Genomic DNA, 57,671 nt, shown 5'->3' with positions numbered 1-57,671 from the left:
GGAAGCCGGGCACCATCAGGAACGACTGGTGGGTCAATTGCCGCGCAACCAGCCACGCAGTAACAGCGCTTGCAATGACGGGAACGAGTGCGGCGGAGGTGTACGCGCCCAGCACGACCTCGAAGGCGTAGAAGGCGCCGGCCAGAGGTGCAGAAAACGCTGCGCTGATTGCACCCGCGGCGCCGCAGGCGACCAGGAGCCGCATGTCGTTACGTCGTGCGGCGAGGCGCTGGCCGACATGAGAACCGAACATCGCGCAGATCTGCGTGTAGCCGGCCTCCAGTCCGACCGACCCGCCGAAGCCGTTGGAGAGCAGGGTCTGAACCGAGATTAGCAAGCTGCCGCGAAATGATACCCGGCCGCCATAGAGAGCGTTGGCCTCGATCGCGTCGGCGAGCTGCTGGCCCTTTACGCGCCGGGCGAAATACAGCCCGATCAGCGCGAGCACCAGGCCGCCGAGCATCGGAATCAGCAGCGTTCGCTGCCAGGAGATCACCCCGGTGGCGCTGAGATGTGCGTCGAAGGGAATATCGAACAGCAGCGCATGTGAAACCTGGCTGAGGCCCGAGATGGTGGCGACGAGAACGCCGCTGAGCAGTCCGATGACAATGGCGACCAGCACAAGGCCGGTCTCGCGATAGCGCACGAAGTTGCGCAGAAAGAGCGGCAGCAAACGGATGCCGGCAGCTTGAGCCGGCTTCCCGGCATGTGGGGCTGGCGCCATCCTATGCCGGATCCAGCGGGGGTTCAGCGCGCGCGACACGGAAGCCGATGTTACTCGATGACGAATCGGGTGAATTGGAGCTTCGCGCCGCGACGCGGTAGCGGTTGCAGTAGGATTCGTGGCAAAGGAAGGATCCGCCGCGCATCGAGCGGTTCGGGGCTAGTTCGCGATTCAAGGGATCGTGAGACGTTGTGAGGCGGTGATAACTCGGCGAAAAGTAGTCCTCACACCATTCCCAGACATTGCCGGCGACGTTGTGCAGGCCGTATCCGTTCGGCGCAAAAGCGTGGACGGGCGACGTGCCAAGATAGCCGTCGTCCAGAGTGTTGCGGCTCGGAAAATCGCCCTGCCAGATGTTGCAACGATGCTCGCCGCCTGGCTGAAGCTCATCGCCCCACGGATAGGTGGCCTGGTCCAACCCGCCGCGTGCGGCCATCTCCCATTCCGCTTCGGTGGGAAGCCGCGTGCCCGCCCACGCGCAATAGGCCTGAGCGTCATTCCAGGAGACATGGACGACCGGATGATCGAGCCGGTCCAGAATGCTGCTCGACGGGCCCTCCGGTTGCGCCCAGTAAGCATGCAACACCCGAATCCACCAGGGCGTTTCGCGAACGCGCGCCGTTTGCGCGGTGCGCGTCTCTTCCGGCAGGAGCCCCGCGAAGACGAAACTCCAGCCGTAGCGCTCGGCTTCGGTCGTGTAGCCTGTGGCTCGGACGAAGTCGCCGAACTGCAGATTGCTTACGGCGTGACAGGCAATAGCGAACGGCGACAGCGTGACGGGCCGCACCGGGCCTTCGCCATCTTCAACGAAGCCCCTGTCGGCAGATCCCATGTGGAAGGTTCCGACGATCAGTGAGCTCCAGCGGCGCGGGATCGGGTTTGGACTGGGAAGGATCGCTGTCTGCGCATCGTTGCCCGTCGCCGGCCCCTTGTCGGCGGCGCTCTCGGTGCAACAGTGCGAGCGATCCTTCGTCATGTCCTACGTCTGCTTCTCTTCCTCCCAAAAGGCCGTGCCGCCCTCAGCCTTCATCAGTTCGAGAATCTTCTCGCGCGGGATCACGCCACAGCGATTGGCCCATTGCTGATACTGCGCCGCCATCTCGTGGACGCGATCCGGATGCTGCGCGGCCAGATCGTTCATCTCGGTGCGATCGGTTTCCATGTCGTAGAGTTCCCAGGGGCCGGGATATTTCCGCACCAGCTTCCACTTGCCGGTGCGCACAGCCGCATTGCCTTCGTGCTCCCAGAACAGCGGGCCCCGACTGCCATAAGCTGCCCCGAATGATGGCACCAGGCTCTCGCCCTCGCAGGGCAAAATAGTGTTGCCGTTGTATTCACTGGGGTAGGTGGAACCGGTGACGTCAAGAATGGTTGCCATCACGTCGGTGAGCTGGCTTGGATTATGCCGCAGGCCGCCCTTTTCGGAGATGCCGCGCGGCCAGTGCACAATGAACGGCGTGGCGATACCGCCCTCGTGAACCCAGTGCTTGTAGAGCCGGAACGGGGTGTTGGAGAGATTGGCCCAGGCGGTGCCGTAGCTCTGGTAAGTGTCCTCGCCGCCGGGCATAAGGCTTGGATCGTTGCCGAAACGCACCAGCCTGCCGTCGCGGGTCTTTGCCTGCGCGATCATGAGCTGGTCGACCAGCTCCTTCGCAGTGACGCCTTCCGGAATGTCCTCGGCGCAGGCGCCGTTGTCCGAGAGGAAGATGATCAGCGTGTTGTCCATCTGGCCGGTTTCTTCCAGCGCCTTCAGGATACGCCCGATGCCCTGGTCCATCCGGTCGATCTGGGCCGCGTAGACCTCCATGCAGCGCAGCGTCCATTCGCGCTGCTCGGCGTCGGTCCACGCGGGCTGGGTCGGATCGCGGTCGGTCAGGCGCCAGTTCGGATGGATGATGCCGTCCTCGACGAGGCGCTTGAGGCGCTCCTCGCGCAGCTTGTCCCAGCCGGCGTCGAAGCGGCCCTTGTATTTTGCTATGTCCTCTTCATGGGCATGGAGCGGCCAGTGCGGGGCGGTATAGGCGACGTACTGGAAGAACGGCGCGCCGGGCTTTTCCGCCCTGTGCTGACGGATGAAGGCGGCCGCATGGTCGCTGATCGCATCCGTATAGAAGAACGACGGGTCCTTAACCGGCTCGTGTTCGATATTGTCGTTGCCGCGGGTCAGCGTATTCGGGTGATAGAAGCTGCCAGCACCGATGATGGTGCCATAGAAATGGTCGAAGCCGCGCTGCATCGGCCAGGCGTCGGTCGGCTCGGTGAGGCTGCTGGCGATGTGCCATTTGCCGCTGAGATAGCTCGTATAATTCCTGCTCTTGAGCGCTTCGGCGATCGTCACGCAACTCTTGTTCAGATTGCCGGCATAGCCTTCCGGCCCGTTGCTGTAGGTGAGGATGCCGATGCCGGTCTGGTGCGGATGCAGGCCGGTGAGCAGCGAGGCGCGAGACGGGCTGCAGCGCGCGGTGTTGTAGAACTGAGAGTAACGCAGCCCGTTCGCCGCAAGACGATCGAGGTTCGGCGTCTTGATCTCGCCGCCGTAACAGCCAATGTCCGAAAAGCCCATGTCGTCGTTGAGGATGAGCAGGATGTTGGGGCTGTCGGAAGTTTTGGCGCCATTCGGCATGTTTGTGTCCTCGTTTTTGGCGTGTGGCGATCTTAGTGGCGGCGCGTCAGGCTGATGCTGAGGCGAAAATATTTCGGTAAGTACACGGCGCGGAGAAGCTCCAGCGCCCGTCCGTCCTTGCTGAAGGTGACGCGCTCGATCGCGAGCAGGGGCGATCCGACCTTCACGTCGAGCAGTTTTGCGCTGCTGGCATCAGCGAGATCGGCGCTGATGGTCTGCTGCGCGTCCTTGATGGCGAAGCCGAGTTCGTCCTCTAAAACGCGATACATGATGATCGATATCAGATCCCGCTTCTCGAGCTCAAGACCGATGTCCGGCGGATAGAAGGCGTGCTCGATCGCGATCGGTGTGTCATCCGCGAACCGCAGACGCCTGAGTTGCCAGACGGCGCGCTCACGCAGCTGCTCGCGAACGGCGGGGTCATGGCGGTTGGTCATACCCTGCTGCAGGATCTTTGCACCGGCCTGATAGCCAGCGTCGCGGATGGTTTCCGAAAAACCCATGAGGTGGCCGACCCAGTTTTCGGGCTGGTTCGAGCGCAGAAAGGTGCCGCGGCCGCGTGAGCGGTCGAACATGCCTTCGTTCACCAGTGGCGCAATGGCATTGCGGATGGTGATGCGGCTGACGCTGAAATGACGGCCGAGCTCGGCCTCGGTCATCAGGCGCCCGGTTGCGTCAATCAGCTTGCCGTCGCGAACCTGACTGCGAATGGACTCGCGAATCTGGACGTGCAGGGGCGTCGAGCCTTCCGCGACGACATCGCTGCCGAGCGGAGCGAGTTTCTTCTTGCGGGTTTGAACAGCCATGGTGTCAGAGCCGCATGCGGGTTGTGGGATCAAACAGGTGAATGTCCTGCGGACGGGCGGTGATCGAGATGGTCTCGCCTTCGCCGGGAATGTTGCCATCGCTGACGCGCATGCGGATCATGGTGCCGGCGCAGTCGAGATCGAGCACGGCGGTATCTCCGAGGTCCTCGATCAGGTCGACGCGCGCGCCAATTCCGCCCTCCGTCATGCGCAGGGCGCCGGGACGAAGCCCGACCACCACATCACGCTCGCCCGCGGTTGTGGTCGTCGTCTTGAGACGATGCCCGGCAATGATCACGTCGCCGTCGACATAACGGGCGGGGACGAGGTTCATCGGGGGATTGCCGATGAAGCCGGCAATGTCGATCGAGTTCGGGCGCGCGAACACCTCCGCGGGCGTGCCGATCTGCTGGATCTCGCCTGACATGAACACCGCCATGCGGTCGGCCAGCGTCATGGCCTCTTCCTGGTCATGGGTGACGTAGACCGCGGTGACGCCCAGCGAGCGCTGCAGCTTCTTGAGCTCCGCGCGAGTCTCCAGCCGCAGCTTCGCGTCGAGGTTTGATAGCGGCTCGTCGAGCAAAAAGAGCCGCGCCTTGCGCACAATGGCGCGGGCGAGTGCGCAGCGCTGCTGCTGACCGCCCGAGAGCTGGCCCGGCTTCCGGTCCAGAAGCTGGTCGATCTTCACTTTTCTTGCCGCTTCTTGCACGGCGGAAGCGATTTGTGCCTTTGGCAGCCTGGCCATCTCAAGCGGGAAGGCGATGTTCTCTGCGACCGTCATGTGCGGATAGAGCGCGTAGCTTTGAAATACCATGGCGATGTCGCGGTCCCGCGCGTCAGTCGAGGTGACGTCCTTGTCGTCGATCAGCACGCGGCCGGCGGTGGGCGCATCCAGGCCGGCCAGAATGCGCAGTGTGGTGCTCTTGCCCGATCCAGAGGGGCCGAGCAGCGCGAAGAACTCGCCCGGCTTGATGTCGAAATTGACGCCCTTGAGCGCGGCGAACTCGCCGTGCATCTTGACGATGTTGCGAAAACTGACCTGACCCTGGCCGCTCATCGGCGCCCTCCGCCTTTGACTGCACCGACCGTCAAGCCCTTTACGATATGCTTCTGTGCGACCACGCCGAGCACGACGACAGGCAGCATGGCAAGGACCGAGACCGCTGCGAGCTTGGCCCACAGCGTCTGCTCAACGGAGACGAAATTGAACATGGCCACCGTGACCGGCCGCACCGTGTTGCCGCTGAGCACAACGGCGAACAGGAACTCATTCCACGCATTGAGGAACACAAACACGACGGTTACGGCGATGCCGCCGCGGACCTGCGGAATGATGATGCGCCACAGCGTCTTGAGCCTGCTGGCGCCGTCGAGATAGGCGGCTTCCTCCATCTCGAAGGGAATGTCCTCGAAATAGGAGACCAGTAGCCAGATCGCGAACGGCAGGGAGAACGACAGATAAATCAGGATGATGCCCTGATAGGTGTCGATCCAGCCGATGTTCCGCAGCACCAGGAAGTAGGGGATGATGATGCCGACTGGTGGCAGCATCTGGGTTGCCAATAGGTAGAAGCCTGCGAACTTCTTGCCGCGAAAGCGCAGGCGCGCCAGGGCATAGGCCGCGGGCACCGCCATCAACATAGTGACGATAGTAGTGCCGACCGAGATGATGGCACTTGAAAGGAGGTTCGGGAGGATCGATCCGGAGCCGAACAGTACGTCCCGATAAGCCTCCAGCGTCGGCGAGAAAACCAGCTTGGGCGGATAGGCGAGCACGTCGGAATCGGTCTTGAGCGAATTCAGCACGCTCCAGATGATCGGGAAGGCCCAGGCCAGCAGGAAGACCATGGAAATCGCGAGCAGGGCGATGATGCGGAGGCGCTTTGCGGTCATTTCGCCCTCCGCATCGCGAACAGGATGCCGGAGATGATGATGGTCACGATCAGCAGCGCCACCGCCAGCGCCGCACCGTACCCGATTGACAACTCAATGAAGGATTTCCTGTAGGCATAGAGGTTGAGGATCTCGGTCGCGGTCCCGGGGCCGCCGCCGGTGACGGTGAAGATCGCAGCAAACGCGGTCAGCGCCACCATCGTCCGCATGATGATGACCATCACGATTGCGGGCCGCAGCAAGGGCAGGGTGATGCGGCGGAAGCGCTGCCAGGCGGAAGCCCGATCAAGCCGCGCGGCCTCATAGATGTCCTCGGGCAGTGACGCCAGCGAAGCCAGCAGCACCATGAACGCGAACGGCGTCCATTGCCAGGTATGGATTGCGATCACCGAGACCATCGCAAGCGTGGGATCGCCGAGCCAGTTCTTGCTGCCGAGACCGGCGTTGATGGCGAGGAAGTCGACGATGCCGAATTCCGGCGCCAGCATGAAGGTCCGCCAGATCATGCCCACGACGGCCGGCGACAGAACGACGGGCAGGATCGCGATGACACGAAACCAGCCCTGGCCGCGCTTCATGTCCATGACCAGCAAGGCGAGCGCCAGCCCGATGATGACCTGGAGCGCGACGGTCGAGCCGGTGTAGACGAGGCTTACCAGCAGCGACGTCCAGAAGCGCTCGTCGGAGAGCAGCACCTGGTAGTTCTCGAATCCGACGAAGCCGTTGGTGAACGGCATCGCCAGATCCATCCGGAACGCGCTGGTATAGACCAGGAAGAGCAGCGGGAACGTCGTCGTGGCGAGCAGGGCGAGAAACGCCGGTGCAAGCAGGGCCGCTGCAAACCGGCGCTCGCGCTGCGCCAGGATGCGGCCGAAATCGCCGCGAGGCGCCTCGCTCGCGATCCCGGCCGATGTCACCACTGTCGTCGCCATGGATCAGCCGCGCATCATCGGTTCGATGCGGCGCTGCGCATCGTCGAGTGCGGCCTTGATCGTGGCCTGGCCCGAGAGGGCCGACTGGATCGCGGTTGCCATGGTGTCGCCGATCGCCGGCCATTGTGGCACGCGCGGACGCCAGTCTACGTCGGTGTCCTCCTGCAGGGCGCCCATCGTGGCCTCGACGAAGTTCTCGCCAAAGCCGTTCATCAGCTTGATGTAGTCGGGATCCTTCCAGACTGAGGTGCGGTTGACGCCAGAACGCTTGGTCGGACCTGCAAAACGATGTGCGGTGCGCGCCTGGGTTTCGGCGCTCGCGGCCCACTGGATAAAAAGCCAGGTCGCCTTTCGCTTCTTTTCCGGCAGCGCGGAATTGATCGGAAAACCCCAATTCCAGATCGAGGTGGTGCGCTTGCCTGATGGGCCCTTCGGCCAGCGCGCATAGGCGACCTTGCCGATGACTTTGGACTTCTCGGGATTGTTGATGACCGAGGCCGACGAATGTGCGTCGATGTAGCTGGCGACCGTGCCTTGCGAGAAGGCGTCGGCGATATCCGGCCAGTTCCAGTTCGCGGCCGCCATCGGCGCGTAGTTCTTCATGATGTCGATATACCAGGCGAGCGCCGCCTCGGCCTCGGGGCCATTGACGGTGAGCTTGCCGCCCTTCATCCAGTCGCCGCCGAACTCTCGGAAAATCGACGGATAAATGTACATGTTCTGGCCGGCACCGGCGACGCCGCGCAACGCTGCGCCCCAGACACGCTCGTTCGGCGTGTTCAGCGCCGCGGCGTTCGTCATGTAGGCTTCCAGCGTGTCGGCCGGCTTCAGGCCCTTCGCGTCATAGAGATCCTTGCGATAGACCTGAATGGTGACTTCGCCGTCATAGGGCATCCCGTAGAGCTTGCCGTCGATGCCGTTGGCGCTGCGCCAGGCTGGAATGATGTCATCAAGCTTGAACCAGGCCTGGTCGGTCAGCGACTTGTCGTTCAGATAGGTGTCGAGCGGCTCGACCCATTTGTTCGCGGCGTAGAGCGCGTAATACATGGGGTCTGCGGCGTGGGTCGCGTAGGTGCCGGTCTTCGAGGTCAGGTCGATGACGCTCTTCTGCCGGATCTGCGCCGGGGGAATCTTTTCAAAACGGACATCAATGCCGGTCAGCGCCTTGAACTGCGGCGCCAGCGTGATGAGGTTCTCGAAATAGCTCGCCGGGATCACCGCGACGGTGATGATCTCGCCGGAGACCTGCTGCCAGTCGATCTGCGCGGATTTGTACGGCGCAAGGTCGGCATCTTGCGCGGCTGCTTGCCGGAGAAAGGCCGGACCAATCGTCGCGAAAGCGGCGGCTGCAGTTCCGGTCTTGAGTAGCGTTCGTCGCGTCGGCTTGAATGACGTCATACGGTCCTCCCAAAAATCCGGATTTCGCGCTCCGGTTAGTAAGGACATTTGCCTAAATGTTATAACAAGTCAACCGCGGCAAGGTTGCCGCTCGTCGTTGCCATAGGACGTCATCTTGCGCGCCTCGGAACTCCGGCGCTCGCTTCCAGAGATGGTTTGAATCCGACGATGCGCCGCTTGACGTATCCGTTGATGTCCAGCCGCCGGTGCTCGCGCGACGTCAACCTGCGAGAAACCCGCCGTCCACAGCAACGACGGTACCGGTCGCATATTGCGACGCCGGCATGCAGAGGAACGCGACGGCGCCGGCAATATCTTCCGGCTGTCCCCACCGCTTGAACGCGGTGCGGTCGGCGATGCGCTGGTAATGCGCGAGATCAGTCCGGCCGGCGGCGTTGATCGCGGTCTCTATATAGCCGGGCGCAACTGCGTTGACGCGAATGCCCTCTTCGGCCCACTTCAAGGCGAGTGCCTTGGTCAACATCACGACGCCACCCTTACTGGCGCAATAGGCGGGGATACGCGGTAACGCCAAAACCGCGTTCATCGAGGCGATGTTGACGATCGATCCCTTTGCCTCCGCAAGCAGCGCGCGAAAAGCCATGCAGGTCCGGAAGGTGCCGGTGAGATTGACGTCGAGAACCTTTACGAAAGTCTCGATCTCGAATTCTTTGTCGCGGGCGAGAATCCCGGCGCAATTGACGAGCGCGTCGACCCGCTTGTACTTGTTGGCGAAGAATTTGACGGCCGCATCATCGGTGACGTCGAGCGTCCCGAGCGTGAGGCCCGCGCGCGGCTTGAGGAGTGTGCGGGCGAGATCGGCATCGTTGGCGCCAGTTGCGGTCACCGTCGCGCCGAGATCGCAAAACTGGTTGCTGATTGCTGCGCCAATGTCGCCGGCGCCCCCGATCACGATGGCATGAAAGCCGGAGGCTAGGGAGAAATTCAAACTCATCGGGACTGTCTCACTTCAGGGATTTTGGAGGTGGCGCCGTCGACTCGCGGACCACCAGTGAAAAGTCGATCTCGCGGTGCATGATGGTCTGCTCGCCGGCGAGGCTGCGCACCAGATATTCGCCGGCGCGTTGCCAGGTTTCTCCGGTCGGTACGTGAATCGTGGTCAGGCTCGGTCGCAGATGGCGGCTCCAGTCGAGATCGTCGAACCCAACGACCGACAGATCGCGTGGTACCGAAAAGCCGCTGCGTTCCGCCTCGAGCAGCACGCCGTAGGCGATGACGTCGTTGCCGCACACTACGGCTGTGGGACGATCCTTGAGCCCCAGGAGATAGCGCGCCGCTTCGCGGGCGTCGTCCAGCGTATAGGGCACCTCGACATGCCATTGCGACGGCAGTTCGAGGCCGCTCTCGGTCAGCGCGCGGCGAAAGCCGGCAACGCGAGCGCTGGCACGGTCGTTGTTGCGCTGGAGAGCCGAGACGATCCCGATGCGGCGATGGCCGAGTTCGATGACATGGGCGGCGGCGCGATGGGCGGCCGTTTCGTTGTCGGTGCCGACGCAAGGGTAGGGCCGGTCGGGCTGGTATATGCCGACATTGATGAACGGCACCGCGTTGTCCGCGAGCAGCTTGCGCAAGCCGTCGTGATGGCAGTCGCCGCGCAGCACCAGGCCGTCGACGCCGCGGCTGATCAGATTGCGCGCCTGCTGCAATTCGACGTCAAGATCGTAGCCGCTCGTCGTGAGGAACAGCATGTATCCGACCGACGACAGATAGTGCTGCAGCGAAGCGATGCCGCGCGCGAACATCGTGTTGTCGATGGTCGGCACGATCGCGCCAAGGGTGCGCGAGCGACGTGAGGACAGGATGCGCGCGGGCGCATGCGGGATGTAGCCAAGCGCGTCAATCGCCTGTTCGATGCGCACGCGCAGAGATGGGCTCACCGCATCCGGATTGTTGAGGGCACGAGAGACCGATGCGGTTGAGACGCCGGCGCGGGCGGCTACGGCGCGGATGCCTTGTTTCACAGACTTGGCGTCGGTCAGTCCCATGAATGTAACGGTACATGTTGCGCCGCAAACCCGTGCGGTGGTGTTAATCGCATGTATTTGCCGCAGATCACGCAGTTTGTCCATCGCTTGACACGGCGAGCGTGAGGTCTATTTTGTAACCGTTTTCAGATGTGCACGAACGTGTTCAAAATGGTCCGCCAGCTTAAGGCGGCCAGCCGGGAGGAGAGTCCAATGAAGGCCAGGATGCTCGCGACGCATCTCGCGTTGCCCGTTCTCGCGATCGCCGCTGTTGGCGCGCCCTCGCACGCCGCCGATTTCGACTGGATGAAGTTCAAGGGCAAGACCGTCACCTTTCTCGCCAACAACAATCCGGTCGCGCAGGCGCTCCTGACCTACAAGGTCGATTTCGAGAAGCTGACCGGCATGACCCTCAAGGTCGACGGCTATCAGGAACAGCAGATGCGCCAGCGTCTGGTGACCGTCATGAATGCGAACAGCGATGAGGTTGACGTGTTCATGACGCTGCCCTCGCGCGAGGGCGAGCAGTTCGCCGCCGCCGGCTGGTATGCCGACCTCACCACGATGGCCAAGAACGAGGTTGCCAAGGACTACGATCCGGCCGGGCTCAGCCAGGCCCTGGTGAAGGCCGCGACCTTCAACGGCAAGCTCACCAGCATGCCGATGAATCTCGAAGGGCCGATCTTCTATTACCGCACCGACATCTTCAAGAAGTGCGGTCTCGAGGCGCCGAAGACCATCAAGGACGTCGAAGCCGCCGCCGAAAAGATCAAGACCTGCGACAGCGCGGTGACGCCGTTCGTCTCGCGCGGCCTCAAGCCCGCGGTCGCCTACACCTTCAGCAACATGCTGCACAATGTCGGCGGCACCTATATCGCCGACGGAAAGTCGAACCTGTGCTCCGCCAAGGGCAAGGAAGCGCTCGAAACCTATAGCCGGCTGCTGCGCGACTTCGGTCCGCCTGGCGTCGTCAATTACAGCTTCCAGCAGATTTCGGCACTCTATCGCAGCGGCCGCGCCGCAATGGCGTTCGAATCGTCCAACGAGCTTCGCACCGTCATGGACGGTGGCGCGCGGTTGAAGGACACCGGTCTTGTGCCGTTCCCGGCGGGGGAGGCTGGCCAGGTGCCGACCACGATCGGCTGGGGCATGGCGGTATCCTCGCACAGCAAGCAGCCGGATGCGGCCTGGTATTTCGTGCAGTGGGCGACCAGCCCCGAGGTGCAGAAGAAGATGGCGCTCCAGGGCATTGCCCCGCCGCGTCCATCGGTCGCCAAGGATCCTGAGTATCGTAAATGGATCGATGAGGAGCCGGTGCGCAAGGAATGGCAGGCCGCTCTCGACGTGCTCGCCACCAAGGGTTCCTCCGAGGTCGGCTATCCCATCGTCGCCAATCCGGAATCGCGCGAGTTCATCGGCCAGGCGGTGCAGGACCTGATCCTCAAGCAAAAGCCGATCGACCAGGCCTGCGCGGATGCCGACAAGGCGCTCGATGCGCTGATCGCCCAGAAGTAACGGCTTCATGCCGGCAGGCTCGCTGCATGCCGGCATTTCCCCCCACGTGAGGACGCGAACGGATGTCTGACTCGGCTGCGACACTCACGCAGGACCGGCAGAAGCTGGAAATGGCGGCACTTTCGGCGCCGGCCGTGATCTTCACGGTTGCGATGATCGCGTTTCCGGTCGTCTATACGATTTGGCTAGGCTTCCAGACGTTTTCCTCGACCGGCAAGCAGTCCTTTGCAGGGCTTGCCAATTATTCCAAGCTGATCTCCGATTACGAATTCTGGCACGGGCTGTGGATCACCATAGCCCTCTTCGTCCTGTCGCTAGTGCTGCAACTCGTCTTCGGCGTCTGGCTGGCGTTGGTGCTGTTCCACGCCAAGCGGCTACCGGGCATCGTGCGCTCGTTGTTCATTTCGCCGTTCATGATGCCGCCGGTGGTCGCCGGCATGATGTGGCTGGTAATCCTCGATCCCTCGCTGGGTGCCGCCAACTATGTCCTGCAGTCGTTCGGCCTGCCCCCGTCGGACTGGCTGGCCTCGCCGTCCCTGGTCATTCCGACGGTGGCGCTGATCGACAGCTGGCAGTGGACGCCTTATGTCGCTCTGATCGTGCTGGGCGGGCTGCAATCCCTGCCGCCGAGTGTCTACGAGGCTGCCCAGATCGATGGCGCATCCCCATTCAAGACATTTCAGCGTATCACGCTGCCGCTGCTGCTGCCGACCATTGTCACTGCCGCGATCCTGCGCAGCGTCGATCTCCTGCGCTTCTTCGACATCATCTACATCACCACCCAGGGCGGCCCGGGCAACGCCTCGAACACGCTCAACATTTATGGGTTCCGGGTCGGTTTCGAGTTCTTCAACATCGGCTATGCCAGCGCCCTGATGCTGACACTGACGGCGATCGTGTTCGGCGCCGTGCTCGCCTTCAACCGCCTGCGGGGCGCAGTGGCGTGGTGATGTCATGAACGATGCCGCCAACACCGACCGCTGGATCCGCTGGCTCAACACGGTGCAGCTCGTGCTCGCCGGCATCATCATCATGGCGCCGACGGTCTGGATGGTGCTGTCTTCGTTCAAGCCGTCCTTCGAGGTCACCGCCTATCCGCCGACGCTGGTCTTCACACCGACGCTGGAGAATTACGCCGAGCTGACCAGGACCACTCCGTTCCTGAGTTATGCGCTCAACAGCCTCATCGTTACCGTCGGTTCGACCTCGCTCGGGCTGCTGTTCGGGATTCCCGCCGCCTTCGCCGTCTCCTGGACCCGGATTACGTGGCCGGCAATCCTGACGCTGGCGGCGCGCATGGCGCCCGGCACGCTGTTCCTGCTGCCGTGGTACGTCATGTTCCGGCAAATCGGCATGATCGGCTCCTACACCGCGTTGATCCTCAGCCACGCCGTCATCACGCTGCCGATCGTGATCTGGGTCTTGCTGCCGTCGTTCGATGCCATCCCGCGCAGCGTGTTCGAGGCTGCGCAAGTCGATGGATGCAGCGTCACGCGCATCCTCTGGCGCATCGCGATGCCGCTGGTGGCGTCGGGCGTCGCGGTCTCGGCGATCCTCGCCTTCGTCTTCTCGTGGAACTACTTCCTGTTTGCGCTGGTGCTCTCCAACGGCGACACCAAGACGCTGATCGCGGCGGCCTTCAACTTCATCGGCGAAGGCTCGACGCAATGGGGCGCCCTCATGGCCGCGGCGACGCTCATCGCATTGCCGCCGCTGGTGCTGGCGGCCCTGGTTCAGCGCTGGCTGGTGTCCGGACTGACGCTCGGCGCGGTGAAAGGCTAGGTATTTGATGAATATGTCTCCCCGCTCGAATTCGATCATGCAGGCCGCGGTCTTCCACGGCGGCGACCGAATCACCATCGAGCCTGTGGCGATGCCCGAAATCGGCGCCGGCGAGGTGCTGGTCCGTGTCTCGCGAACGGCGCTGTGCGGCTCAGACTTCAAGCTCTGGCACAAGGGCGCCGAGTTCACCGCCGGCCACGAGATCTTTGGCGTCGTCGAGCAGCCAGGCCACGGTCTGCATGGCCGCCGCTGCGCCGTCTACATTCCCTTGCACTGCGATCACTGTGCCGCCTGCAAGCGCGGCGATACCCAGATGTGCCTCGAGGTCTCCAGCCTGATCGGCTGGAACAGGCCGGGCGGCTATGCCGAATACGTGCCCGTGCCGGAAAATTGTTTGCTGCCGGTACCCAATGATATCGAGGACAGCCTCGCGCCGCTGTTGCTCGACACCATCGGCACATCCGGTCACGCCGTACGGTTCGTCAGCCGCGTGGTGCCGGCGAACGAGGCCGGTCCGGCCCTCGTGATGGGGGCGGGGCCTGTCGGTCTCGGCGTCGTGCTGGCGCTTCGCGCGCTTGGCTACAACGACATTCATGTCGCCGATCCCAATCCGGCGCGGCTGAAGATCGCACAGTCCTTCGGCGCGAACCCGCACCCGGTCGGCGACACCTCGAAGCGCTTCGCGCTCATCATGGAATGCTCGGGCGCCCATGCGGCGCGCAATCTCGGCATCGAGCTCGTCTTGCCGCGCGGCGCGCTGGTGCTGGTCGGCGAGAACGCCGCGCCATGGACCATCGAGGAGGGCAAGGTATTCCGCCGCAAGGATTTTTACATGATCCGGACCTTCTACTTCCCGGTCTCGGATTTCGAGCAGAATGTCGAGCTGCTGCGCAAATACAAGGACGAATACCGCGTCCTCGTTGACGGCGAGTTCGGTCTTTCGGATCTCCCTGAAAACTTCGCGCGGTTCGCCAACGGCGAGCTGATCAAGCCTGTGCTGGCGCTGGACTAAGCGATCATGGCCTCGATCTCGATCCGCAATCTCACCAAGCGCTACGGTAATTTCACCGTGATCCCCGATCTCAATCTGGAGATCGCGGACCATGAATTCGTGGTGTTCGTCGGCCCATCCGGCTGCGGCAAGTCGACCTTGCTGCGCATCATCGCGGGCCTCGAGCCTATTTCGGGTGGAGACCTTTACATTGGCGACAAGCGCGTGAATGGCGTGCAGGCGGCCCAGCGCGATATCGCGATGGTGTTCCAGGATTACGCGCTCTATCCACACATGCGAGTCTACGACAACATGTCGTTTGCGCTGGAGCTGCGGGGAACGCCGAAAGCGGAAATCGACGCGCGGGTGAAGCGCGCCGCCGCGCTTTTGCACATCGAGCCTTATCTCGACCGCAAGCCGAAGGAGCTGTCTGGTGGCCAGCGCCAGCGCGTCGCCATGGGCCGCGCCATCGTGCGCAATCCCAAGGCGTTCCTGTTCGACGAGCCGCTGTCCAACCTCGACGCCAAGCTGCGCGGGCAGGTGCGGGCCGAGATCAAGGCACTCTCGCAGCAATTGAAGACCACCATGGTCTTTGTCACCCATGACCAGATCGAGGCCATGACCATGGCCGACCGCATCGTGGTGCTCCAGAGCGGCACGATCCAGCAATACGACACGCCGGAGACGGTCTACGAGCGACCCGCCAACCAGTTCGTCGCCGGCTTCATCGGCTCGCCCGCCATGAATTTCTTCGCGGTCGAGTGGCACGACGACTGCGCAATCCTCTCGCAAGGTGGGACGGCCGTGCCGGTGGACGGCGAGACCGCGAGTAGTCTGCGCCAGGCCGGCAATGCCATACTCGGCATTCGTCCCGAACATTTCACTGTCGCCACCAATGCTGCCGATGGCATTGCCATCGAGGTCAAGCTGGTCGAGCCGCTCGGCTCCGATACGCTAATCCATTTTGATCTCGCAGGTGTCTCCGCGATTGCGCGGATCGACCCGTCGCTGCGACCGAAAGTCGGCGATCGCCTCGCGCTGCGCCCGCAGCCTGGCAAGACGCATCTGTTCGATGCCACCAACGGACAGGTCCTCCGGTGAGTACGTTAGCCAACATCGGCGATCTCTTTGCGCTGGCTGACGTCGGGTCCAAGGCCAGGCCCGTGCACGTGATCTGCCTTGGGCTCTCTGCGCTGGACCAGGTTTGGCGCGTCGATCGGCCGTTCGCGGGTGGAAGCGAGAAGATCAAAGCTGCTGCGTACGGCACGCTGGGCGGCGGCATGGCCGCCAATGCGAGCGTGGCGGTGGCGAAGCTCGGCGCGTCCGTCGCGTTCTGGGGGCGGGCAGGGAATGATGCCGCCGGCCACGAGATGAAGTCCGCCTTCGCCGCCGAAGGCGTCGACGTCGGGAATTTCCGGCTGTTTCCCGATGGCCGCTCCTCTGTCTCCGGAATTATCGTCGACAGCAGCGGCGAGCGGCAGATCGTGAACTTCCGCGGCCTTTTTCCTGAATCCGCGGATTGGCTTCCACTCGAAGCGGTCGGCCGCGCATCCTCCGTGCTGGCCGACCCGCGCTGGGTCGAGGGCGCCGCAACGCTGTACCGCGAGGCACGCTCGCGCGGCGTTCCGACGGTGCTCGACGGCGACATGGCCGATGCCGAAGTGTTCGAGCGGCTGCTGCCCCTAACCGATCACGCCATCTTCTCCGAGCCCGCGCTTACCGCCTTTGCCGGCTCCGCCGATGATAAATCTCTCGCAGCCCTCGTTCGCTTTGGCTGCCGCGTCATCGCCGTCACGCGTGGTGAGGGCGGCGTGAGCTGGTACCAGAACGGCCATCTGCAGCGGCAGGTCGCCTACGCCGTCGAGGTCGTCGACACCACAGGTGCGGGCGATGTTTTTCACGGCGCCTATGCTCTGGCGATCGGCGCCGGCCTGGACGTGCGCGCCGCCATGGCGTTTTCGGCGGCGACGGCTGCCATGAAATGCCGCCACGCTGGCGGCCGCAACGGAATCCCCGACATCAACGAGTGTCTTGCATTCATGAGGACGAAGCCATGAGAACGATTGGAAAGAACCGCGGCCTGGCGCGGCTTGCTGACGCGGACGGCCATTTTCGAATGGTCGCGCTGGACCAGCGGCCGCCCTTGTTCGATGCCATCGCGAAAGCAAAGGGCATCACGCGGGACCAGGTCGAGTATTCCGACGTCACGGCGGCCAAGCGTCTTCTGGTCGAGAATCTCGCGCCGCACTGCAGCTCGATGCTGTTCGACCCGAACTTTGCCGTGCCCGCCGCGATCGATCTGCTGCCGCCGCGCTGCGGCCTGATCATGACGCTGGAAGAGCACCGCGTCGAGGAGACCGCGGGCGGTCGCAAGTCGCGGGCGATCACCAACTGGAGTGTGGAGAAGATCCGCGCCATGGGCGGTGACGCCGTCAAGGTACTGGCCTGGTATCGGCCAGACGCCGATGCCGCGGTGAACGAACACCAGAAGAAGTTTGTGCGCGAGATCGGCGAGGACTGCGCCCGCCACGACATTCCCTATGTTCTCGAGCTGCTGGTTTATCCGTTCCTGGGCAGCGCCAATCACACCGCTGACTACGTCGAATCGCCGGGCAAGCTTCCCGGTCTGGTCATCGACAGCGTGCGCGAGTTTGCCAAGCCGGAATATGGCGTCGATCTCCTCAAGCTGGAGAGCCCTGTCGCGGCCAACGGTCTGCCGGCCAGTGACGGCAGCGGGGCAGCCAAGGCCGCGCAGAAGGAGTTTGATGCAATCGGCGATATCTGCCGCGAGCGCAACATTCCTTGGGTGCTGCTGTCGGGCGGCGCTGCGCCGGAGAAATTCGAACGCGTGCTCGACTACTCTTATGCTGCAGGGGCGAGCGGCTTCCTGGCGGGCCGCACGATCTGGCTCGACGCCGTTCTAAAGAATTTTCCGGATCGCGCCGCGGTGTCTGCAAGTCTGCGCAAGGACGGTCTCAACGTGCTCGAACGGCTCAGCCAGCTGACCACGGCCAAGGGCACGGCCTGGAAACCGCGCTATCCTGTCTTCACTGATATCAAGCAGGAGGGTGACTTCGCGCGCGCCTACTGAGCACGCCTGTCGAGAAAGCATGTGAGGTCTTGAAAGAGCGATCGATAAGAGAATGCTCAGACGGTTGGATGCAGGCTGATAAGGTTTGGCCACAAACCTTATCAGTCAGACGAACGCTTCATCGCCGCTGGGGCGCCTCAGCGGCTGCCGTCGCTCCTGATAGGAAGATCGCGAGTGCTTCGTCCGCGCGGATGCAAAATGAGAGGAGCGCCAGCAGTCCGAATATCTCCGCCACTCCATGACACGAAGAATTCTTGCACGCCATGTGTGATAGATGTCACACATGTTCCCGTAGTCCTATGCCTTAGCGACCGTGGGCGTGAGAACCCGGACCAGAGCTATAGACGCGCCCATCGCGCCCCATTCAGCTGAACGACTTCCAGTCGTACCGCATCGAGTAGGCGTCGATCGGCGTCACCGTCTACAATGTGTCGCCGCTCTTGCCGACCATGCTGACCTGCCTGGTCCGCGTTCCGAAGTACGACACGTAGCCCTGGCCTCGCGGGCTGTTCGCTTTCCGCGCGTAGGCCTCGGACATCACCGCTGATCCAAAGTTGGCCAGATCAGGCAACTGAGTGCTGGGACCAAATATGCCGGACGCGGGGATGTTTAGCGTTGGACGTTCGATGATCCACACCGCTTCGCCGCCACCCACACGCGTTCCGGCGACCGGTGTGTAGACCCTCGTGGTGATGCCGGTGGTGAGATTCATCAACAGGAACACACCAAACGCCCCCGCCAGCGTGGGGCCGGAACCGGCATTGCCGATCCATACCTCCACCAGCATGTCGTCGCCGGGACTGACCGGAAAGTTCGTCACCTGGAGCGAGGTCGGCTGCTGCGGCAGGAATTCCGTCCAGGCATAAAACGTGGAGAGCGTGATCTGGACGAAGTCATTGCCGTACCTGATGCTGTCGCTCTCGGTGCCGGCCTGCACCAGATCCGTGGTGCCGTCCCCGTCCAGTCCTACCCAGAGCGACGAGTACGTCTGCCGATTGAACTCGCCGACCACCTGGGGGACGTGCCATCGCCCATGAACCCAGTCGTACGGCTGATCGAACCCGATCCCGCCACCTCCAACCGTGGGACCGCCCGTGAACTTGAGCGGACGCAGCAGCTCGAAGCCGCACCAGTTGGTCGCGGCCTGCGGTCCGTTCCGCACGCCCGCCGCCTTGCCGTGCGTCACGTCCGGCCGGCTCACGGTATGGGGCTCGATGACGGTGATGGGGGACGAGACGACGCGCCGCCACGCCTGAAACGCGCGCGGGACCTGATCCCGGTCGGGACGATGCGGATATCCACGCTTCAGAAGGTCGTCGTCCGGTATCTGCAGCATCTCGGCGTCGGAGAGCGCCGGGTGCGTCGATCCATACGTCGTGCGTCGCAGCCCATCGTCTTCCGGCGGTGCGGGCATGTCGTCGGAGGGCTCGTGGCTCGCACGCAGATCGAGCCGATAATGCGTGATCTTGCCGTCCGCTTCGCACTCGATGTCGAATGCGAGAATGTCGGGCGACGCGCCTGACGGATGGACGTGAACACGAGCGATGCCGTCCGGATCGGCGTAGACCTTGAAGCCGGGCTGAGATTCGGGTGACCCGGTCTGTCGTACCGTGCAGGTCGCGTGCGGTACCGTGGTGAGCGCGATCGGCGACGAGATCCCCGGTGTCACCGTGTAGCGGAACGACTGCGTTTCGTAAGCCTTGTCAGTCATCGCGGCCTCCAGGCCGGAAGAGAGCGACTGCGCCGCGACCGTTGGCATCGAAGGAATAAGAGCAGAACAATCTGGTCCACGCCGGCGAGTCCCATGCCATTTTGCACCCGCATCTACGCAGTGTCTAGGCCGCCAAGCCGACCGCGAGTCTGCGGAGGCCGACTGAGCTGCTGCCCGTTTGATGGACACCGGGTTAAGCTAATCCCACCTTGCGTGCGAACTCAACGGGCTGATGTATCCGATCGTGGAATGACGTCGGGTTGCATTGTAGAACCTCTCAATGTAGTCGAACACATCTCCCTGGCCTCGTTCCTGGTGCGATAGAGTTTGCGCTCGGTCTTCAACGAAGAGAAGAAGCTCTCCATCGCTGCGCTATCCCAGACGTTGCCGGACCGTCATGCTGGGGAAACGGCACCTCCTTGCGATTGTGCTGGACGGCTGAAACCGGGGAGCACTGCGGAAGGCACTCATCCAAACTATTTTGATGGCCGTTGCTCCGCGGCGTCGCCGGGGTGCTGGGCGTAGTCAGGGTCGGCGGAGCGGTCGCCGCTGGCCCAACACGGTGGAACGCAGAAACTTCATTCGGTTCTTGGGCATTGGACTTACGCCGGCGAAGGCCACGAAGCTTCGATGCTCGCTTGCGACGAGCAGCGCTCTTCCGATGCCAAATACACGTCGTCCGAGCAGCGCCCCTTGGTAATTTCGACTCACGGGTGTCAACCGTAATCGGGCAAGCGCAAAGGACCGAAAGGCAGTCTTACTAAGGCGCGGTCAAAGCGCTCTCTTTTATGGTCGTTTGGTCCTCATGCCGTGGACGCGGGAGAACGGGGATGCCCCCGCCTCCCGCAATCACGACTCAGTGGAACAGGGTTTTCGGCGGAAGCGGCTGCGGATTGAGCGCCACCCGGTCAAGTAAAGACCCGGGGCGACCGAACAGGATTTGCTGCTGCCATCCGCTCACCAGGATTATGCCACCTGTAACCTGGTCCAGGTCATCATTGGTCAGTTCAAGATGTTCAACGCTTGATAGTTTGGTCATGTGACAATCTCCTCCTTTGAGCGACATTAAGCGCGAGGCGAGTAATATCTACTTCGCGTGGTGAGTTATGTGATTTGAGTCACGCGAATCCAGAGCGCGCACCAAGCAAAGTCGTTCTCTATGTCGGCGCGCGTGGCGTCGCTCGTGCCCTTTCTCCCTGACGCACCGAAGTGTGACGAGCACCGTCGCAACCAATGATTGCCCGCGGCAGCTTGCTGCAGGTTGCTACTTATTGACAGGGGTGCGGCGTTGTCTCACGCTCTGGTTACGAGCAAGGGCCGAAGACGTGTTTGGCCAATTTTCCGTGCGAGCAGTTCCGAATGGAGCAGGTCCTGTCAAATGGCTGTCGTGTTCGACCGCCTCGTGAAACATGGGAGGCAATAAGGCCCTGGCTGCGGGAGTTCGGAATAACCAGGGTTGCCGATGTCACCGGACTCGACCGAATCGGAGTTCCGGTCTGGCTTGCCGTGAGACCCAACGCGCGAACCTTGTCAGTATCTCAAGGCAAGGGACTCGATTCCGATGCCGCGAAGGTTTCCGCTGCGATGGAGGCGCTCGAACTTGCTCACGCGGAGACGCCGCAGATCGCGATCCGGCATGCCAATGTGACGGATATCGTGAGTACCGGGGACACTGTCGACATTGCGCGACTCCCGCGCGCGCGCCACTCAGTGTTCAGCAGCGCGACGCGAGTGGCCTGGACTCCGGCTCGCCGGCTTGGGACGGCTCAGACCGTCTGGGTCCCCTTGGAGATCGTCAACGCCGATGCCTGCGTCCCGCGACCGGACGGAGCGGGATCGTTTCTGCACACCACGAATGGTCTTGCCTCTGGCAATATGGGTGACGAAGCGGTCTTGCACGGCCTTTGCGAACTGATCGAACGCGATGCGATCGCTCTGTGGCACTACGCGTCACCGGCCCGCCAAGCGGCAAGCCGGATCGACCCCGACAGCGTGGACGATGAAGAGCCTGCTGAGATTATCCGGAAGCTGCGCGCCGCCGAGATTGAGCCGATTGTTTGGGACGTCACCAGCGACGTGGGAATCGCGACGATCCGCGTCGTATTACATGACCGGACTTCCGATCCCGTTACCAATCCGCTGCCAGCGAGCGGCGGTGCAGGCTGCCATCTCGCGCGGAAAATTGCGCTGTGCCGTGCGCTGACCGAGGCCGCTCAGAGCCGGCTCACCATCATCGCGGGATCGCGCGACGATGCGGGGCGAACGCGGTATCGGGAGACTCAGAATGCCGCGGCGCTCGAGACCTTTCGCACCTTGGCGGGGGATCGCTCGCACATGAGGTCGTTTGCCTCGGTTCCAGACGAAGCGCCGGCAAGCGTGAGCGCAGCTTTGGAATCGGTTGTCGGACGGCTGCGGCAGGCTGGAATGTTGGACATCTTGGTTGTCGATCTCAGTAAGCCGGGCATGCCGGTGGCGGTGGTGCGCGTGATCGTGCCTGGGCTGGAAGGCCCCGCCGATTCGTCGTCCTATTGTCCTGGTGCGAGGGTCCGCGAGCAGCTGGCGAACGACCGGTTATGACGATCTATATCTTCCTGGGGCCAAGCCTGTCGCACGATTATGCCAGGACGATTCTCGACGCCACTTACCTGCCTCCCATCCAGCAGGGAGATCTGGCGCGGCTGCTGCTGCGCAAACCCCGATATGTCGGCATCATCGACGGGTATTTCGAAACCGTGCCCGCAGTCTGGCACAAAGAAATCCTCTTGGCTCTAAGTCAAGGAGTGCACGTCTTCGGGGCCGCCAGTATGGGCGCTCTCCGCGCGGCCGAACTGCACGCTTTTGGCATGATAGGAGTCGGTCAGATCTTCCAATGGTTCAGCGATGAGACCCTGGTCGCCGATGACGAAGTCGCAGTACGACATGGTCCCGCTGGTATCGACTACCTGCCGCTCAATCAGTCTCTGGTCGACATCCGCGATTGCTGCGCGCGAGCCCGAGCAGATGGCATTCTCACTGCTCATTTGGCAGATCGCATAATCGCCGCTGCAACGTCGTTGCCCTTCCCGGAGCGGAGCTGGTCATCAGCTGCCGCTGCTATCGCCGACCCCAACCCTGACGAGGCAAACGCACTAGCCACATGGCAGGATTATGCGCTGAATCGATACGTCAGTCTCAAGTCGCGGGATGCGCAGCTACTGCTCGAACAAATCAAAGTGGCGGTCAGCAAGCCGTGGCGCCCGCACAAGCCCTGCTTCGAACTCCAGCACACGATTTTCCTTGAGCGCCTCCTCAATCAGATCGCGCTTGAGAACGTCAGAGCGATGCTGCCTGCAATTTCAGAAGATCAGCGACCGCAGACTATGGAGCGATTGCGCCGCGCCGCCCTGCTGAGACTCGTCGCGCGGGAGCAGGCGCTGCCGCTGGGTTGGGAGCCAACCGACGCCGAGATCTCGGACCGCGCAGCGGCGCTGTGGTCCGCCTTCGCTGTAAAGGACACCGATGCCGCGGTGCGCTGGATGACGCGACACGGCGTGTCAGAGCAGATGCTGCGCGACTATCTCATCGGCGAACTGCTCGTGGACCGCCTCGCCAATCTTCATGGTATCGGAGTCGAGCGCGAACTGCCGCTCCAGCTTCTAATAAGCCATTCTCTTCAGGCGGCCGAGCCAGCCGGTGATTTCGATCCGTCCGACGAATAGTCGTCCCAGAACGCATCATCGGCATGCCACGGTACCGCCAACTCTGCGACATAACGGCGACCCTGTCGATCGAACACCACGAAATCATTGGGCTGGGGCCATAACTCCTGAATACGCAAAGTCGGCCCATGAGCCTGCAACTCCTGACCCAGCAACTCCACCGCCAGTGCACTGTCGGTGGCTAACAAACTTTCAGTCTGTTGACCGCCCTGGAACGTATAGACGAGATCTGGAAGGGCATTGGCCTGTACGAATCGACGCCACACGATCAGCCGCTCGGCGCCGCGCGCCTGAGATAGCGCCGTTCCGAAGTGCGAGTTTGGGGTCCATCGCTCCGGGCTGATAACCGCGTCATCGAGCAACAAACGCGGAAGGTGATGCCAGGCCTCTATTTCGCGATTCAGCCTCGGAATCGGCGCCATCAGGGGAGGTCGGCCGAGAAAGAACGACACCGACGCAAGCACCGACGCGATTCGGTCGAGCCCGCCGAGATAGGCGGCGGATCGAGCCGAGGCGATGATATGACGATCCGTTCCTGCGAGGGTCAGCGTTGGTCGGCCGCGGTGATTGAATGAGATCAATCCGCACGACAGGAGCCCATCATCCGCGTCAAGCGGATCAGCCAGCGGCAAAGTGGATGGTGGGCGCGCGGTGACATTGGAATTGAGGTGATTGCGGATCGCAAGATCGCGAAAATCGAGCGGCCATTGGTCTGCGGCTCTTGCAACACCGGCGCGATGCCAGGTTGGGAAGGGATCGTCACTTCCGAACAAATGGGCGAAGCGCGAGTGGAAAAAGCATGGTTCCGGCGTGATGCCTCCGATACGGACCGGCGTGGCTCCACTCTTCGACGGAAAGGCAAGCAGCAGCAGGGCGGACCCTGGCGGCAATGCGTTCAGCCGGCCGCGCGGGTCATGGCCGAGAAGGCGGTAAACCCGTTGCGCCGACACCGGTTCAATCTCCCGCTCCCAGCGGTCGAAGGCCAACCGCGCCGCAGCTTCGAAACCGCCAACAGCACGTGGCAAGACTCTGTCCTGCCATGACCATGCCCGCTGGGCCGGGTCGCTCTCCGCGCCACGGCTAAGGAATTCGCTAAGGGGCACCCGCGTATCGGCCGCAGCGTCGAAGAAATGGAAAATCGAAACGCGGGTTTCGATCTCGCCAAGCCCATATCGATCGAAGGCCCAGTAATCGCGCAGCTGACGTGCAAGCTGATCTGAGAGCCTATGGGAGAGGGAAAAGCAGAATGGGGCGGTCTGGTCGAGCGCCAGCACGTGCTCATTGGGTCGTAGTTCGGCGGAGTACCGCCCAAGCAGGTTCTTAACGAGACCGTGCGCCGCATCAAACTGGTTGCGCAGAGCGTCGGGTTCCATCGTCTCCATATCAGATTCGATACGGTCGGCAATCGATCGCAACGCGGAGACGCTTGCCTTCCACAGCTCGGCTTCGTTGTTAGGCAGCATTCGTATGATGGCTTGAAGCGCCTGCCACGTATCGGAGAAGAACGGAGGCAGGCTCGCGCTCGACCACAGGATACCCGCCTCGACCCAGCTTTCGCAGATGGTTCGGGCGAGAGACGGAGTTACCCCGGTGATGCTCGCGCAGAGGGCACGCTCGATCTCTTGCAGCAGCGGCCGCTCCGTCGCGTCGAATTTCTTCAGCAGAACATCCAGGGCAGCGTTGTCAGCAATTTGTCCCGCCACCCAGAAGCCGCTTGAAAACGTTCCGAATTCCCATTTCGCATCGGCGATCCGCCGAAGCGTCGGATTGCGGCGCCATGTCAGCTGCTCGATCCCCGGTCGGGTTCGATTGAGGTGCGCGAGAGCGCGCAGGAAGACGGATAGCACCGGACTGATGCGGACGATTGAAGGTGCGGGCCTCACCTCAATAGGAGCTTGTGCGTTCTCAGCGAGGGCCTCCACCGCCACGCCGGCCCAAAGTCCGTTCGGCGTCGCCCGGCCGATGGCGCGCATAAGATAACGATGCATCACGCTCTGCAGGCGCTGTCGGCTTCGTCGGCTCGGGGTTGCGCACTGAGCCTTCCGGAACTGGTCGAAGAGTGACGCGCTGGCAACGCACAGCGCTCGCTGAAAACCCCTCTCCTGCACAATGTTGTCGAGCGCTGCGCCTGCGCGGTCCAACTCCGCGGAATGAGCCTCTTCGATGTTGGCACGCTCAGCCGCGTGCCGTTCCCGCTCGCCGGCATCATCCAGCAGAGCCCGTCTGAGCGCTGCGGGAATGGCCGCATTCTGCAGCACTGATTGGCTCAGCCGTGGCGGCAACGGTCCGCAGGTCCGCGTCAGGGCTCGCTTCAACGACAGTGCCGCGCTTCGAGCCTTGCGCTGCTCCATGTTCGGGATCAGCTCGCGTAGTTGCGCTGCCAGCAACCTGCTGGTTCGCTGGATCTCACCCTCATGCGCGATCCACCGATCGATACGCGAGGAGTGATTTGGGGAGCGCAGAACCTCCAGAGTATCGATCGGCCACGCAGCAACTCGCAGAATGGCAGGTCCAAGTGGCCGCGCTTTCGTGCTGGCCTTCCCTGCAGCATCCGCCTGGTGCCCAGGCATTACCGATTCATACTCCGCGACTGCATGATTGCGCCGCTTAACAGGGACTCATCTCGCCCCCCTAGCTCCGGAGCCGCACCTCGCATCTGGTGCTTCGGGTTCCATGCTGCCGCCATGGCTTGGGACAGCGCTGCGAGACGGGCCTGATCGTAGCCGTGGCGATTCAGGGTGAACAGCGCGATAACTGGCAGGATTGATCTTACGCCACATGTCATGCGACCGACCTGCCACGCCCGCGACAATCCGGCTGCCAGAGCTGCATTGGCCTGTTGATAGTTTGTGACGATTCTCGCTTCGCCAGAAGAGCTCATTGCCTGCATCCTTTCCAGAGAAGGTGGAAGCGCGGCCGCATCGTCAGCACTCGTCCTTGCATCGACCATTTCGGCCAGATTGCACCAGGCGTCCCAAATTTCGGCGCGATCGGCCAGTACGCGCCGGAACAGGTCGGCGAGCACGGCCTCGACGAGTGAAGTTTGTTCATCGCGCAACATGCCTTCATCGACAAGGCGATCACGCTTGATCCACAGAAGGCTATCGAGGTTGCAATAGGCATGAACCGCCTTCATGCATTGCGGGCCACCGAACTGTCTATACTCCGGCTCGTACGTGCTGCAGAAATGACGCAGGATGTGGCCTCTGGATTTTGCCTGTCGCAGCAAAGGACGAAGTGTTGCCGCCAGCGCAGCGCGGTCGCCAAAAAAGCGAAGCCGCAGATCAGGCGGCTTCCGTTGGAAGAAAAAACCGGGGCGATATCGCGCCGGCAAATCTGCGATCGCGCGAAGAACAAATCGAGCCGCCGCCAAGGCCGAACCATCCTGACGCGCTAGTGCGACATTTAGCTGCACCCATTCCTTGGCAAGCGGTGCGTCGCGAAGCCGCGGTTTGCGGGACGGGTTCATTCGACCGACCGAAGCCGCGCCGTACTCACAGCGATCTGCTCATGGACCAGTGCATCGATTTGCGGCGCATAGGCCTTTTCGAGCGCGCACACCAGCGTGAAGTCGTGCATCGCCTTGGCGAATGCCTTCCGGGAGAGCTTCCGTTTCAGCAGCCATGCAGTGAACTCGTCCTCGCTCTCGAGCCCGAAAGATCGCCGAAAGTTCGCCGAAGCTGTGGCGATGTCCGCCTCAGTGAGGCGGATGCCGGCGCGTTCCGCATCATGACAAGCCAGAATCCGGAGCAGCACCTTCTTGCGGACAACGGCCAGTGTCTCGCCGCATTCGGTGAGCGCGGCGTCCGGATCGGCGGCCTTGATCAGACCGCTGACAGCGTGATCAGTGTTCATAGCGCTGAGGCGTCCCGCGCCTCGGGATCTGGCACGACGTCCAGCAATCTCTGTCGCACGAGTTTCAGAACGAGTGCTTGCATTTCCGAGCGCATTTCTGGAGTTGCTGCAAAGCCGGCGAGGTCGGCGAGGATTGCGCGGCCCGGCCGGTAGCGCAGATCTTCGCCAAGGCGTTTGAATGACAGCGGATCCATCGTCACGCTGCTTCGCCTCGATGTCACGGTGCATTGGTCGCCGTCATGCTCGATGATGGCTGCACGGTTCCAGACTAGCCGGTAGCGTGAACCGTCGCGACGATCCGGCACGCTGACCCGATGAGGGAAGCCATTTGCATGGTATCGATCCGCATAAATCAGAGACCACTCCTCCTGGGCAGGCCAGAGCACTGGAGGCCATGCGTGGTAACGCGCAAAACGCGGCCCGATCGTATCGCTGGCTTCACCCAGCAGTTCGGTGATCTCGGCACGCGACAGACCCCTGGTGTTCTCCCAATTCTTGCCGACTCCGAACAGAAAGTCGCGGTCCTGGGTCGCCATGTCGATCCGAATGCCATACGTCTCGGGTTCGGAGAAGTACGGCGTATCTGTCAGGACCTCCAGCTCGTGAATGTCGAAGGAATTGCCGGGATCATCGAACAGCTCGGAGTTATCGGCGAAAAACGCGATCGTTCGGCGCGCACTCTCGCGGCTTTCTCCCGGAAAGCCAATCATCGAAAATACGTGGAACCGGATGCCAGCATCGCGGCAGTTACGCAGTACCGTCGGCGCGTTCTCGACGCGAATTCCCTTTTGCATACTGTCGAGCGTGCTCTGATCCGCCGACTCCAACCCGAAATAGAGCCGCCTGAGCCCGGCGCGGGCGAGCTTTTCGCACAGTTGTGACGTAAACCCGGGCTCAAGGCGGGCGTATCCGGAAAACGCAAGATCCGGTCGACCAATCGGTTCGAGCGCGTCCGCGATCCGATCGAGCACCCGCGGCGGCAAGGCTTCGTCGGCGAGCAGGAAGTGGCGGCAGTTGTACTTTCCGGCCAGCACGTCGATATCGGAGGCGAGCCTCTCGGCGGGCCGCGTGCGGTACCGCTTCGGCGAAACGCGGTTAATGAAGGGTATGTCGCAGAACGTGCATTCGTCGTGATAGCAGCCCTTGCCGACCATGACCGGAAGAACGAGATGAGGACTGAGATAGCTGTCGAGCGGCATGCCATCGAAATCCGGCGTCGCCAGCGCAGCATAGTTCTCGATATGCAGCCGTGTCTCGCAGATACTATCGTTGTCCCGGTATAGCAAGTTAGGCACCTTGCTCAGATCGTGAGCGCCTTGCAGCTGATTGATTAGCTCGAGCAAGGCAGTCTCGCCTTCCCGGACCACGACGGCATCGGCGAATTCACTGAAGAACTGCGGCAGCTGCGGTAGACGGTGGGAGACCTTTGCGATCGCGGTGCCGCCAAGCACCACCCGGAACCCCTTGCGACGCAGCTGTCTCGCGATTGAAAGACCTGGCATAATCTGCCAGCGGAGCGTCAGCGAAATACCGATCAGATCGAAGTCACCATCTTCAAGCCTGGGAAACACGTGGGCTTCCCAGTGGTCCTGAAACAGGTTGGCCCCGGGGTCAGCCGTGACCTGAAGCAGATCAGAGAGCTTGGTCGGGTCGATGCCCTCTACGTCGTATCGCAGGATCTCGGTCTGGTAGCGGACATTGCGCTCAAGGGCGAGCGAGGCGAGATCGAGTGCATTGTAGAGCCGTTCTCGTGCCTGATTAAGCAGGACCGGATTACAAAACCGCTCTGGATCGCGCAGCGTAGCAACAGCGTCCTGGATCGTTTCGGCCAACTCAGGTGCGCGCCGCGCGGTTGGCTCAAGCAGGCGGCGACGGCTGGACACCGAGTGCGCCGCCTTGCGCGCCAATAGCTCGCCGCATTCAATTAGTCGTTCCGGACGCAGCAGATAAAGCACGCCCTCGATATCGAGATCAAAAAGGGATACGTGAATGCCTGCTGGGCGCAGGGCAGCTGCGAGGGCGGGCAGCGGAAGTCTGGGAGCTCTCGGATCCCCTCCGGGAGGATAGATGAGCGCCACACGGAACATGCTCTTCAGACCATATGAAATTTCGGAATTTTTCGGCCGTACCAGGCGGATGACCTTGCCACCAGCAGAGAAACGCAGGTCGCAAATACAACAAGATGCGCGCGCACCGGGCTCACGACAGTGAATTTCGCAGAGCTCTCAACCCTTATTTGCAAAGGGCCAAGGACTCTGCGAGCTATTCAGTAAGTAGCTCGAACTTTTTCCGCAAAGTCCGAATTACCAGGGACACATCACGGTCGACGTCGCGACCTTGCTGAGATCGAGCTTCGGAGAGACAGCGGCCATGGCGACGGCGGAAACGTTCTGCGCGATGTGAACATGAGTCGCGGCCGGAAAATTGATACCTCCAGCCACCGTGTTCAGATCGTCAATACTAAGCTCCTGGTCCTGCTTGCTCTTGCTGAGCACAGCGACTTCCTCTTTCAGCTTCTTGACGTCCTCATCCGGCATCTTGGCCTGCGCGAGGATCTCGGGGCGAAGGTAGTAAACGTTTCCAGCATCATCGGTGATGAACAGACCATCGGGCTTCTGATCAGCCATGTTACGTCTCCTTTGCAATCAACGAAAGTGAAATCCCCAGGAGAAGGCTAGTCTAACGGCTTGGGATTGGCAATACGAGCGCATGTGACGCGACTGTGACGTCATGAAAGCTCCCGATCAGCAAGCGCTAATGCGAAATGCAGTGCAGCATCCGGAACATCCACGTCGGCATCGTTCATGGACAGAAAAAGATCGATGAAGTAGCCTAACCAGAAACTTAGTCGGTTGACGTAGTCACTATCAGATTTCCGTTGGGTCTCGGACACCGCAGTCATTCATCGCGGACGCCGAGTCAGCAGGGCCAAGAGCCCGTGTCACTTCGCTCACGTCGTTTCATAGCTCATGGGAGACAGGCAATGCGTGTTGCTGAGACCGTCGAGAGGACGAAAGATCATGTCGGCCGATGTGTGCGCATTGCAGACGTGCTGGCGCTTTGGGCGATCACAACACCGGAAGCTGAGCTGAAGACGTTGTTCGGCCGACATCTGTACTGGGCGATCCAGGCTGCAGAGCGCCTGCGATTGCGCCTGGCCGAACTGGCTGTCGACATCGATCCTCGCAAGATAACTTCGCCTCGAGCGGCGGATGATTTCAGCGTCTGCCATGCTGCGCTGCGAAGCCCAGACAAGATGACCGTACTTTATCAGCAGGTGTTGCCTGCTCTTCAGGCATCAATGTCTGATCACGCCCGGCGCACCGGCATCATTGCTGACGAACCAACGATACGCATCCTTGAAGACCTGGTTGCCGGGATCACGCTGATCAGAGAGCAGGCGGAGGTGGCGTACCGAGAGGTTTGCCAGGCTTTTCCGGACTTGGAGCGTGAGCAATATCCAGCGCCCGACCTGCTGTCGCGGGGAATGCCATTTCGTCCGGCCCGCGACCGGCGCTTCTCTGAAGCCGCGGCTAATCCGAACCTGACCGATACGGTCAAGTTGCTACACGTGTTCTATACTGATCTCGAGCTGTCGACCATCGAGGCATGCAGCAGGATGATCATTGAGTTTCCGACGATGCCGTGGCAGTTCGTCATCGACATGGCTCGCCAGTGTTGGGACGAAGCGAGGCATGCGGAAGCATTCCGGAAGAGGCTGCTCGAACTGGGCGGTCATCTCGGTGCCTACGCTATCTCCTACGCTCTCTGGGAAATGGCTGCTAACGAGCCGGTCGACGTCAGTCTGGCTGTGCAGCAGCGTGTCGGCGAGTGGATAGGCGTGGACGGCGCGATCTGGCAAGCGCAGCAATTGAGGTTTGGCGGCGACGAGGCCACAAGTCTGCTGTTTGAATTCGTGACGCTCGACGAAATCACGCATGTGGCATTCGGCAACACGTGGCTGCGCGCGATTACCGGCAGCGATTCGAGGCTCAAGCAGGTCCACGATCTCGCGCTGGACAAACGCTCCGCCTGCGGCAAATCTGTGAGTGGCCCATTGACGTTCCCCTACAATGACTGGGCCTGCGAACGGGGCGGATACACGCAGGAGGAGCGCGATGAACTGCGGGCCCGCTTCCTCAAATATGGCAGCCAGTTCAAGAGCCCGGACGACCAGCAAAATCTCGGCCGGGTTGCCGCCGCTGGGCATTGACGCATTCAGCTGAGCCGCACCGCTGACGGCCAGAAGCAATCTGGATCTAGAGCTAGCCGCCCGTAGCGCGGCTGGAAAAAGCTGGGATTGAAGTAGCTGGTGATCTGCTGACCGCGCTCTCCAGTGATGCTCCGCCGGAAGCCGACATAGGTGTGGAGGCCGTTCGCGACGCCGCGGCCTCGCATCAGAGCGTCGACGACGGGACGGTAGGCGTCGGCGTGCAGGCCCGCCTCCTCAAGCAGCGTTGCGATTCGCCGAGCTGCTATTCGATCATCAGAGCAATACGGGTAAAGGGGCAAATACATTGTCATGGCCGACGGGCTCGATCGCCCTGCGGCCGTCAAGTGATAGCAGGTCATCACTGGGCGCTGGTACAGAGGAGCGGTTGAGCCACAAACAATCCGGCAGGCGTCGGCAAAGGACAGCCCCTCTCGGATGCCCATGCGTTCGGCGCGCGAATCGAATACGCTTGGCGTGGTACGAAAATGACGAAAGTAGATTTTCGCGCGCGCCTTCGCGGCGGAGACGAGATCCACCGCGAAATGGGTGATCGGGTCGCCGCGCAGCTCTGGCAGCAAAGCGTGGACGCCGTGGCCGACTCCCAACAGCTCAAGAGCGGTCGCGACCACCCTGGCGCTCGCCTCCCGCCCCTGGGCGGCTGGATTGAAATAGACTTTGCAGAGAGGCGCAGCATGCTCTCGGTAGTCGACGGCGTGCCACATCGCAAACAGGGCATTTGGATCAGTCGGCCGAAACACGTTGCCGAGAGCTTCGATCAGTTCGAGACTGGCGGGGCAGCCGTGCGCCATCTGCTCCGAAAGCCGTTTGCCTGCGCTCCAGTATGTTTGCGGCGAAGGCAGAGGGTCCTGCGCCTCAATCAAAAAACGGACCCGCGTGCCGTCGGCATCGAACGATGTCGAAAACTCGATCGGAGTGCAATCGTCGGTTACGCCGGACCAGCGTGGTGGCATTGGCAGGCGCTCCAGGCCCGCGCTCACGCAGAGGTTTTCAAAGAGAGCAACGACTTCTTCGCGCTGATCGATCAGACCTGCCGCCGTGCAGATGTCGCCCAGCTGAGCCCGAGCAATCTCAAGAGCTTCGATCATCCCGCTCATGTGGTCTCGTTAACGCTCCCACTCAGACGCCTATTCGCCATGCTCGGCTTTGCACGATTTTGATCGAATAGAGATAGGTCGCGATCGGGCTCTCGTACCAGCTTGAGCTGCAGCAAGTTGGCTCGGATCAGCTCGTCGACCATGCGTCTGAGGGTCTCGCACGCTTGCTCGCCCGTCCCCGCGAGGTTCAGTGCGAGGGCCGCCGAGACGAATTCCTGGGCGGTGCTCGGCTGCCCGGAACCGAGCAGATCGAACGCGCGCTCCGACAACGTCGCGACCTTCGATCTGGAGATCACACGAATTTTGTCGGTATTCCTCTCCACCAAAACGTCAGGACACCACACAAGCGTGAACAGCGACGGGTCGTTATCCGCGGGGAGTGTAGTTCGAAATGGAAATTCGCGCCCCGCATATCGGTCGGCATAGAGGACCGAAAACTCCTCGAAACCCGGCCACAGGTGCAGGTCGCTGTTGTGAAAGCGCGAGTAGATTCGGCGCAGCGTCCCGCTGTACTCGCTGACGAGCCGGACCACCTCTTCAGACCGAAGCCCTCTCGTATTGGACCACTCACTACGAACTCCAATCACGAACTCCTTGTCGAGCGCGGTCGCAGGGATCTCAAGGCCAAGCCGAGCGGCATTGGCGAAATACTCGGTGCGCAGTTCGAGACCGAAGGGATGAATGTCGAAACTATTACCTGGATGGTCGATGACGTCGACGTTCTCTTCGAAGAAGCGGAGCGTGTTGCGCGCACGCTCCTCGGTCTCCTCGGGGAAGCCGATGATCGAAAAGATATGAAACAGGATGCCGGCATCGCGGCAGTGCTTCAGGACAGGCCGCACATGCTCGATACGCACTCCCTTTGTCATGTGATCGAGGGTGGTCTGATCGCCGGATTCAAGCCCGAAGAAGAGCTTGCGCATGCCCATGCGGGCTAGCTTCTCGCAGAGAAGCGCTGTAAATCCGGGTTCGAGCCGAGCGTAACCAGTGAACGAAAATTGTCGTGCCTCATGCGGCGCGAGCGCATCTGCCAGTTTGTCCAGCAGTTTGGGCGGCAACGCCTCGTCCGTGATCTCGAAATGCCGACAGCCGAACCGATTGCTTAGATCGACGATGTCCTGAGCGATCTTCTCAGGACTCCGGACTCGGTAAGGTTTCTTCGACACGCTATTGATGAACGGAATGTCGCAGAACTTGCATTCGTTAAAATAGCATCCTTTGCCTACGAGGATCGGTAGCACCGGCACTGGAGTGAGGTAGTCCTGCAGAGGGAAACCATCAAAATCCGGCGCCGGCAGTTCGTCGACATCTTCGACATGGGTACGCCCGAGGCGCGTCCGGCCCTCGCTGACATATACAAAATTCGGCACCCGGGAAAAGTCGCGGCCTGATCTGAGCTGCTCCACCAGCTCCAGCATCGCGGCTTCGCCCTCATAAACTATGACGCCATCCGCGAAATGCGCGAAGAAGTCAGGGACTTGCATAAGTTTGGTTACAAACTTGCTGAACACTGTTCCGCCCAGCACGACGAAGAGCCCGCGCTCACGCAATCGCCGGGCCAGCGTGAGCCCCGGCAGAAGCTGCTGCCGGTTCACGATCGAGATGCCGACAAGGTCAGGCTGGTCGGCGACGATTGACGGCAGCAATTCCTCTTCCCAATAATCATCGAAGAGGTTGCCGCATCGGTCCCCTGTCGCGGCGATCAGGTCAGGAAGACTCTGCTCGTCGATGCCATCGATGTCGTAGCGGATCGGACAAAGACTGTAGTGGACTGGCCGCCCCGCGGCCGCACTGGCAAGATCAAGACCATCCTGCAACCGGGCGCGGGCCGCCCGGAAGAGGTGAGCGTCGTAAAACTCGACGGGATCGCGCAGGGTTGCGAACGCGCGCGGAATGGTCTCGACGAGCGCCTCGCTACGGGTGAGCAGGCGCGACATCGTGGCTGGGTCCATCCCGCTCGGTCGACCACCTCGGAAGCTTGTCAGATGTCGTTGGATCGCGTCCGCGTGCAGCACGGCCATCAAGCCACCGATGTCCGCATCGATCAGGCGGGTGGGAACCCCGGCCCGACGCAGAACTGCGGCAAGGTAAGGCAATCCGAGATGAGGGGCCCGCGGGTCGGTCGCTGGCGGGAAAATCAATGTTACTTGCATGCGCAATAATCACCCGCGTCTCGCGTGCTCGTCACAGACGTGGTTGAAGGGATCTCAGGACCGCCTGTGTACTCTCAATGAACTGCTTGGCCTGCCGCGCCTTGTCAGCCGATAATTGGCTGCGCGCGCATTGATCGGGCACGTCTGAAAGGCGCTGGCGTTCTGTTTCGAGAATCTTCAGGGCGTTGTCAACGGCAAAGCGCAGCACGCCGCGAAGGGCATCGTCGTCGAAGTCCTTCAGATTGCTCTCGATGGTGATCAGATATTCGTAGCTCTGCAGCTCACCCGCGATCTGCGTCAGACTTCGCAAGGTCGATCGAATGCAGTCGCCGTCGGTCTGCGACAGGTCAGGCCGCCGCGAGATCATGGCGATGTCTGTCATCACGTCGGTGGACAGCTGCTTGATCGAGGAGATCCGCTCCAGGTCAGCCTGGGTCAGAACCCGGGCTTGCGCTACATGCTGCAACGCAGCAGTCGAAAGCAGAGCGATAATGACGGCGGTTGCGGTCCGTGTCACGAACCTTGCTCGGGTGCGACGGGCGAAACTGACGGCAGGAGGCATCTCGGATGACCGCTAAAAAAGTCGTCGAGCTAGTATAGGCGAGCGCTTGTTGTCGCACCAGTGCCCGTCCAACCTTCAAGTTGCTGAAGAGCAGCGGGCCCTGAAGAAGTTGATGCTAGTCAGCATGGCCGACCCTCCTGTATAGTTTTGCCACGAGGAGCATCGCAAAGATCCGGCTGGGCTGATCTGAGTCGAATCCCGGTCTTGAGCACGCGGCGGCAAAGCGGACCGGTTCGATGAGCGATCAGCCAAGCAAGACATTTCGCGCCGTCGCTCTGGAACGTGCGACATCGCTCGAACAACTCGATCATCTTGTCACGATCACGCGGCCGTTCGACTGGATCATGGCCGCCGTGGTTCTGCTGGGGGTCGGCACGGCGGTCACGTGGGGTTTCTTTGGACGTCTGCCGACCCGGGCGCAGGCCGAAGGAATCTTCGTCAGCAGTGAAGGACGCGTAGTGGATGCCGTTTCGGGCGCCGCCGGCCGCCTCGCATCGATCGAAGTCGCCGTCGGAGATCGCGTCACGAAAGGACAAGTGATAGCAAAGGTCAGCCAGACAGAGGTTGAGCAGCGCTATCGCGATGCGATTGAAGTCCGCCGCGAACGCGACAGCGAGCATGAAGCGCTTAAAGCCAAGACTGCCGCCGAGCTGGAGCTTAAGACTCAGAACTTCGCCAAGCTGGAAGAGGCATTCGTGCAGATCATCATGGCGACAGATCAGCGCATAGCCTACCTCACCAGTGATCTTGCAAATCTCGAGGGGCTGCTTGCCAAAGGTTACACCACTCGGCGCAACGTCGAGGACCGTCGCCGCGAATTGCAGGATGCGCAGCAGCGCAAGGAAGACACCAAGAACGAAATTCTCAAGCTGAAGGCTCAAAAGACCGATCTTGAAACGCAGCGCCAGCGGGAGATTGAGCAGTCCCAGTACCGTGTCAACGAGGCGCGGCGGACTGTCGAAAAGCTTGCCAGCGATTTGGGGCGCGACACCTCCGTAAGCAGCCCGATCGAGGGACGAGTGCTGGAGATCAAGGTGTCGCCTGGCTCGGTACTGAATGTCGGGACCCAGGTCCTGGAGGTCGAAACCGAAGGGTCGGCGCTGGACGCGATCATCTACGTACCGGCCGACAAGGGCAAGAGCGTCAAACTCGGCATGGAAGTCCGCCTGGAGCCACGCACGGTCAAGCGCGAGGAGTTCGGCACCATGGTCGGCACGGTCCAGTCAATTTCGGACTTCCCCATGACTCCGCAGGGCATGTCCGCCGTCCTGCACAATGACAGTCTTGTCACGCAGTTCTCTAAGAACAGTGCGCCTTACGCGGCGACCGTGCGCCTGCGGCGAGATGACAGCACTGTGAGCGGATATCGCTGGGCTGTGGGCAAGGGACCTGCCGTCCGGTTGACCAGCGGGACGTTGACCAAAGCGGAGATCACGACCCGAGAGCGGCGTCCTGTCGAATTGATCATTCCGATGTTCAAACGGCTCACGGGCATTTCCGGGTAAACATTTGTCGAAGAGATAGTTGGTTGATGTTTCGAAACATTCGAGGGTGGTTCGGTCGTGGACCTATCAGGCGGACCCCAACCATCCTGCAGATGGAAGCAGTGGAGTGCGGTGCCGCCGCGCTCGCGATGGTGTTGGCCCATTACGGCGCATGGATTCCGCTCGAGAGATTGCGCGTTGCTTGCGGAGTTTCGCGCGACGGGAGCAAGGCGAGCAACATCGTCAAGGCTGCGCTGAAGCTCGGCCTCGCGGCAAAAGGCTTCCGCAAGGAAGTATCGACGCTGCACGAACTGCCGATGCCGTGCATCATTCACTGGAATTTCAATCATTTCGTGGTGCTTGAGGGGATTGACGGTGACCGAGTCTCGATCAATGACCCAGCAGTTGGTCGTCGTCTCGTGGACATCGCTGAGCTCGACCGCTGCTTCACCGGTGTAGCGCTGGCCATGGAGCCAACCGAAGCGTTCCGCAAAATAGGAAGCAAGCCAAAAGGCTTCCAGCTTCTGCTACGAGAATTGCGCGGCTCACGTGGCCCGCTTGCCCTGGTGATCGCGGTCAGTCTCGCTTTAATCATTCCGGGCCTCGTGATCCCGGGATTTTCCAAGATCTTTGTCGACGAAATTCTGATTCAGAACAACGAGAGCTGGCTCAAGCCGCTGCTGATTGGCATGGCCGGAACGGCAATTGCCCGGGCGCTGATCGCCGGTCTGCAGCAGTCCCTGCTCCTGCGCCTACAGACCAAGATGGCGGTCGTCATGATCAGCCGGTTTCTTGCGCATGTCATATCGCTGCCGATGGATTTTTTCGCCCAGCGCCACGCCGGCGACATCGCGACTCGCGTTGCCACAAACGAGCAGATCTCACGCCTGCTCTCCGAAGGTGTCGTAACCAACGCCCTAAGTCTCGTCTCGGTGGTCTTCTTCGGCCTCGTGATGGCGATTTACGACCTGCTGCTCACTTCTATCGTGGTCTGCTCCGCAATCCTCAATCTCGTAGCTCTTCAATTCATCGGTCAGCGGCGCGAAGACGTCAGCAGCAGCCTCGCAATGGAGCGGGGTAAGCTCGTCGCAAGTACCATAGGCGCGGTTCGGACCATCGAAACATTGAAGGCTTCGGGGCTGGAGGACGATGCGTTTGCGAGCTGGGCCGGCATCCAGGCGAAGACCTTGAATGCTGATCAGGAACTTGGCCTGTCTTCGAACATGCTTGAGATGCTGCCGACCCTGCTTTCGGGCCTCACGATTGCTGCCGTGCTCGGGATCGGCGGCCTGCGTGTGATCGAAGGATGGCTCACGCTCGGTGGGCTGGTCGCGTTTCAATCCCTGATGTCGAGCTTCTCGGCGCCGATAACGAATCTCGTCAGTCAGATCAGCAGCCTGCAGACGATCAAGGGCGGACTTCAGCGTTTGGAGGACGTCTACAATTATCCCGTCGAAGCACAGGCAGAGAGTAGCGCGGATCGAGAGTTTCCCGCGAAGCTGATCGGCCGCGTCGAGTTGCGGGATATCGTGTTCGGCTACTCGATTCTCGAGCCGCCGCTAATTTCCGGGCTGTCGATCACTGTCGAGCCCGGCAGGCGAGTCGCGCTCGTTGGTCCGTCTGGCAGCGGCAAGTCGACGCTCGGTCGACTGATCTGCGGACTCTACAAGCCCTGGTCGGGCGAAATTCGCATCGACGCGCGGGCCTTATCGGAGATCCCCCGCGACGTGTTTGCTAATTCGATCTCCTATGTCGACCAGGACATTTTCCTGTTCGAAGGGACGGCGCGCGAGAACTTGACCTTGTGGGACTCGACCATTCCGGAGCCTGAGATCTCACAGGCGCTGAAGGATGCCGCGGTACACGAGGAGATCGCCACCCGCATCGGCAACTATGATTGCTATGTCAACGAAAGCGGGACCAACTTCAGCGGCGGGCAGCGCCAGCGCATCGAGATCGCGCGCGCGCTTGTGTCCAACCCGTCGGTGGTCGTGCTTGATGAGGCAACAGCCGCTCTCGATCCCATCACCGAAAAGGCGATCGACGACCAGCTGCGTCGCCGCGGGTGCACCTGCGTCATCATCGCCCATCGCCTGAGCACGATCCGTGATTGCGACGAGATTATCGTGCTTCAGCAGGGCAAGATGGTCGAGCGGGGCACCCATGAGCAGCTGTTGGCCATGAACGGGGCGTACAGTCAGCTGGTGGCGCAGCAATGAACCAGCCGATTTCGCTCACGCCTCAAACTCTGGACGCCTTGACGTCGCCGTTCGTGCAGGGTGAGCGGGTGATCCTGGACACCCGGCAGCCGGTGACACTCGACCGGCGTGGCCGTATTTTGCAAGTCGTCTCGGGTCACGTCGACGTTTTTACAATTGGGACCTCAGGTGGCGCGCAGACAACGCACCGCCAGCATCTGTTCCGGATAGAGCAGGGCTCGATGTTCGCCGACGTGCTTGATGGTAGTGATCCGTTGATCCGAATGGTTGCTATCGGGAGCGCAGGCGCCGAGGTCCTCGTCACCGGCTGCGCCGGTTGCAGTGACGATGCGTTGCGGGGCTGGGTGATCAGGCTGTCGCGGCTGATCGCAGGTGCCTATCCCAGCTGGGACATGCCGGAGGCGACAGGCCCCTTGGCGATTGAGATGGGCTCCGGCGAAAGGCGGAGAGGACCGGCCCGCAATGTCCTGTTTCTATCCCTGATAGATGGAAGCGCGCGACTGATGGGCCAGGAGCCGCGGTTTCGGCCCGGCGGGCCGCCGGTCCCGCTTTCGTCAGGGATGTGGGTTGAGGCCGGCGAGGAGTCATGCACGCTTCTGAATGCAGGTAACCTTGCCGGGCCCCAGTTGCACGCGGTGCTCGAGCAATTTCACCTCGTCGCGGCCGCTTGCCTGCGCGAGCAGCTGTACGTGGTCCCCAGGGCCGAACGGGAGCGACTCGATCGCAGGCAGGAGCTGACTCGCTCGCGTGCCGCCGAGATGATCGAGCGCCTGTCCGCGGTCATTGTTTGTCCAACGGCGCCGATCAAAGTCAAGTCGATCAGCTTTTCCGAGGATCCGCTGCTGGCTTGTTGCAGAGCTGCGACCCAGGACCTCCACGTGCAGATCCAAGCGCCGCCTACGCGGTTATCGCAACAGCGGACCTATGAAGACGTGATCGAGATCGCCCGGGCATCGCGACTCCGCGTCCGCCGTACCCAGCTCCGCCGGGACTGGTGGCGGCGGGATGCGGGGCACATGCTGGGCTGGTTCGGGCCTTCGCGGGATCCCGTGGCGCTGCTCTGGAGTAAGGGGCGTTACGTCATGGTGGGGCCGGAGAACGGTAACGAGCGCTCCGTCGATCATGCGCTAGCACAAGACCTCGACCCGGAGGCCGCCACCTTCTATCCAACGTTGCCATCCTCCAAACTTAAGTTTCGTGATCTGCTGTTGTTTTCGTTGCGGTTCGTGCGCGGTGACATCAAACGGGTCGCGCTGGCCATTACGGCGATCGGGCTGCTGTCGCTGGTGACGCCCCTGATTATGCAGGCGCTCGTCAGTTCTGTAATCCCGCGTACCGAGATTGACCAGCTGGCATTTTGCGCCGTCGCGCTGGCCGTCACCGCGATCGGGGGAGCCGGACTTCAGCTGATGGAAGGCACCGCGATGCTCCGCCTGGAGGGTCTGATCGACTGGCGATTGCAGGCTGCAGTGATCGATCGGCTGCTGAAATTGCCGGCGTCATTATTTCGTGATTATACCGTCGGCGACTTCGTCAGCCGCGCGCTTGGCATCGACGCCGTTCGGCGCGTCCTTACCGGTCAGACGCTGCGTAGCCTGATGGCCGGACTGTTCTCCTGGTTCAGTCTGATGCTCATGCTTGTCTACGACGCGCGCCTCGCGCTCATCGCGATGGCCCTGCTGCTGGTGCGGGCGGTCGCAATTATCGGCACGAGCGGGCTGCGCGTCTATCAGGAAACTCAACAGTTCAACATGCAGGGCAAAGTGGAAGGCTTTGTACTGCAAATTCTCGGCAGCATCGGCAAACTGCGCGTCGCGGCCGCGGGCGTTCGCGCCATGGCGGTCTGGTCACGACAATTTGCGGTTCAAAAGCGGCACTTCATCGCCTCCCAACGTGCCGCCAATGCGCTCTCGCTGTTCGAAGGTTCCTACCCGACTATCGCCACACTGATCCTGTTTGGCTATGCCGCTTTCAACCACAACACGCTGCTGCAGGATTTCGGCGCCTTTCTCGCCTTTCTGGCGGCCTTTGGCCAAGCGATGGCTGGCGTCGGCATGTGGGCTAATGGCGTCAGCGCTTCGCTGGTGGCCATCCCCCACATTATCCGCATGCGGCCGCTGGTGACCGCGGAGGTCGAACTCGCGGATGATCGTAAGCCGCCGGGCGCGCTGTCCGGTGCTGTCGAGTTTTCCCGAGTGACCTTTCGCTACATCGCGAACGGGCCATTGGTGATCGATAACATGACGCTTCGTATCGCTGCCGGTGAATACGTTGCCGTGGTTGGACCTTCCGGCAGCGGTAAATCCAGTTTGTTCCGGTTGCTGCTCGGCTTCGAAAAGCCTGAGATGGGCGCGATATTCTTCGACGGCAAGGCACTCGATACGCTTGACGTAAGCGCAGTCCGACGACAGTTGGGCGTTGTTCTGCAGAACGGCCGTCTTGCCACCGGCAGCATCTTCGAGAACATATGCGGCGGCCAGCCGCTGCCGCTCGATCAGGCCTGGACAGCGGCACGGATGGCTGGCCTCGATGCCGACATCAAGAAAATGCCGATGGGCATGCACACAGTGATTGCAGAAGGGGTCAACACCCTTTCGGGCGGACAGCGCCAGCGCATCATGATTGCCCGTGCCGTCGCCCGTCGGCCTCGCATTCTGCTATTCGATGAAGCGACCAGTTCGCTCGACAACCGCTCGCAGTCGATCGTCAGCGAATCTCTCGGGGCACTGAATGTCACGCGGCTCGTAATCGCGCACCGGCTTAGCACGGTCCGGCAGGCCGATCGCATCATCGTGCTGAGCGAGGGAAAGGTGCAGCAGAGCGGAACGTTCGACGAACTGAGCGAAGCCAAGGGCCTGTTCGCCGAGTTCGCGCGCCGGCAAATGTTATGAAAGAGGACAGAAGCGGACAAGGGCGTGATCATGCGTAAGGTCCTCTACATCTTCGGCCTGCTAACCGATAGCGACATCGAGTGGCTGGGCAGGAACGGGAGCTGTCGCCGTATCATGAGTGGAGACGTCCTCATCGAAGAGGGGAAGCGGACGGATGCGCTGATCTTGCTGCTCGAAGGCGAGGTTCAAGTAACGGCGAAAGGATTTGGCGACATCGCTCGCATGGGGGTTGGCGAGATCATGGGGGAAGTGTCACTCGTCGACTCGGCTCCCCCATCGGCCTCGATCGCAGTCATCTCCGACGGCCTAGCGCTGTTCGTTGACAAGACCCTGCTGCTCAACAAGCTTGAGCAAGACGACGGCTTCGCGGCGCGCTTCTATCGTGCGCTTGCAATCTTCCTCGCGGACCGGCTTCGCGCAACACGTCAGCCGACCACCAACAGGCTGGTGGACCTCGCCGGGATCTCCCGGGACGAACTCGACGTCGGCATCATGGATCGCGTTGCTGAGGCGGGCGAGCGCTTCAAGCGCCTGCTTCAGGCACTCGGTGTTCAACAGGCTCAGTGATTCATCGTTGCGATTAATTTCCGCTGTAGTAAGTTTTGTCTGAAACAGCAGGCAACTCGAGCGTCTCATAAGGATGGGTGACCACGCCGGCTATCACTCGATCACGTCATCAGACTGCGCGAGCAAAGCGTCAGGGAGGGTAAGCCCAAGGGTCTTTGCCCGTCTTAACGTTGATGAACAAACCTGGTTGGCCGCTCGACTGGCAGATCAGCAGGCTTTGCCCCCTTCAGTACGTTAAAATGCTGAGGGAAGGCACCGCCGTTGCTGCCAGACTGGCGGGCCTTCAACCCCAACCACAAGGCCGCGTATGTCCCCCACGCCTCCGTCCCAAGCAGAGAGCTGCGCGAACGGCACCGGCACAACCACGCAAAGTGATGGTGTCAAGTTTTTCCACCTTCAATTAGCGTGAACTTCCGACGCCGATCCGGCGGGGTTTCCGTGGGCAGCGCGGGCGCCCCGTCCACAAGCTGCGCAATCGTCCAAGCCTTATCAGCGATCCCCCAGTTGTCTTCGCTGGCGTCGTGCGCAGGGCTTCGTGAGTGCGGCACAGATCGTAATGCGCAACGTACAAGGCAACTGTCGCAACGTGATTATCAAGCTTCTTAGAGAAGCCATTGGTGAGGCGGGTACTTGGCGGAAGTGAGCGGCGGCGGCATCAAGGGCGCGCTTGAGGGAGTTTGCCGCAAAGACGAACCAACGTCTGGCGGTGGCGGTAAAAGCGACCCGGCCCAAATGTTTCAACAGATTTTGCAGCAATTGACCCAACCTGGTTAGCCAAGGGGCCGCCTCGGTTTGCCGGCCTTTTTCACGTTGGTGGAGCGCTTCCTTCGCGCCAGCCCTAGATTATGCCTCGCATGATCCGCGCGAACATCTTCGCCAAAATAGTGCTTGCTCCCGGTGGCACTTGACCTGGGCTCAGCCGTCGGTGTGAAATGTCGTCGAAATAGAAATAGCCATTGCGGCGCCCATTGTCATTCGGCCTGCAATATTGCCCCCCTAAGCCGGGGGATCGGCGTCCAAAATTTGCAAGCCGATTGACAAAAAGCGATCCTGCAGCCGAATGAGCAGGGCCAATGAAGCCGCAGCCGTGATCGCTTAGTGTCATGCAGAAGGATGCGGTTTCGCCGCCAGCAGTCTTCAAGTAAACCGCGATTGGACAGCGACCTCCACGGAAGCACCGGCCGAAGCCAGATGCGGACACAGAATTCTCGACTTGCGGAGGCAATCGATCATGCTGAGAGCAAATTACTACTGCCAACGAGACGGTGAGTGCACCGTGTCACGCTCCGATTGGTCGAGGCGCCCGCCACGGGATGGCGGGCTTAGAACTGTCCAGTGCGCGTACGAAGCTATTGCTGCAGCGCCTCGAGCTTGGCGTTCTTGCCATCGACTACCTTGAACATGACATAGTGCGGCTGCATCTGCCCGTTCGGCAGGAACTGGATGTCGCCGAACACCGTCCCCTTGACTGGCTTGCCGCGGATCGCCTCCGCAACGGTCTTGCGATCAAGCGACTTTGTAGACTCCACCGCCTGCGCCCACACCTGCACGGCGGCAGCGCCCAGCGCGGCGCTCTTGTCGGGAGCGGCTCCATAGGCCTTCGTGTAGGCAGCCACGAATGCTTTACTCTCCGGAATGGTCGTGAACGGCGGCAGGTCGGGGAAGAAGATGTCCGCTGAGATCACGCCGTTATTGGCATCGCCGGCCACCTTGAACACCGTAGTCAACATGATGCCGACGGCGCCGACGAAGGTCGATTTGACGTCGGCCTGTCGGTATTGCTCGACCATCGCCGGCAAGCCTGAAGAATTTGACGAGTTGGTGACGATAATCGCGTCCGGATTGGCGCCCTTCAGATTTGTGAGTTGGACGCGGAAATCAGTATCCTTGAATGCGAATTTCTCGGTCATGACGACCTGACCGGAGAAATTCAGCTTCTTGAACTCGGCTTCGACGGCGGATTGGAAGCCGTTGCCGTAGACGTCGTTCTGAGTCAGGAAAGCCACCTTCTTCGCTTTCATGGTCTCGACGACATATTTGGCGATCACGGCAGCGTCAAAGCCGTTCGAGCTGTTGATGCGGATCGCGTACGGATTGGTTTCGCCGCTGAGGATCAGCTCCGATTTCGAGACCGCCGTGATGTCGAGAACGTTGCCCCGAGCGAGGATCGGCTGCATCGCGAGCGTTACTGGTGAGTTCCAGCCTTCAATGACCACGTCGGCCTTCTCGGCAATCATCTCGTTGGCGCGGCTGACACCAACTGCGGGCGTGCTCTCGTCGTCCTTGGAGATCATCGTGAGTTTGCGGCCGAGCAGGCCGCCCTTGTCGTTGATCTGCTGCACCATCAACTTGACCGCATTAGTCACGGTCTGTCCGTCTGGGCCAGCGCCGCCGCTCAGCGGGAAGATGGTGCCGACCTTGATGTCCTGCGCCATCGCCGGCATTGATGCGAGACCCGCCAGCAGCGCGAGAGCCAGTTTCGTCTTGTGCATGCTATTCCTCCCAATATGCGTCTTCAGGACTTCTTGGTAATACGGCGATAGAGGCCCACAAGACCGGTGGGCCAGAAGATCAGGACCAGTGCGAGCACCGATCCCAGCACGATCTTGTTCCAGTCACCGCCGAGCGAGAAAAGGTTCTGCTGGGCGATCAGGAGTGCGGTGCCGATCAGGGGCCCCAGCAGGATGCGGCGTCCGACCAGCACGATGGCGGTGAGCATGAGGACCAGAAAGTAGGATTCGAACATGTCCGGGCCCACATAGGCGCGCTGATACGCGTACAGCCAGCCGGCGAGCCCCGTGATCGGCGCGGATATCACGAATACTGCGAGCCTGATCTGGCGTGGATCGACGCCAAGGCTTGCGGCGAGTGCCGGGTTCATCTGCACCATCAGCGCAGTGGTGCCGAGGCGGGAGCGACGAAAACCGGCGATGAAGGCCAAAGTCAACACAAGCAGAGCGAAGGCGATCGGCCAGAGATCCTCTTGCATCGCGCCGGAGAAATTCGTGAAGATCAAAGGCAACTTTAAGGGCGGAATGCCGACGATGCCATCGGAACCGCCCACCGCGTCCCAGTTGAAGGCGATCTCGTAGGCGACGACGGCGGCCGCGTAGGTCACGAGCGAGAAAACGAATTCGCGGGTCCGCAAGGTGACTGCGCCGAGGAAGGCGGCTGCCGCGAGGCACAGCGCGATTGTCGTCGCAGCTGTGATCCATCCGTTAACGCCGTAGCTAACGGACAGGTTCGCGGCTGCATAGCCGCCGATGGCCCAGAACACGGTGTGCCCGAGGCTGACCTCGCCGAGATAAGACAGAATGATATCGGCGCCGTAGCACATTACCGCGAAGATCGCGATCGTGGTCAGCGTCGAGTAGACAACCGAGGTGCCGCCGAGCAGGCGCGGCAGGAAGAAGCCGATGACGACGGAAGCCGCGATTGCGACCAGGCGCAGGAACGGGATCGATAGCGGCCGGGGGGCTTCGATAGTGGTCATCTGGTCGCAAGCCCCGCGGGACGGATTACCAGCAAAGCCAGCAGTAGCGCAAAGGCAGCCGCCGTCGTGTAGGCGGGCGCAACGAATGCGCCGAAGAAAGCCGTAAACAGGCCGAGCCCGATGCCGGCCGCGAGCGCGCCGCCGATCGAGCCGATACCGCCTAGCACGACAACGACGAAGGTCATGATAACCTCGTTGAAGCCCATGCTGGTCAAGATCGGTGAACGGGGCGCAACCAGCGCAGCGCCCAGAGCCACCGCAGAACATTCGAACATGAAGACGAGCAGATAGACTGTCTTGGCGTTGATCCCGAACAGCTCCGCGAGCTTGGGGTCCTCGGCGACAGCGCGAATGACCGCGCCGAAGCGGGTACGCTGCGTGAATACCCAAACGGCGCCATAGAGCAGAATCGTCACTACAAGCACAAGCACGTCCTGCCAAGTGAACCACAGCGTACCAAGATCCACCTTGGCGCGCGCCAATGTTCCGGGGAGAATTTGCGGATTGCCGCCGAAGATCAGGGCACTTAGGCCCTGGAGTACATAGCCGAGCCCGAGTGTCACGATCATCAGGCTGGTCAGGTTCTGGGTCATCACCAGGCGCATCATCGCGCTTTGCATTAAAAGGCCGGTTGCTCCGAGCACCACAATTGCCACGAGGATGGCGAGCGGATAGGGCAGACCTAGCTTGGTGATGGCGTACCAGGTGACGAACGCCCCGAGCATATAGAGCTGACCATGGGCGAAATTCACGAGGCGCGCCACGCCTAGCAAAATGGTCCAGCCGAGCGCGATGCAAGCATAGCCGGAACCGAGCACGATCCCATTGATGATCTGCTGCGCGACGTTCATGTAGGCGCATCCGCGATGGTGCCGAGATAGGCCTCGATGATGCGGTGATCGGTCGCCATTAGGGCGGCCGCACCTTCGCCGACTACGCGCCCGCGTTCCAGCAGATAGAGGTGATCGACCACCTTGAGCGCCGCTTTCACATTCTGCTCGACCAGCAGCACCGGCAGCCCGCGATCCACCAGCAGGCGGATGCGGGAGAGCAGGTCGGTGATCAGGCGAGGCGCGAGCCCTGCGGAAGGTTCATCCAGCATCAGCACGCGTGGTCCGGCGAGCAGGGCGCGCCCGACCGCAAGCATCTGCCGCTCTCCGCCGGATAACGCCGCGCCTTTGTGCGAGCGGCGCTCTGCGAGCCGAGGAAAGAAGTCAAAGACCTCGGGGATGGTGAAGAGGTGTCTGCCCGTCGTGTCGGCCGGCGCGCGTACCAGCGCGAGGTTCTCATCAACCGTCAGTTCGGCAAAAATGTTCTTGCCCTCGGGCACCAACGTGAGGCCGCGTCCCACCCGGTGGTGGGCGGCGAGCTTCTCGATGTTGTGGCCCTCGAGCTGGACGTGGCCTGTTACAACGGCGTGGCCGCGTGACCAGCCGGCCAGCGCGTTGACCAGCGTGGTCTTACCGGCTCCGTTGGCGCCAACGAGGCCGATCATCCGGCCGGCTGGAACGTCGATATTGACGCCTGATACCGCAACATTGCCGGCATAGCGGACCGAGAGATTGTCGCTGCTCAGCACGCCGGTCATTCGTCGCGCCCCAGATAGGCTTCGCGAACCCGGGCATCGCGTTGGATCTCGGCCGGCGTTCCCGTCGCCAGCATGGCCCCCTGGTCGATCATGACGATGCGGTCGGCGATTGACATGATCAGGTCCATGTGATGCTCGATCACGACAAGGGCGAGCCCGCGCTTGCGCAACCCGATCAGAACATCGGCGAGCTTCTTCATGTCGCCTCCGCTGAGGCCGGCGGCCGGCTCGTCCAGCAGCAGCACTTTTGCTCCGGTGCCATAGGCAAGTGCCACCGACAGCAGCCGCTGCACGCCATAGGGAATGTCGCCCGGAAGCTGGTCATGGTACTGTCTTGGGATCCCGAAGAAATCGAGCAATTGTGCCGCGGCGATCTCGGCGGCGCGGCGGGTCGTGGCCTGCCGCCAAGGTGCGAAAAGCGAGGTCATCAAATTGGTCGAGAAGTCGCGGAAGATCGCCGAAACGGCATTCTGCAGAACGGTCAACTCGCCGAAGAACGAGTTCTGCTGAAAGGTTCGGCGCAGGCCGCGGCTGGCGAGATCGAATGTTTGGAGCGCGGACACGTCGCCGCTATCGAGGAAGGCACGGCCTCGATACGTCACGGCGTTGGTAACGGCTGCAAAGCAGGTGCTCTTGCCGGCGCCGTTCGGGCCAATGATGCCGAGGATCTCGTTGCTATGAACCGACCAGCTCACGTCGCGCAGCGCGACGAGGGCGCCGTACTGGACGGTCAGGCCTTCGACGCGCAGCACCTCGCCGGCACTCGGGCGCGTTTCCCCGGAACTTGCCACCCGGCTGTCCATCCCTTGTTGTTCGGATCGCAGCGGTGGCGACCGATGTTATTGGCGGGCAACTAACGGGCAATCGATGCGGATCAAACTGCGGAGAGAAGCTGCCTCGCAAGGGCATCGTATTGCTGACAGACAGCGAAAACTTGTGCTGACTGGTTGCCTTCAGCAGCCTGTAGCGCGCACAGCGCACGCTCAACCCGCGGCAGCAGCTGGTTCGCCCGGGAAGCTCCTGCAGAATTGTCGCTCGGCGCGTACCTATGCAGGGCGCGAAAACCGCCGCGCGGCCCAGGCGATCGAATGACCTAGCACCTCGTTAAGATGCCCTAAAGCATCGATTAAAACCACTTGTTTCCCTGGACGAACTAGGCTGTTTGTGGGGGAGACCATGAACCACGAACTCATGTTCGCGGCACTGAACGCCACGAACGAAGCCATTCTACGTTCGGCGAACAGCTCCGAACTTTATCAAAGAGTTTGTGATGCCGCGGTCTATGGCGGCCACATTCGGATTACAGCTGTCCTGTTCCCGAATAACACGGGGTCGCTCGACGTCGTCGCTGCAACGAGCGAGGATGGATGGAGATGCTACCTGCTCGATGCGGCTATCGCTGGCACCTAGCAACCGCGAAATTCCGTCCGCCGAAACCGGGCGACTGAACAGAAAACCTTGAAACTCATGACACTTGAAATCCTTTAGAATAGCGTCTTGTTGGGCGGTCTCGACCCCTTCGGCAACTACGGTGAGACCAAGCGCCTTTCCAAGCGTGATGATGGCTACGGAAATAGCGCGGTCTTGAACGCTTTCACTGACTCCTCCAACGAAGCAACGGTCTATCTTTATCGTGTCGATCGGGAAGCTTTTCACCAACGAGAGAGACGAATAGCCCGTTCCGAAGAGAACGTAGCAGGCCTGCCGGCAATTCGAGGACACGTCAATGTGGCGAGGAGCCCAGCGTGTCGGCTACCCGAGCCCCACGTTGTCCCAACGGTTTTTCACCGCCGGTAGTGGTGTCTCGAGCAGTCTGATGCTCCATCTCCGCATCGATCTCAGCGCCCAGGAGGATGACAATGGCGGAAATCCACAGCCAAGTCATGAAGCCGATGATCGCCCCAAGCGAACCGTACGTTTCGTTGAACTTGCCGAAGTTCGATGCGTACCAGGAGAAGGCTCCGGAAACCGCGATCCAGAGCAGAGCCGCGATCGCGCTTTCCCCAGGTGACCCACCGCCAACGCGCCGTCTCTCGGCTTGGGCCGTAGCGATAGATTAGTGCCAGCGCGAGCGCCAGGATAAGGAACATCGCTGGCCACCGTCCGATCCGGAGCAGAAGCTCGCCTGCACTCGACAAGCCCACATAGCTCAGTAAAACCGGCACTGCCACGACAGATCCAAGAGCGACGATGATGAAGGCGATGCCACCGAGCGTAAAAGCTAGTGAGATGGCGTTGAGCTTGAAGAAACCACGCTTCTCCTCCTCGCCGTGGACGATGTTCAAAGTATCGAACAGGGACTTCATGGCCGCGTTGGCACTCCAAAGCGAAGTGACAAGGCCGATCGCAAACGTAATGCCCAGGGTATGCGAACCCTTCGAGGACACCTTGGTGAGCTGCTCGCGAGCGATATCGATCGCACCGCCCGGCAGAAATCCGCCGAGCTGATCCAGGTGCCGCGTTATGCTGGTGGGATCGGCGAAAAGGCCATAAACGGCGACAAGCGCGGCGATGGCAGGAAAAATGGCGAGGATGCTGTAGTAGGTCATGCCCGCCGCCAGCGCCAGGACACGGTGCCTGGAGATGTTCGTGTAGACCCGCAGAAGGATGTCCTTCCATCCCCGCGCCGGGATCTCCGAGGGGGTTGTCGCCTGGCGGCCGCGGTCCTGCTCAGCCCCCTCTGATCCAGGGTGCGAGAAGGGAACAATGGATGGGCTCTCCTGCCGATCCTGGGCCGTCGGCAGCAAGCGATCCCAGACGACCGCAATGCCGAGAAGCGCCAATGTGGACGCGAGTGACCGACCGATCGACTGCCGCTCTGAAATGTCCGGGTGTTTCGTCATGCCTCTGTCATCCTCGCCTCACGAGCCGGGACAACTTTGGTCCGATCACGATCGTTCCTGTATCGCTTCGCCCTAGGCGCACGCCAGTCGCGGATTTTGCAACCGAGGACGATCCCGGGCAACGAAGCCCTAACCGCATTTGCAGCGACGATGACTCAATCGCCGCGCATCAGGCCGTAGAGACGACCCACAGAGCCAACCCCGTGGTCAGCGCCACCAACATCCTCGTGGAAAGATCGCCGGTAGATCCGCGGGGCCACGTCTTTCGGACGGACATAGGAGAGCGACAAGTCCGCCCCGATAGGAGCTGAGATCGTGTGACATTCGGCTTACCTCTGTGCCATTCACCGGCTGAACAGACCTCCGCGGGAAGGGTTCCCACGCAACAGAGCCGACGAGGGGCAAAGCTGTTGCGGTAGGCTCGACGTCAGGCCGAAGGAACGTGCCGCGGCCTCGATCTAGCTCGCTTGTGATGCCCCCACCGCGGCAGTGCTGCATGGCGCGATCTCCTTACGAGCCGCCGCTACACACACGTTCACCGCCTCGCGGAGCGAGGTGACGTAGTAATCCGCGCCGATCAGGGTCTGAACCTGCCGGTCTTTGACAACGTCATCTTCAGCCGGCCACAATCCGACAAGGATGGGTACGCCCGCCGCTCTTCGCTTCAACCGTTGCAGGAGATAGCGCAGGTGCGAAGGGTTGCCTCGGATATCGAGGTAGGAGATGCAGATGATGACGGTACCTGTCACGTCGAGCGCGGTGATGGTTTCGCGCGATGCGGCGTTGTACCTAGCGACCCGCGCGCCAAGACCATGCTTGCCAAGAAGTTGCGCCAACATTGCAGACGCGGCCTCGTCGAGCGGCCCTTTGCCGGCAAGGCACAGCACGGGCGCCGCTCCTTGCCATCGCGCCGGAAGTGCGGATTGGCGGGGACTGTGTTCGGGCGGGGAATCACTTGGGATGTCCCGTTGATCTCTGGGTGTGCCGGCAGGCTGAGTGTCTCGTGAGGGCGGATTTTGATCCTCGTGCTCGGCCAGTTCGCCGATGAGTCCGTTTATTGTATTCCGCACACGTTCAAGATGCCTTTGCCCGATCACGCCACGTTCGGCATCGTTAGCCGCCAGCTGCAGGCCTTTGAGAGCGACTTCGTCGTAATAGGAAGACAGCGATCGCTCTTTCAGCAGCAGCTCGGCGTGATCCTGGGCCTCGTCCGCGTCTCCCGCCAGAATGCGCTGATAGAAACTCTCGATTGGCGTGAGCGGCGGGCGATCTCCAAGCAGGATGTCCAGGAACTCTAGTCGATCGACATATCGGCCGAGCACGACCAGGCACAGCGTAAGCGGCATCGAGAGCACCAAGCCGATCGAGCCCCAGAGCCAGCTCCAGAAGATCGCAGATACCACGACCGCGAGTGGCGAAAGGCCGGTGCTGTGGCCATAAAGGATCGGTTCGATGCCCTGGCTTACTCCAAGTTCGACCACGACATAGAGGACCGCTGTCCAGATCGCCATCGACCATCCCGGATCGACGGCTGTCGCGAGCGTGATGGGCAAGCCCGCTGATATGAACGAGCCGATGTAAGGCACAAACCGCAGCAGCCCGGAAAGAATGCCCCACAGCACAGGATTAGGCACGCCGATGAAGAACAATCCTCCGCCGATGATCACACCGAATGCCGAATTCAATCCGAGTTGAGCCAGGAAGTATCGGCTCAGCCGCTGTGCGGCGTCGTCCAGTGCCACCGTCGTCCGATGGAGGTCCGTCGCACCGAACAGCCGGATCATCCGATCGCGCAGATCCTCCTTCTGCAGCAGCACGAAGATCGAGATCACGAGGACAATTCCCAGCGTTGCGAACGGCGATAGGATAGGAGAGAGATACTTCTGGAGTAGCTCGAGCGGGCTCGATCTCTCTGGCTTTGAGCCGGGCTGGTCACCTTTCACGGGCTGCTCGGCTCCAGCCGAGCCTTGCGGTGCCGTCTGTCCCGGCTTCGCATCGTAACCCACACGCTCAAGCAGGCCAGAAGCCTTTTCGGCCAGGTAGGTGCGGGCGGCTTCGATCTTCTTTTCGATCGTGCCTGCATATTCAGGTGCGCGGGGTGCCAATTGTGCGACCTGCGATCCGATCAACGTCCCAATCGCACCGATGATGGCAATCGCGGCAAAAACAGCAATCAGCACAGAAGGTACCCGTCCCAGTCGCCACCGTCGGAGGAGATCGACTAGTGGGGACAGCACGAACGAAAGAAGTATTGCGGCCGTGATCGGCACGAGCACTTCGCGCGCCAAATACAGCGCCGCTATTACGACGACCCCTATTTGAAACGACAGAACTGAGGCGATGGCTGGCGCCTCCGCGGCCGGAACGCTTTCCTGCAATGGATTTTGGGGACGCTCTGTCTCTGCCACGGAAAGCAACCCAATCGCTGAGGCGGCACCAGCTTGAAGGTAGTCGGCGAACAGTTCGGCGCAGCAAATGTTCCTGGAGCGGCGGACGCGCGTCGACGCGACTCTGCGGAAGCCGCGATGGCTCAGCCAGCACCGAAGCGAACCGCTCGGAACGCTCTAGTGCGAAGTGAGCTTTTCGAGCGTTGCTTGGAGGAGTTGACCATGAGCCGCGGATTGCCATCAATGACGGCCTTACTGGGGATGCTGGCGATGGCCGGCTACAGAAGCGACACAAACTAGCCGAGCTCTTGGGAGGCACCGCTCTGGGACGTCCGCCGGGGCTCATCCGTCCCTCCAATCTCGGTGCCCTTCTTGGCGGCGCGGGAGCCGGTGGGTCGATCAACGGCGGAATTGGCCAACTGCTCGGGGATTGGACCGAAAAAGCCAGGGGAGGTGGCGCAGCCATGGAGCGTCCTCCCGCGCATCACGCTCTCCCGACATCCCATGCACCGCGTCGCAAGCGCAGCTGCTCGCTGCGGCCCTGGCTTCGGCATATCCTCCGCTTGCAAAGCCCGGGAAAAGCATCATGCCGCCGAACGAGGTGGTGTCCCACGTAGTTCGCTCCAGTTGAAAGCAGCTAGGCACCTCTTGGGCGACATCGTTTGGCTGATGCGCAGCGAGGGATCATATCATCAGCCGTCGGCGCCGCGGCCTCCGAAGAGGGGGGATCAGCTCGGGAGCGTTGCCGTTACACCCGAAAGTGCCCAAGAAGGGTTTCCGCTCCGATCCGAGCGATCCCAGCGGAGTACATCCGGGGTCGGCCGGGAAAAAGTGGAAACTTTCGTCACCCAAAGGAGTTGCTAAAGAACTTACATGTCCGCGTCTGGAGCTTGAGAATGGCCGAAGCCTTGTCGACCGCGACAGAGACAGCTTCGTCCGTCTTGTGCGTGGATGTTGTGGGTGCCGGCGACAGCCGTCCCTGCGCGCTCGAGGTTAATCTGCAACGGAGATGGGTGGGCCCCGACGGGGAAGTCGAAGAGCACGCCCGCTGCGGCTTCGATTACCTTGCCCAGCTTGCTCCGAACAAATGCTGAGCCGGTTGGAGGCGATCGTGGAGCGAATCGTCGTTCGGAGCTCGCGTCCCAAATGGACCCTGCTTGCCCTGTCGTATCTTCTTTCCGCGGTGGTCGTTTGCGTGGTGCGCTCTGGCTTCTTTGCGTTCGGGTAGAGCAGGTGAAAGGTCATCGCATGTCGTCTCTGAGAGCAAACCTGATACTGATTTTTGCCGCAGTATTGGCCCTCGGCCCGGCAATGGGTGCCGAATTAACTGTCGAGTCTGTCAACTCTGCAGAGCCGTCAAATAAGCCGCTCTCCACGGACAAAATGACCCCTGTCGCCGTCCAGCTGCAGGTCCTGCTCGACAGGGCGCACTTTTCGCCAGGCGAGATCGATGGCAAATTCGGAGAGAACGCGAGGAAGGCCTTGGCGGCCTACGCGGAGGCTCAACAACTGCCTACAGGCGATCGGCCCACGGACGAAGTTTGGAAGACGCTGCGCACGGACAATCGACCGATCATCTCGGATTACGCGATCACTGATAGGGATGTGGCAGGTCCATTCCTAAAGAAGTTGCCCTCCAAGATGGAGGACATGAAAGACATTCCGAAGCTTAGCTTTACAAGCCCCAGAGAGGCGATCGCAGAGAAGTTTCACATGAGTGAGCAGCTTCTGACCGCGCTCAATCCCGGCAAGAAGTTCGACCGCGCGGACGAAAACATCGCGGTGGTGGACACGGGCCGGCGCGAGGGCGATGATTCAGCCAAGGCCGACAAGGTCGAGGTGGACAAGACGCGCCAGAGCGTCAAGCTGTTCGACAAGTCCAATGCCCTGATCGGCTTCTACCCGGCCACCGTCGGGAGCGAAGAGAAGCCCTCGCCATCGGGCACGTTGAAGGTCACCGAGGTCAGCTCCAACCCGACATATCGCTACAATCCGCGCTATCATTTCAAGGGAGTGCGTTCCGACAAGCCGTTCACGATCAAGCCAGGCCCCAACAATCCGGTCGGCACGGTGTGGATCAGCTTGTCGGCGGAAGGATATGGGATCCATGGCACGCCCGAACCGGGAAAGGTTTCGAAAGCGGAATCGCACGGCTGCGTGCGTCTTACGAACTGGGACGCTGAGCGCGTCGCCGCCCAAGTATCGAAAGGCACGCCCGTGGAATTCGTCGCTGGCCCAGGTTGAGCGTCTGGCTTGCTGGCCGAGAAAGATGACGAAAGCCGCTGTGAATGCTTCGAGGCGGCGCACGACTAACGGGAACCAAACCTCAGGCAGATCGAACTATTCATCCCGAAGTCGTTCAGATGGCCTGCGAGGAGCAGTTCATCGACGCTCGTCAGAACCGGAACGATTTCCGCAGCTGCGCTCGAATGGTTGCCAGCGGCCGGGCTGAATTAACGTGATCTGTCCACGCGTAGCGTCGGCTTCCGGGATGTGTTCCCGCAGACTCTGCCCTGAATTGCTGCAGCTGCGGCCGGAACGTCAGTCCACCACCAGCTGTTTGACATCTATGAACAGGCTCTATCTGCTGGTCTTGGAGCACCAGATTCGAGAGTTGCTCGATACGGCATCTCGGCCTGCATCATGGTGGTCTGTGTCGTGCTTCAGATGGGCCTTACTGCCGGGCGTGTTCATCTCGGGCCATCTTCGACCACGGATCCGGCATCTTGGCGGCGCTCATCGCCGTCACAGTGGGGGCCTACCTCAGCTATCCCGGCGCATTCGCGCTCGACTACCTGTCGACCAACGCGCTGTTCTCGATCACCGCAGCCGCGACGGCGCTCGTAGCCGAATTTCAGCGCATCGAGCTCCGCCGCGTCATGATGGCGGACAAGACCAAAGCCTTGCTGCTGCAGGAACTGGCGCACCGGACCAAGAACAATCTCGCGGTCCTGGGGGCCATGATCCGGCTGGAGGCTCGTCATGGCGGGCCCGAGCTCGCGCGTCCGCTGGAAGCTACCGCACGCAGGCTGCAGGTGATGGCGGAGGTCTATGACCATCTCTCGCCGAAGGAGGACTCGCGCTCCGTCAACATGCGCTATTTCCTGAAACGTGGTCGAAAAGGTGTTCGAGTCGCTGGCGCCTTCCGCGCCTGTGGCTTTCCAAGTCTCATGCGAGGATTTCTCGCTGCCGCACAACCAGGCACTCGCGATCGGCATCATCACCAACGAACTCGTCACCAACTCGCTGAAATACGCTTTTCCTGACGAGACCGCGGGCCATATCACCGTCTCACCGTCAGACAGGGAAGGAATCGAGCTGTCGGTCTCCGACAACGGAGTTGGCGTTTCGGCCGCAGCCGTCCCGGGCGGATTGGGCTCTCGGATCGTGCAGCTGCTCACGCAGCAGCTGGAGGCGAGATCACATACGAACGGCTCAGCCTGGGGCTGCGCGTCCGAGTGCGTGCGTCATGACCAGCTTAGTTAGGTGGTGGCTCTTCCGACGCACGCAGTCGATCGAGCAAGGACTCCGGGGAAGGCGATCTCGCGGGTGGTTTCGGAGTGTCTCGCTTGGAACGTACTCGGCCTCGCCGGCTTTTCCCGTCCTGAGCCGGAGGGAAAACGTGATGAAATCGTCGCTGGTTCTCGCGTTCGTACTTGGTGCGTCGACATCGATGGCCTCGGCCCAACCGGAGAGATGGACCAGGTACACCATTCCACAGACCGGCACCTCCATGGATTTTCCATCCTCGATCTTCACGGAACAAGCTGGTCGACCCGACGGCTACGGTCAGCGCTTCCGAACCGCAGATGGTCGCGCCGACCTCACGATCCAGGCCGCGCCCAACGAGGCGAACGACTCACCCGCTACCTTTCTCGCGAAGAAGCATCCGCCCCCGCGCATCCAGTACAAGCGGGTGACACCCCGCTTCTTCGCGGTGTCCAGCTACAAGGGCGACAAGGTCTGGTACAACCGGTGCAACTTCTCGGGACGGCTGGTCCATTGCGTGCTGATCAACTATCCCGCCGAAGAGGAGCGAGCCTGGGACAACGTCGTCACTCGCATGAGCCTGTCTCTCAGCGGCAGGTAGGTGGGCAACAGACTTTTTCCAGCCATCGCTGAGACGGGAGCGGGGTGCTCTCGCAGTCAGTCCCTCGCAGGGCGCTGCGAGCCGCACAGGACGGATCCGGATTAGATTAGTCTGGTTCCGCAGGCAGCGATGGCTTGCGAGGCCGCCGCGCCCTCACTCCGCTGGTACCCTCTGGGTCGCGAGAGGGCGGACGATCCGGAGGGACGCGACTCGTTTTAGCTTGTAGCTCCAGAAGGTCGGTGAACACGTCTGCCTGTCGGCGGAGCTCGTCGGCGACCATCGCCGGCTGCGTGGAGATGGTAGACACCACGGTGACCCTGACCCCGCTGCGCTGCACCGCCTCGACCAGCGAACGAAAATCCCGGTCGCCGGAGAACAAGATCATCTCATCGAGTTCGCCGGCGAGTTCCATGGCGTCCACCGTGAGCTCAACGTCCATGTTGCCCTTGACCTTCCGCCGTCCGGATGGGTCGACGAATTCCTTCACCGGCTTCGTGACGACGCTGTACCCGTTGTAGTCGAGCCAATCGACCAACGGCCGGATCGAGGAGAATTCCTGGTCCTCGACCAGAGCCGTGTAGTAGAAGGCGCGAACCAGGGTGCCCCGGCTCTGGAATTCATGCAAAAGGCGCCGGTAGTCGATATCGAAGCCTAGGTTGCGGGCGGTGGCATGAAGATTGGCGCCATCGATGAACAGCGCAATCCTGCTTCGTCGGAGTGACATGGTCGCGACTCGCATTTAGCCGGCGCGGAAGCGATCCGGCCGACCTCTGATTCAAAAGGAAACGGGAGTTTGTGTCGGGGCGGCGTTGCCTGGCCGCTCACTCGGATTCCGTGAGACACGACACGAATGCGAGCTCCGACGAGCGAGAGGCTATATCCGATCTTTCTCGGATTCAAAAGCCTTTTTGATGAACGCTTGAACCTGCGCTGGGAACTCAAGACAATGCAGTAAGTGACTCGGCAACCGCCTCTAGTGCTCAAGTGAACCGCCCCGGGTTTGCCGGAGGCCATTTGGTTTAAGTTATGCCGCCATAGCTGGTTGTTCCAGCATGGCGTAGT

At 61.4% G+C, this 57,671-nt stretch carries 47 protein-coding genes and 3 pseudogenes (1 of these 50 running past the window's edge); 19 read left to right on the top strand and 31 right to left on the bottom strand.

Translation table 11 applies throughout. The annotated features are described in order from the left end of the window. From AC0L3S_RS30825 to AC0L3S_RS30780, 10 genes are all read right to left on the bottom strand, one after another. Window positions 1–724 carry the beginning of a chloride channel protein gene (locus AC0L3S_RS30825; protein WP_473283405.1) on the bottom strand. The gene continues 1,067 nt to the left of window position 1, outside the view, so 724 of the gene's 1,791 nt are visible here — the first part of the coding sequence; the start codon lies at window positions 722–724; its stop codon lies beyond the left edge, outside the window. Window position 725: 1 nt separating this feature from the next. After that, on the bottom strand, window positions 726–1,700 hold the full coding sequence (locus AC0L3S_RS30820) for a formylglycine-generating enzyme family protein (RefSeq protein ID WP_456768600.1): 975 nt from the start codon (window positions 1,698–1,700) through the stop codon (window positions 726–728). A 3-nt stretch (window positions 1,701–1,703) separates the two neighbouring features. After that, complete coding sequence (locus tag AC0L3S_RS30815; RefSeq protein WP_456768601.1) at window positions 1,704–3,347, bottom strand: arylsulfatase; 1,644 nt, start codon at window positions 3,345–3,347, stop codon at window positions 1,704–1,706. A gap of 32 nt (window positions 3,348–3,379) precedes the next feature. Beyond that, window positions 3,380–4,153, bottom strand: a complete 774-nt coding sequence (locus AC0L3S_RS30810) for a GntR family transcriptional regulator (protein ID WP_456768602.1) — start codon at window positions 4,151–4,153, stop codon at window positions 3,380–3,382. A 4-nt stretch (window positions 4,154–4,157) separates the two neighbouring features. Beyond that, a complete protein-coding gene (locus tag AC0L3S_RS30805; protein WP_473283400.1) occupies window positions 4,158–5,210 on the bottom strand; it encodes an ABC transporter ATP-binding protein in 1,053 nt (350 codons plus the stop codon). Beyond that, entirely contained in the window at window positions 5,207–6,046 is an 840-nt protein-coding gene (locus AC0L3S_RS30800; RefSeq protein ID WP_456768604.1) for a carbohydrate ABC transporter permease, read from the bottom strand. Before AC0L3S_RS30800 ends, AC0L3S_RS30805 begins: the two co-directional genes overlap by 4 nt. Then, a complete protein-coding gene (locus AC0L3S_RS30795) occupies window positions 6,043–6,978 on the bottom strand; it encodes a carbohydrate ABC transporter permease (protein ID WP_473283397.1) in 936 nt (311 codons plus the stop codon). Before AC0L3S_RS30795 ends, AC0L3S_RS30800 begins: the two co-directional genes overlap by 4 nt. 3 nt (window positions 6,979–6,981) lie before the next feature. Then, entirely contained in the window at window positions 6,982–8,376 is a 1,395-nt protein-coding gene (locus AC0L3S_RS30790) for an ABC transporter substrate-binding protein (protein WP_456768606.1), read from the bottom strand. A 220-nt stretch (window positions 8,377–8,596) separates the two neighbouring features. After that, complete coding sequence (locus tag AC0L3S_RS30785; protein WP_027519174.1) at window positions 8,597–9,331, bottom strand: SDR family NAD(P)-dependent oxidoreductase; 735 nt, start codon at window positions 9,329–9,331, stop codon at window positions 8,597–8,599. 10 nt (window positions 9,332–9,341) lie between these two features. Next, window positions 9,342–10,382: a LacI family DNA-binding transcriptional regulator gene (locus tag AC0L3S_RS30780; protein ID WP_456768607.1), complete on the bottom strand. Its 1,041-nt coding sequence runs from the start codon at window positions 10,380–10,382 to the stop codon at window positions 9,342–9,344. A 192-nt stretch (window positions 10,383–10,574) separates the two neighbouring features. Between AC0L3S_RS30780 and AC0L3S_RS30775 the strand changes: the two genes are divergently transcribed. The 7 genes from AC0L3S_RS30775 (at window position 10,575) to AC0L3S_RS30745 (ending at window position 17,740) form a co-directional block, all read left to right on the top strand. Continuing rightward, window positions 10,575–11,876 carry an ABC transporter substrate-binding protein gene (locus AC0L3S_RS30775; protein WP_473283393.1) on the top strand — a complete coding sequence of 434 codons (1,302 nt, stop codon included), beginning with the start codon at window positions 10,575–10,577 and terminating at the stop codon, window positions 11,874–11,876. 62 nt (window positions 11,877–11,938) lie between these two features. Next, entirely contained in the window at window positions 11,939–12,826 is an 888-nt protein-coding gene (locus AC0L3S_RS30770) for a carbohydrate ABC transporter permease (protein ID WP_035968926.1), read from the top strand. A gap of 4 nt (window positions 12,827–12,830) precedes the next feature. Further along, the gene (locus AC0L3S_RS30765; RefSeq protein ID WP_027519170.1) at window positions 12,831–13,658 is read left to right on the top strand and encodes a carbohydrate ABC transporter permease; all 828 of its coding nucleotides are present in this window, start codon (window positions 12,831–12,833) and stop codon (window positions 13,656–13,658) included. Between the two features lie 7 nt (window positions 13,659–13,665). Next, complete coding sequence (locus tag AC0L3S_RS30760) at window positions 13,666–14,670, top strand: zinc-dependent alcohol dehydrogenase family protein (protein WP_473283390.1); 1,005 nt, start codon at window positions 13,666–13,668, stop codon at window positions 14,668–14,670. A 6-nt stretch (window positions 14,671–14,676) separates the two neighbouring features. After that, entirely contained in the window at window positions 14,677–15,750 is a 1,074-nt protein-coding gene (locus AC0L3S_RS30755) for an ABC transporter ATP-binding protein (protein ID WP_473283388.1), read from the top strand. Next, window positions 15,747–16,706 carry a sugar kinase gene (locus AC0L3S_RS30750; RefSeq protein ID WP_473283386.1) on the top strand — a complete coding sequence of 320 codons (960 nt, stop codon included), beginning with the start codon at window positions 15,747–15,749 and terminating at the stop codon, window positions 16,704–16,706. Before AC0L3S_RS30755 ends, AC0L3S_RS30750 begins: the two co-directional genes overlap by 4 nt. Then, entirely contained in the window at window positions 16,703–17,740 is a 1,038-nt protein-coding gene (locus AC0L3S_RS30745) for a tagatose 1,6-diphosphate aldolase (protein WP_027519166.1), read from the top strand. The genes AC0L3S_RS30750 and AC0L3S_RS30745 overlap by 4 nt, the downstream gene beginning before the upstream one ends. Before the next feature lie 421 nt (window positions 17,741–18,161). Here the strand turns inward: AC0L3S_RS30745 and AC0L3S_RS30740 are convergent, their stop codons facing one another. The 3 genes and pseudogenes from AC0L3S_RS30740 to AC0L3S_RS30730 form a co-directional block, all read right to left on the bottom strand. Then, window positions 18,162–19,451, bottom strand: a complete 1,290-nt coding sequence (locus tag AC0L3S_RS30740; protein ID WP_473283383.1) for a G1 family glutamic endopeptidase — start codon at window positions 19,449–19,451, stop codon at window positions 18,162–18,164. Between the two features lie 198 nt (window positions 19,452–19,649). Next, a pseudogene (locus AC0L3S_RS30735) lies at window positions 19,650–19,846 on the bottom strand (IS3 family transposase); the annotation flags it as partial. Between the two features lie 461 nt (window positions 19,847–20,307). Next, window positions 20,308–20,490, bottom strand: a complete 183-nt coding sequence (locus AC0L3S_RS30730) for a hypothetical protein (RefSeq protein WP_473283381.1) — start codon at window positions 20,488–20,490, stop codon at window positions 20,308–20,310. A 320-nt stretch (window positions 20,491–20,810) separates the two neighbouring features. Between AC0L3S_RS30730 and AC0L3S_RS30725 the strand changes: the two genes are divergently transcribed. Further along, window positions 20,811–22,028: a YcaO-like family protein gene (locus AC0L3S_RS30725; protein ID WP_473283379.1), complete on the top strand. Its 1,218-nt coding sequence runs from the start codon at window positions 20,811–20,813 to the stop codon at window positions 22,026–22,028. Further along, complete coding sequence (locus tag AC0L3S_RS30720; RefSeq protein WP_473283377.1) at window positions 22,025–23,149, top strand: TfuA-like protein; 1,125 nt, start codon at window positions 22,025–22,027, stop codon at window positions 23,147–23,149. The genes AC0L3S_RS30725 and AC0L3S_RS30720 overlap by 4 nt, the downstream gene beginning before the upstream one ends. Here AC0L3S_RS30720 and AC0L3S_RS30715 read toward each other — a convergent pair. From AC0L3S_RS30715 to AC0L3S_RS30690, 6 genes are all read right to left on the bottom strand, one after another. Continuing rightward, on the bottom strand, window positions 23,104–25,536 hold the full coding sequence (locus tag AC0L3S_RS30715; protein WP_473283375.1) for a lantibiotic dehydratase: 2,433 nt from the start codon (window positions 25,534–25,536) through the stop codon (window positions 23,104–23,106). The genes AC0L3S_RS30720 and AC0L3S_RS30715 overlap by 46 nt on opposite strands. A gap of 182 nt (window positions 25,537–25,718) precedes the next feature. Continuing rightward, window positions 25,719–26,618 (bottom strand): thiopeptide-type bacteriocin biosynthesis protein, encoded by a 900-nt coding sequence (locus tag AC0L3S_RS30710; protein ID WP_473283373.1) that lies wholly within the window; start codon window positions 26,616–26,618, stop codon window positions 25,719–25,721. Beyond that, the gene (locus tag AC0L3S_RS30705; RefSeq protein WP_473283371.1) at window positions 26,615–27,004 is read right to left on the bottom strand and encodes a hypothetical protein; all 390 of its coding nucleotides are present in this window, start codon (window positions 27,002–27,004) and stop codon (window positions 26,615–26,617) included. Before AC0L3S_RS30705 ends, AC0L3S_RS30710 begins: the two co-directional genes overlap by 4 nt. Beyond that, complete coding sequence (locus AC0L3S_RS30700) at window positions 27,001–29,091, bottom strand: B12-binding domain-containing radical SAM protein (protein ID WP_473283369.1); 2,091 nt, start codon at window positions 29,089–29,091, stop codon at window positions 27,001–27,003. Before AC0L3S_RS30700 ends, AC0L3S_RS30705 begins: the two co-directional genes overlap by 4 nt. 216 nt (window positions 29,092–29,307) lie before the next feature. Further along, on the bottom strand, window positions 29,308–29,631 hold the full coding sequence (locus AC0L3S_RS30695; RefSeq protein WP_473283367.1) for a hypothetical protein: 324 nt from the start codon (window positions 29,629–29,631) through the stop codon (window positions 29,308–29,310). A 101-nt stretch (window positions 29,632–29,732) separates the two neighbouring features. After that, entirely contained in the window at window positions 29,733–29,897 is a 165-nt protein-coding gene (locus tag AC0L3S_RS30690) for a hypothetical protein (RefSeq protein ID WP_473283364.1), read from the bottom strand. Between the two features lie 90 nt (window positions 29,898–29,987). Between AC0L3S_RS30690 and AC0L3S_RS30685 the strand changes: the two genes are divergently transcribed. Next, window positions 29,988–31,217, top strand: a complete 1,230-nt coding sequence (locus AC0L3S_RS30685) for a DUF455 family protein (protein ID WP_473283362.1) — start codon at window positions 29,988–29,990, stop codon at window positions 31,215–31,217. 5 nt (window positions 31,218–31,222) lie between these two features. Here AC0L3S_RS30685 and AC0L3S_RS30680 read toward each other — a convergent pair whose 3' ends face one another. Genes AC0L3S_RS30680 through AC0L3S_RS30670 form a run of 3 tightly spaced genes read right to left on the bottom strand, consistent with a single transcriptional unit; the run spans window position 31,223 to window position 35,002 of the window. Next, the gene (locus tag AC0L3S_RS30680) at window positions 31,223–32,332 is read right to left on the bottom strand and encodes a tryptophan dimethylallyltransferase family protein (protein WP_473283360.1); all 1,110 of its coding nucleotides are present in this window, start codon (window positions 32,330–32,332) and stop codon (window positions 31,223–31,225) included. Continuing rightward, a complete protein-coding gene (locus tag AC0L3S_RS30675) occupies window positions 32,329–34,485 on the bottom strand; it encodes a B12-binding domain-containing radical SAM protein (protein WP_473283358.1) in 2,157 nt (718 codons plus the stop codon). Before AC0L3S_RS30675 ends, AC0L3S_RS30680 begins: the two co-directional genes overlap by 4 nt. Before the next feature lie 31 nt (window positions 34,486–34,516). After that, on the bottom strand, window positions 34,517–35,002 hold the full coding sequence (locus AC0L3S_RS30670; RefSeq protein WP_473283356.1) for a hypothetical protein: 486 nt from the start codon (window positions 35,000–35,002) through the stop codon (window positions 34,517–34,519). 281 nt (window positions 35,003–35,283) lie between these two features. Here AC0L3S_RS30670 and AC0L3S_RS30665 point away from each other — a divergent pair, with 281 nt between their 5' ends. From AC0L3S_RS30665 to AC0L3S_RS30650, 4 genes are read left to right on the top strand one after another with little or no spacing between them, the layout of a single operon-like run. Beyond that, the gene (locus tag AC0L3S_RS30665) at window positions 35,284–36,552 is read left to right on the top strand and encodes an NHLP bacteriocin system secretion protein (protein ID WP_473283353.1); all 1,269 of its coding nucleotides are present in this window, start codon (window positions 35,284–35,286) and stop codon (window positions 36,550–36,552) included. 26 nt (window positions 36,553–36,578) lie between these two features. Beyond that, the gene (locus AC0L3S_RS30660) at window positions 36,579–38,750 is read left to right on the top strand and encodes an NHLP family bacteriocin export ABC transporter peptidase/permease/ATPase subunit (RefSeq protein WP_473283350.1); all 2,172 of its coding nucleotides are present in this window, start codon (window positions 36,579–36,581) and stop codon (window positions 38,748–38,750) included. Further along, the gene (locus AC0L3S_RS30655; protein WP_473283347.1) at window positions 38,747–41,641 is read left to right on the top strand and encodes an NHLP bacteriocin export ABC transporter permease/ATPase subunit; all 2,895 of its coding nucleotides are present in this window, start codon (window positions 38,747–38,749) and stop codon (window positions 41,639–41,641) included. The genes AC0L3S_RS30660 and AC0L3S_RS30655 overlap by 4 nt, the downstream gene beginning before the upstream one ends. Window positions 41,642–41,671: 30 nt before the next feature. Then, a complete protein-coding gene (locus tag AC0L3S_RS30650) occupies window positions 41,672–42,208 on the top strand; it encodes a cyclic nucleotide-binding domain-containing protein (RefSeq protein WP_473283411.1) in 537 nt (178 codons plus the stop codon). Between the two features lie 1,349 nt (window positions 42,209–43,557). Here AC0L3S_RS30650 and AC0L3S_RS30645 read toward each other — a convergent pair. From AC0L3S_RS30645 to AC0L3S_RS30625, 5 genes are read right to left on the bottom strand one after another with little or no spacing between them, the layout of a single operon-like run. Further along, complete coding sequence (locus AC0L3S_RS30645) at window positions 43,558–44,700, bottom strand: ABC transporter substrate-binding protein (protein ID WP_473283345.1); 1,143 nt, start codon at window positions 44,698–44,700, stop codon at window positions 43,558–43,560. 23 nt (window positions 44,701–44,723) lie between these two features. After that, on the bottom strand, window positions 44,724–45,701 hold the full coding sequence (locus AC0L3S_RS30640) for a branched-chain amino acid ABC transporter permease (protein ID WP_473283343.1): 978 nt from the start codon (window positions 45,699–45,701) through the stop codon (window positions 44,724–44,726). Next, window positions 45,698–46,552 carry a branched-chain amino acid ABC transporter permease gene (locus tag AC0L3S_RS30635; RefSeq protein ID WP_473283341.1) on the bottom strand — a complete coding sequence of 285 codons (855 nt, stop codon included), beginning with the start codon at window positions 46,550–46,552 and terminating at the stop codon, window positions 45,698–45,700. Before AC0L3S_RS30635 ends, AC0L3S_RS30640 begins: the two co-directional genes overlap by 4 nt. Further along, complete coding sequence (locus AC0L3S_RS30630) at window positions 46,549–47,289, bottom strand: ABC transporter ATP-binding protein (RefSeq protein ID WP_473283339.1); 741 nt, start codon at window positions 47,287–47,289, stop codon at window positions 46,549–46,551. The genes AC0L3S_RS30635 and AC0L3S_RS30630 overlap by 4 nt, the downstream gene beginning before the upstream one ends. After that, window positions 47,286–48,080: an ABC transporter ATP-binding protein gene (locus AC0L3S_RS30625; RefSeq protein ID WP_473283337.1), complete on the bottom strand. Its 795-nt coding sequence runs from the start codon at window positions 48,078–48,080 to the stop codon at window positions 47,286–47,288. The genes AC0L3S_RS30630 and AC0L3S_RS30625 overlap by 4 nt, the downstream gene beginning before the upstream one ends. A gap of 385 nt (window positions 48,081–48,465) precedes the next feature. Between AC0L3S_RS30625 and AC0L3S_RS30620 the strand changes: the two genes are divergently transcribed. Next, a complete protein-coding gene (locus AC0L3S_RS30620; protein ID WP_473283413.1) occupies window positions 48,466–48,699 on the top strand; it encodes a hypothetical protein in 234 nt (77 codons plus the stop codon). 39 nt (window positions 48,700–48,738) lie between these two features. Here AC0L3S_RS30620 and AC0L3S_RS30615 read toward each other — a convergent pair. The 3 genes and pseudogenes from AC0L3S_RS30615 to AC0L3S_RS30605 form a co-directional block, all read right to left on the bottom strand. Further along, window positions 48,739–49,011 (bottom strand): annotated as a pseudogene (locus tag AC0L3S_RS30615) (EAL domain-containing protein); the annotation flags it as partial. A 1-nt stretch (window position 49,012) separates the two neighbouring features. After that, window positions 49,013–50,132, bottom strand: a pseudogene (locus AC0L3S_RS30610) (YihY/virulence factor BrkB family protein). A 458-nt stretch (window positions 50,133–50,590) separates the two neighbouring features. Further along, the gene (locus AC0L3S_RS30605; protein ID WP_473283335.1) at window positions 50,591–52,540 is read right to left on the bottom strand and encodes an AI-2E family transporter; all 1,950 of its coding nucleotides are present in this window, start codon (window positions 52,538–52,540) and stop codon (window positions 50,591–50,593) included. Window positions 52,541–53,767: 1,227 nt separating this feature from the next. On the opposite strand from AC0L3S_RS30605, the gene AC0L3S_RS30600 reads away from it, so the two are divergent. From AC0L3S_RS30600 to AC0L3S_RS30585, 4 genes are all read left to right on the top strand, one after another. Continuing rightward, window positions 53,768–54,763, top strand: coding sequence for a L,D-transpeptidase family protein (locus AC0L3S_RS30600; protein ID WP_473283332.1), 996 nt, complete (start codon window positions 53,768–53,770; stop codon window positions 54,761–54,763). 482 nt (window positions 54,764–55,245) lie between these two features. After that, window positions 55,246–55,785 (top strand): histidine kinase dimerization/phosphoacceptor domain -containing protein, encoded by a 540-nt coding sequence (locus tag AC0L3S_RS30595; protein WP_473283329.1) that lies wholly within the window; start codon window positions 55,246–55,248, stop codon window positions 55,783–55,785. After that, window positions 55,673–56,005 (top strand): ATP-binding protein, encoded by a 333-nt coding sequence (locus tag AC0L3S_RS30590; protein ID WP_473283327.1) that lies wholly within the window; start codon window positions 55,673–55,675, stop codon window positions 56,003–56,005. Before AC0L3S_RS30595 ends, AC0L3S_RS30590 begins: the two co-directional genes overlap by 113 nt. Window positions 56,006–56,144: 139 nt before the next feature. Continuing rightward, complete coding sequence (locus tag AC0L3S_RS30585; RefSeq protein ID WP_473283325.1) at window positions 56,145–56,609, top strand: hypothetical protein; 465 nt, start codon at window positions 56,145–56,147, stop codon at window positions 56,607–56,609. Between the two features lie 106 nt (window positions 56,610–56,715). Here the strand turns inward: AC0L3S_RS30585 and AC0L3S_RS30580 are convergent, their stop codons facing one another. Continuing rightward, window positions 56,716–57,333 carry a LabA-like NYN domain-containing protein gene (locus tag AC0L3S_RS30580; RefSeq protein WP_473283323.1) on the bottom strand — a complete coding sequence of 206 codons (618 nt, stop codon included), beginning with the start codon at window positions 57,331–57,333 and terminating at the stop codon, window positions 56,716–56,718. Window positions 57,334–57,671: the final 338 nt, after the last annotated feature.

The sequence above is a fragment of the Bradyrhizobium sp. Ken01 genome, from assembly GCF_055807355.1.
Note: the sequence above shows the minus strand (reverse complement) of the source record. Positions and strands in the feature narration are given on the sequence as shown.

Bases quoted from the DNA above. Each gene is read 5' to 3' on its own strand.
- AC0L3S_RS30745 (WP_027519166.1), top strand. From the start codon at position 16,703: ATGAGAACGATTGGAAAGAACCGCGGCCTGGCGCGGCTTGCTGACGCG.
- AC0L3S_RS30740 (WP_473283383.1), bottom strand. From the start codon at position 19,451: ATGACTGACAAGGCTTACGAAACGCAGTCGTTCCGCTACACGGTGACA.
- AC0L3S_RS30805 (WP_473283400.1), bottom strand. From the start codon at position 5,210: ATGAGCGGCCAGGGTCAGGTCAGTTTTCGCAACATCGTCAAGATGCAC.
- AC0L3S_RS30705 (WP_473283371.1), bottom strand. From the start codon at position 27,004: ATGAACACTGATCACGCTGTCAGCGGTCTGATCAAGGCCGCCGATCCG.
- AC0L3S_RS30755 (WP_473283388.1), top strand. From the start codon at position 14,677: ATGGCCTCGATCTCGATCCGCAATCTCACCAAGCGCTACGGTAATTTC.
- AC0L3S_RS30800 (WP_456768604.1), bottom strand. From the start codon at position 6,046: ATGACCGCAAAGCGCCTCCGCATCATCGCCCTGCTCGCGATTTCCATG.
- AC0L3S_RS30680 (WP_473283360.1), bottom strand. From the start codon at position 32,332: ATGAGCGGGATGATCGAAGCTCTTGAGATTGCTCGGGCTCAGCTGGGC.
- AC0L3S_RS30695 (WP_473283367.1), bottom strand. From the start codon at position 29,631: ATGGCTGATCAGAAGCCCGATGGTCTGTTCATCACCGATGATGCTGGA.
- AC0L3S_RS30760 (WP_473283390.1), top strand. From the start codon at position 13,666: ATGAATATGTCTCCCCGCTCGAATTCGATCATGCAGGCCGCGGTCTTC.
- AC0L3S_RS30600 (WP_473283332.1), top strand. From the start codon at position 53,768: ATGTCGTCTCTGAGAGCAAACCTGATACTGATTTTTGCCGCAGTATTG.
- AC0L3S_RS30635 (WP_473283341.1), bottom strand. From the start codon at position 46,552: ATGAACGTCGCGCAGCAGATCATCAATGGGATCGTGCTCGGTTCCGGC.
- AC0L3S_RS30795 (WP_473283397.1), bottom strand. From the start codon at position 6,978: ATGGCGACGACAGTGGTGACATCGGCCGGGATCGCGAGCGAGGCGCCT.
- AC0L3S_RS30785 (WP_027519174.1), bottom strand. From the start codon at position 9,331: ATGAGTTTGAATTTCTCCCTAGCCTCCGGCTTTCATGCCATCGTGATC.
- AC0L3S_RS30775 (WP_473283393.1), top strand. From the start codon at position 10,575: ATGAAGGCCAGGATGCTCGCGACGCATCTCGCGTTGCCCGTTCTCGCG.
- AC0L3S_RS30725 (WP_473283379.1), top strand. From the start codon at position 20,811: ATGGAGCAGGTCCTGTCAAATGGCTGTCGTGTTCGACCGCCTCGTGAA.
- AC0L3S_RS30820 (WP_456768600.1), bottom strand. From the start codon at position 1,700: ATGACGAAGGATCGCTCGCACTGTTGCACCGAGAGCGCCGCCGACAAG.
- AC0L3S_RS30815 (WP_456768601.1), bottom strand. From the start codon at position 3,347: ATGCCGAATGGCGCCAAAACTTCCGACAGCCCCAACATCCTGCTCATC.
- AC0L3S_RS30765 (WP_027519170.1), top strand. From the start codon at position 12,831: ATGAACGATGCCGCCAACACCGACCGCTGGATCCGCTGGCTCAACACG.
- AC0L3S_RS30675 (WP_473283358.1), bottom strand. From the start codon at position 34,485: ATGCAAGTAACATTGATTTTCCCGCCAGCGACCGACCCGCGGGCCCCT.
- AC0L3S_RS30730 (WP_473283381.1), bottom strand. From the start codon at position 20,490: ATGACCAAACTATCAAGCGTTGAACATCTTGAACTGACCAATGATGAC.
- AC0L3S_RS30770 (WP_035968926.1), top strand. From the start codon at position 11,939: ATGTCTGACTCGGCTGCGACACTCACGCAGGACCGGCAGAAGCTGGAA.
- AC0L3S_RS30620 (WP_473283413.1), top strand. From the start codon at position 48,466: ATGAACCACGAACTCATGTTCGCGGCACTGAACGCCACGAACGAAGCC.
- AC0L3S_RS30660 (WP_473283350.1), top strand. From the start codon at position 36,579: ATGTTTCGAAACATTCGAGGGTGGTTCGGTCGTGGACCTATCAGGCGG.
- AC0L3S_RS30655 (WP_473283347.1), top strand. From the start codon at position 38,747: ATGAACCAGCCGATTTCGCTCACGCCTCAAACTCTGGACGCCTTGACG.
- AC0L3S_RS30580 (WP_473283323.1), bottom strand. From the start codon at position 57,333: ATGTCACTCCGACGAAGCAGGATTGCGCTGTTCATCGATGGCGCCAAT.
- AC0L3S_RS30685 (WP_473283362.1), top strand. From the start codon at position 29,988: ATGCGTGTTGCTGAGACCGTCGAGAGGACGAAAGATCATGTCGGCCGA.
- AC0L3S_RS30780 (WP_456768607.1), bottom strand. From the start codon at position 10,382: ATGGGACTGACCGACGCCAAGTCTGTGAAACAAGGCATCCGCGCCGTA.
- AC0L3S_RS30650 (WP_473283411.1), top strand. From the start codon at position 41,672: ATGCGTAAGGTCCTCTACATCTTCGGCCTGCTAACCGATAGCGACATC.
- AC0L3S_RS30640 (WP_473283343.1), bottom strand. From the start codon at position 45,701: ATGACCACTATCGAAGCCCCCCGGCCGCTATCGATCCCGTTCCTGCGC.
- AC0L3S_RS30810 (WP_456768602.1), bottom strand. From the start codon at position 4,153: ATGGCTGTTCAAACCCGCAAGAAGAAACTCGCTCCGCTCGGCAGCGAT.
- AC0L3S_RS30645 (WP_473283345.1), bottom strand. From the start codon at position 44,700: ATGCACAAGACGAAACTGGCTCTCGCGCTGCTGGCGGGTCTCGCATCA.
- AC0L3S_RS30665 (WP_473283353.1), top strand. From the start codon at position 35,284: ATGAGCGATCAGCCAAGCAAGACATTTCGCGCCGTCGCTCTGGAACGT.
- AC0L3S_RS30630 (WP_473283339.1), bottom strand. From the start codon at position 47,289: ATGACCGGCGTGCTGAGCAGCGACAATCTCTCGGTCCGCTATGCCGGC.
- AC0L3S_RS30720 (WP_473283377.1), top strand. From the start codon at position 22,025: ATGACGATCTATATCTTCCTGGGGCCAAGCCTGTCGCACGATTATGCC.
- AC0L3S_RS30710 (WP_473283373.1), bottom strand. From the start codon at position 26,618: ATGAACCCGTCCCGCAAACCGCGGCTTCGCGACGCACCGCTTGCCAAG.
- AC0L3S_RS30790 (WP_456768606.1), bottom strand. From the start codon at position 8,376: ATGACGTCATTCAAGCCGACGCGACGAACGCTACTCAAGACCGGAACT.
- AC0L3S_RS30700 (WP_473283369.1), bottom strand. From the start codon at position 29,091: ATGTTCCGTGTGGCGCTCATCTATCCTCCCGGAGGGGATCCGAGAGCT.
- AC0L3S_RS30585 (WP_473283325.1), top strand. From the start codon at position 56,145: ATGAAATCGTCGCTGGTTCTCGCGTTCGTACTTGGTGCGTCGACATCG.